This window comes from Sinorhizobium sp. NFACC03, assembly GCF_900103435.1.
In the GTDB taxonomy this organism is placed as follows: Bacteria; Pseudomonadota; Alphaproteobacteria; order Rhizobiales; family Rhizobiaceae; genus Ensifer.
Genome location: NZ_FMXF01000001.1, coordinates 114095 through 166949, shown reverse-complemented (window position 1 = coordinate 166949; position 52855 = coordinate 114095). Strand labels below are relative to the sequence as shown.

Here is a 52855-nt window from a genome sequence, read left to right as displayed (position 1 = left end):
CCAGCTTTTAGGGGTAGTGTAGATTTTCTGGACGTTTAGGGCGAAAAACCACAATAAAATCAAAGGTTGATTTTAGTGATGGTGCCCGGAGGCGGATTTGAACCACCGACACGCGGATTTTCAATCCGCTGCTCTACCAACTGAGCTATCCGGGCATCCTGCCGTTTCGGGCAGCGGTTCCTTGCGGAACCCTCGGGGCGCTTGTGTTTGCCCCGGAAGCGAGCGGGGTTATAGCATCTTGTTCGGCGGTGTCCAGCGCCAAATGAAAGTTTTTTGACCGAAATCCTGTGGACAGTCAAAAAAACCGAAAAAGCAAAGAGTTTCAGAGAGATCGCATTCGCTTCCCCCGTACTCTCCGAGACAGAAGTGGTCCTCGGAGACCGAAAATGGCGGCCGCATTCTCCTGCTGGCGCGCAGGACCATCCAGGCGTCGTTCACGATAAAGAGGAGCGTTGAGGGAAAGGCCGGACCCACGCGCCCGACCGCAGCGGTACGCCTTAGCGATCGTCGTCGTCGGCCTTCGTTTCGTCGTCGGCAACCGGAATGGCATAGGAGCCGGAGAGCCAGCGATTGAGGTCGACATTGCGGCAGCGGTCGGAGCAGAAGGGATAGTGCTCCCGATGCGACGGCCGTCCGCATTCCGGGCAGGGTCGAGGCGCCCGCAGGGGCGCGACGTTCGAACCGCTCTTCTTCGTTTCGTCGTTATTTGTCTCGTCTGGCACCGGCTTCAGCCTTCCAGCCAACGATTGTGCACATCATAGCCTTCGCCGACAAGCAGGCTGACGGTTTCGTAGAGCGGCAGGCCGACGACGTTGCTGTAGGAACCGACGAGTTTCACCACGAAGCTGCCGGCAATGCCCTGGATGCCGTAGCCGCCCGCCTTGCCGCGCCATTGGCCCGAGGCGAGATAGCTTTCGATATCGAAACCGGACAGGCGCTTGAAGCGCACCTTGGTGTCGACGACCTTCTGCCTGAGCGTCTTGTCCGGGGTGATCAGGCACACGCCGGTATAGACGCGATGGCTGCGGCCGGAGAGAAGGTGCAGTGCGCTGGTGGCTTCGCTGACCAGTTCCGGCTTCGGCAGGATGCGCCGGCCGACGCAGACGACCGTATCGGCCGCCAGAATATAGCTTCCGTCCCAGCCGGGCTCGCCCTTGATCGCCGCAAGTGCTGCGCGCGCCTTTTCAGCCGACAGACGCCTTGCGAGCGAACGCGGGTGTTCGGCACGCTTCGGCGTCTCGTCGAGATCCATCGGCATCAGGCGCGCGGGCTCGATGCCCGCCTGCGCCAGAAGTTCGACGCGACGCGGCGAGCCGGACGCCAGTATCAGTTTCTTGGCCACTGTCATCGGAACGAGCCGTCACTCCAGAGCAATTCCAGCAAAAATGCGGGTGAAGCGGTTTTGCGTCTGGAATTGCGATCCAACCAAAGGTTAGAGCGTTTTCGCGATTCGAAGAAGAAGCGGAAATGCTCCAGGAATTGCGTAGAGCCGGAGCGGCTTACTTGAAGCGGTAGGTGATACGGCCCTTGGTAAGGTCGTACGGGGTCATCTCGACGAGAACCTTGTCGCCGGCAAGCACGCGGATGCGGTTCTTGCGCATGCGGCCCGCCGTGTGGGCGATGATCTCATGCTCGTTTTCGAGCTTCACGCGGAAGGTCGCATTCGGAAGCAATTCGGTGACCACGCCCGGAAATTCAAGGACTTCTTCTTTCGCCATGTAGGACTGTTCTTTCTATCTTTGTTTAGGGATACGTCAGGTATCCCGAAAAATTCGCCGGAAACTACACAATCAACGAGGATTTGTGAACCGTCTAACACCGGCTTTTGCGCTTTTGTGACGGCTACGGCGCCGCGCGTCCTATCAGAGGCGCAGAGGTCGCTATAGCACTTTGAACTGCTACGTGTCTTTAGCCTTAAATCGGATGGGATCTAGGAAGACATGAAAAAGAACTGTCGTCGGAAACCGCACTCGGATTTCCGGGAAGCTCTCAAGTTTTCTCTCGTCTGTGCGAGCCGACCAACCGATGATTGATCAGCGTCGACAGGTGATCGCGCACGGCGCGATACGCATCGACGATCTGCTCGCGGGTGCCGGCTGCCACCGTCGGGTCCGGCGTTGGCCAATAGACCACGTCGACGGCCATCGAGCGAGTCAATTCCAGCGCCTTGTGATGCGCCTCCGGCGCCAGCGTCACGATGAGGTCGAAGTAGTCGTCCTCGAGTTCATCCAGCGTGTGGGGCTGGTGGCGGCCGAGGCTCAAGCCCACCTCGGCCATGACCACGTCGACAAACGGATCGCGTTCGCCATGCCGGACGCCGGCCGAGGCAACATACGTTCCCGCTGGCAGCGCCGCCTTGGCGAGCGCTTCGGCCATCGGCGAGCGGATGGCATTCATGCCGCACATGAAGAGGACCGAGCGGGGCGCTTTCAACTGCGGTGCCTCGGTTGCCGTCATGCCGGTTCGCGCCTCTACCCGCGCCAATAGAGCACGCAGACGAGCGTGAACAGCCGGCGGGCCGTATCGAAATCCAGCCGAATCTTGCCGGACAGTCGATCCATCAGGGTCTGCGAGCCCTCGTTGTGAATGCCGCGGCGCCCCATGTCGATCGCCTCGATCTGGCTCGGTGTCGCCGAGCGGATCGCCTCGTAGTAGCTCTCGCAGATCATGAAGTAGTCCTTCACGATCCGGCGAAACGGCGTCAGCGACAGGATGTGGGTGGCGACATCGCCGCCCTTTTCGGTCGAGATCGAAAAGACCAGCTTCGCATCGACGAGCGAGAGATTGAGCTTGTAGGGGCCACAGGGATGGCCGACCGGTTCGAACAGGTTTTCTTCGAGCAGGTCGAAGATAGCAACCGCGCGCTCATGCTCCACGTCGGGCGTCGAGCGGCCGATGGTCTCGTCCAGAACGACATCGCAGAGGCGCAGATTGCGGTCCGCCTTCATCCAGCATCCCCGAGATTGAGGCGAATAGCGACGGAACGCGCATGGGCCTCCAGCCCCTCGGACTTTGCCAGCACGATCGCCGCCGGTCCGAGGATCCGCAACTGCTCCGGATCGAGCCGAAGGATCGACGTGCGCTTCATATAATCGAGCACGCCGAGGCCGGACGAGAAGCGCGCCGAGCGCGCGGTCGGCAGAACGTGGTTGGAGCCGCCGACATAATCACCGATGACTTCGGGCGTGTGCCGCCCGACGAAGATCGCGCCGGCATTGCGGATCTTCTCGACCATCGGCTCGGGATTGGCGAGCGCCAGCTCAAGATGTTCCGCTGCAATACGGTTGGCGAGCGGCACGGCCTTTTCGAGATCGGGCACGAGAATGACGGCGCCGAAATCGCGCCAGCTTGCCGAGGCCGTTTCGGCCCGCGGCAGCGTCTTCAATTGCCGCTCGACCGCGTCCTCGACCGCCTGGCCGAAGGCCGGATCGTCGGTGATCAGGATCGACTGGGCGCCGACGTCGTGCTCGGCCTGGGCCAGGAGATCGGCGGCGATCCAGTCCGGATCGTTGTGCTTGTCGGCGATGACAAGCACTTCCGAGGGACCGGCGATCATGTCGATGCCGACGGTACCGAAGACCTGGCGCTTGGCGGCGGCAACATAGGCATTGCCCGGGCCGACAATCTTGGCGACGGGGGCGATCGTCTCGGTGCCATAGGCAAGCGCCGCAACGGCCTGCGCGCCGCCGACGCGGTAGATCTCCTCGACGCCCGCAAGCCTTGCTGCTGCAAGCACCGCCGGATTGATCTCACCGCCGCTTGCCGGCACCACCATAACGATGCGGGGAACGCCCGCCACCTTCGCCGGCAGCGCATTCATCAGCACCGAGCTCGGATAGCTCGCCGTGCCACCGGGCACATAGAGGCCGACGGCATCGACTGCCGTCCAGCGCGAACCGAGGCCGACGCCCATCGTGTCTTCGTAGATATCGTCCTTCGGCCGCTGGCGCGCGTGGTGCGCCTCGATGCGGGTGGCAGCGACCTTGAGCGCGCCCAGCACTTCCGGCTCGACCGCCTGGATCGCCGCATCGATCTCGGCCGCGCCGACGGCCATCGGCGTCACGGAGAAATCGACGCCATCGAAGCGCTTGGAATATTCGGCGAGTGCCTGATCGCCCCGGGCGCGCACGTCGTCGATGATCGCCTTGACCACCGCATTGACGTCTTCGGACACCTCACGCTTGGTCGTCAGGAATGACGCGAACTTTTGTTCGAAGTCACCGTCGAGAAAATTGAGCCTGATTGCCAAAGGGGACGTCCTTGTATGCCAGTGTCGTTCGGGTCGAGCGGCTCAAGCGCCTTCGGGATGCTTGGGCTTGAAAGCGGTTTCCCACGCCCCGCCGGTATCCGCAAGCTGCGTTTCGATGCATTCGACGTCAAGCGCGATCGAGGCATCGCCGGCTAGAACCAGTTCGAGCGTGCCTTCCGGCCCCTCGCCGCGCACCGTGAACTTGAGCGTCAGCAGGTCAAGTACCGCTTCATCGTCGCGGCGGTCAAAGCCGACCGAGCGGACCGCATTCACCCGCTTGAACAGCAGCAGCGCGCGACGACGCTCGAAGGAGCGGCGCTTGCCGTCGGCCGTCTCCCAGACGAAGCGATTGACGACAAGCGAAAATAGCTTGCGGCGGGCGTCATATTCCAGCCCCGATACCTTGAACACGGCATCCTGGACATGGGCGGAGACGACAGCGAGATCTTCCTCGTCGAGCGCCAGCAGCTTCAGACCATTCATACCGTCCATTCCTTTCGTTTCGCCGCACATTTTCCGTGCCACAATTGAAATGGACATAGAATGTTGCGCCTGAAACCGCAACGGTATCAGGCGCAACCGATCAAATCAGTCGCTGACACGCTCGACATGCGCGCCGCAACGGGTGAGCTTCTCTTCCAGCCGCTCGAAGCCGCGGTCGAGGTGATAGACGCGCGAGACCATGGTTTCGCCTTCGGCTGCAAGGCCGGCGATGACGAGCGAGACCGACGCACGAAGGTCGGTTGCCATGACAGGCGCGCCCTTCAGCCGGCTAACGCCCTCGATCTTGGCCGTCTGGCCGGAGAGCGAGATCTTGGCCCCGAGGCGGGCGAGCTCCTGCACATGCATGAAACGGTTCTCGAAGATCGTCTCGGTGATGTGCGAGGTGCCGTTCGCCCTGGTCATCAGCCCCATGAACTGCGCCTGCAGGTCGGTCGGGAAGCCCGGGAAAGGATCGGTGACGATATCGACCGGCTTGATGCCGGCACCGTTGCGCACGACGCGGATGCCGCTGTTGGTCTCGGTGATCTCGGCGCCGGCGCGGCGGATCGCTTCCAGCGCCGTGTCGAGCAGCGCCATGTTCGTGTCTTCAAGGATGACGTCGCCGCCGGTCATGGCAACCGCCATGGCATAGGTGCCGGTCTCGATCCGGTCCGGCAACACGCGGTGACGGGCGCCGGAGAGCGAACGTACGCCTTCAATCGTGATCGTCGGGGTGCCCTGGCCGGTGATCTTGGCGCCCATGGCATTGAGGCAGTTGGCGAGGTCGACGACTTCGGGCTCGCGCGCGGCGTTGCCCAGCACCGTGGTGCCGTTTGCAAGCGTCGCGGCCATCATCAGGACGTGGGTGGCGCCGACGGACACCTTCGGGAAAGTGTAGCGTGCGCCGACCAGGCCGCCTTCCGGCGCCGTCGCGTTGACGTAGCCGCCGTCGATCTCGATATTGGCGCTGAGTGCCTGAAGGCCTTCGATGAACAGATCGACCGGGCGCGTGCCGATGGCGCAACCACCGGGCAGCGATACGCGGGCCTTGCCTTCACGGGCGAGCAGCGGGCCGATCACCCAGAAGCTTGCGCGCATCTTCGACACCAGCTCGTAAGGCGCGGTCGTATCGACGATGTTGCGGCAGGTGAAATGGATGGTGCGGGCGTAGCTCTCGCCCTGGCGCTCGCGGCGACCATTGACGGAGATGTCGACGCCGTGGTTGCCGAGGATGCGGATCAGCTGCTCGACGTCGGCCAGATGCGGCACGTTTTCGAGCGTCAACGTGTCGTCGGTCAGAAGCGACGCGATCATCAGCGGCAGGGCCGCGTTCTTGGCGCCGGAAATCGGGATGACGCCGTTAAGCTTGTTGCCGCCTACAATCCTGATGCGATCCATGAGGCCTCTCGAACGGGCTTCGCCCGCCTTTCCAAAAAATATCTCTGTTGTCTGAAGGCGCCTCTTTAGTGGAGACGCCGCGAAATTAGAAGTGCCTTGAACGCAGCGCGCCCATTCGGACGCGAAAGGTCGCCATATCGGTTAAGTCGCTGCCCTGGATCGACCCGACCAAGGGCATTTATGCAATTGGACGCCAGACGGCTGAGCCGCCGGCAAACGGGAAGGAGCCGGCGAATGCCGCCCCTGTCCCGTACTAATCTTGGGATTCGTCCGTTTTTGCGGCAGGAAGGCCGCTGACCTCATCGGCTGCACCGGAACGGCGCGCCCGCGCCTGCTGCTTGCGGCGCTGGAGATTGTCGCGCAAGTTCCTGGCAAGACGCGCCTTTTTCAGGTCCGCCTCGGTCGTATCCTTCTTCTTCTCCCGGCGCACCTTGCCTTCGATCCGCTGCTCTTCCGGCACGGGCTCGGTTTTCTTGCCGTCGCTGTCGTTTGTTTGCATAGTCCTGCATTAGCGCAAAACCAGGGTCTTCGGAAGCGCCGGCGAACTTTCTCACAGGTCTTCACGAAAAACTTCGAAATGCGGCTTGCACTCCCCGCTCAGCTATGGCAATAGCCCCCTCGCTTGATGCGGCTTGTCAACGAACCAGCCGTCAGATGCTGCTATAGCTCAGGGGTAGAGCACTCCCTTGGTAAGGGAGAGGCCGAGAGTTCAAATCTCTCTAGCAGCACCAGTTTTCCTCCCAAGAAATACAAGTAGTTACTGCCGCACGCCGACTGCAGTGCCTGGTCAGTTTTCATCTGCGATCCGCGTCCCACTGTCGATACGTACCGCTCCGTCAGCGACAACGGACTCTTTCAGATTTCGTCCCGATTTCGCTCACAGCCAGGCATTCACCTCGTCCAACCTCTGCGCTATCCTTCGATTCGGGCGCGCCCACGCCTCCCCCTCCGCTTGGGAAAGTAGATTTCATACGGGGCACTCTCACCATCGAACCGACTGTTCGAGCACCAAGCATAAGGAGGGGCTGCGAAGACTGCTCGCATCAGGAGGTTACCGATGAAACTGTCTGCGCCGATCTATCATCTGAAGCGCAAAGCAAAGCGGCTTTCCCGTGACCAAAACATCCCGCTCCATGAGGCGCTCAATCGTATCGCCGTTGACGAGGGCTATGCCGACTGGAGCCTGCTTGCCGCACGACATGGCGCAGCCGACCCGGCCGCCACGCTGTTGACCCGGTTGAGACCGGGGGATCTTGTTCTTCTCGGCGCGCGGCCCGGACAAGGCAAGACGCTGAAAAGTCTTGAGCTCGCCGTGGATGCGATGAAGTCAGGCCATCGGGCGTTCTTCTTCACGCTGGAATACACGGTGAACGACGTGATCAATCGTTTTTCCGCCATCGGGGCGGACCACGCGCCTTTTGCCACGCTGTTCGAGATCGATTGCTCCGATGCAATCAGCGCCGATTACATCATCAGGAAACTGGCCTTGGCGCCAAGTGGTACACTGGTGGTCGTGGACTATTTGCAACTTCTCGACCAGAGGCGGGAAAACCCTGCGGTCAGCGACCAGGTCCGCAAGCTGAGAGCATACGCACGCGAACGCGGGCTGATCTTCGTTTTCATTTCGCAGATCGACCGGTCCTATGATGCCGCGACGAATTTTCCCGACATCCACGATATCTGGATGCCGAATCCGCTGGATCTCAGACTTTTCGACAAGACCTGGTTCGTGAGCAAGGGAGAGATTCAATCCAGGCCATGACCTGAGGCGCGCCAGCCTGCCTGGCTGATATCGGGAACGTATTCCCCGATGCCGCGTTACCGTTTCAAAGGCAGTAACGCGGAGGCTTCTCAATGAAAGGTATCGTTCTCTGGCTGATGGGCGTGCCGCTCATCGTCATCATCCTTCTCTACATGTTCGTGTTCTAGAGAAGAAATGCAACGGCAGGTTGGCGCTTTAACGCAACCTTAAGATTCCACTGCCAGATTTGACGTTGCGATGATGGACAGTCGCAACATCTTTGATCCCCTTTTGAAACCGGCGCTTGCCGGTTTCTTTTTTTGAAGTGGTGGAAAGCCGCTCCACACTTTTCCTGGAATAGCTTGGCGGCTAAACCTTGACCGCCTGCTCGACGAAGTCCTGTGAGCCGAAGAACTTGAGGTAGCGCTCGACCTCCGCCGGATCGCCGGTCGCCTTGCGCGGATTGTCGGAGAGTTTCACCGCCGGGCGGCCATCGGCTTCGCTGACCTTGCAGACGATCGAGATCGGGTTGAGGCCGCTGATTTCCGTCGGGGCGCAATCGGCAAAATCGTTGGTAAGGTTGGTGCCCCAGCCGAAGCTCATGCGCACGCGTCCCTCGAAATGGCGATAGGTCTCGATGATCGTGTCGACGTCGAGGCCGTCGGAGAAGATCAGCAGCTTCTCCCGCGGGTCCTTGCCCATCTTCTTCCACCAGGCGAGGATCTTCTCGCCACCTTCGATCGGCGGCGCACTATCCGGCCGGAAGCCCGTCCAGTCCGCGACCCATTTGGGTGCATCGCGAAGGAACGCCGCTGTTCCAAACGCATCCGGCAGCACGATCAACAGGTTGCCGCCATAGAGCTGGTTCCAGTCCTGCAACACCTTGTAGGGGGCGGCGGCCAGTTCCTTGTCGTTGCGGGCAAGCGCCGCGGCCACCATCGGAAGCTCATGCGCGTTGGTGCCGAGCGCTTCCAGATCCGTATCCATGGCAAGCAGCACGTTGCTGGAGCCCGAGAAGGAACTTCCAATGCCTTCCTTCAGCGCCTCCACGCACCAGCGCTGCCAGAGGAAGCTGTGTCGGCGCCGCGTACCGAAATCCGAAATCCTGAGGTTCGGATACTGCCGCAGGCGCTCGACCTTGGACCACATCTTCGCCTTCGCACGAGCATAGAGCACGTCGAGGGTAAAGGGGCCGAGGCCCTTCATCGCCGAGCGTGAACGCAACTCATTGATGATCGCGAGCGCCGGGATCTCCCACATGGTGGTTTCCGCCCAGCGGCCACGGAAGGTCAATTCGAACTGACCGCCGCTGCGTTTCAACTCATAGTCCGGCAGGCGGAACTTGGCGAGCCAGGCAAGAAATTCCGGCGAGAAGATCTGCTTGCGACCGTAAAACGTGTTACCGGCGAGCCAGATCATCTCCTTCTTGGAGAAGCGCAGTTCACGCGCATGATCAAGCTGATCGCGCAGTTCCTGCTCGTCGATCTCATCGGCAAGCCGCACCGTCTTCGTGCGGTTGATCAGCGAGAAGGTCGCATCGACGTCCGGATAGAGCTGCCAGATCATCTGCAGCATCAAAAGCTTGTAGAAATCCGTGTCCAGCAGGCTGCGCACGATCGGGTCGAGCTTCCAGGCATGGTTATAGACACGCCTGGCGATATCGGTCTTCGTCATTGGTGAAATCTCTCCTTCCTCAGCGCGAGGGTCTCGAACTAGTTCAGCTCGACACCGGCATCGCGCATGCGCGTGACCATTGCCTGAAGCGAACCGTTGAGGTCGATGCCCCGACAGGCCTCGAGAATGACGGATGTCGAAAATCCCTGTGTAACCGCATCAAGCGCGGAAAAGGCGACGCAGAAATCGGTCGCCAACCCACACAGCGTCACCTTCTTGATGCCGCGGTCCCTGAGATAGCCGGTGAGACCCGTCGGTGTCCGGCGATCGTTTTCGAAGAAGGCGGAATAGCTGTCGATCTCGGGCCGGAAGCCCTTGCGGATCAGGAGTTCGGCCCGCGTCCACGCGAGCGCCGGATGGAAATCGGCACCGGCTGTTCCCTGGACGCAATGATCCGGCCAGAGCGTCTGGCCGCCATAGGGCATGGCGATCATCTCGAACGGGGTCTTGCCGGGATGGCTGGAGGCAAAACTCGAATGGCCGGCGGGATGCCAGTCCTGCGTCAGCACCACGTGCTCGAAGCGGCCAATCAAGCCGTTGATCATCGGCACGATCTCATCACCGCCTGCAACCGCAAGCGCTCCGCCCGGGCAGAAATCGTTCTGCACGTCCACGACGATCAACGCTTTATCCGCCATAGTTCATTCCTGCCTGCCAACGTCCATCGATCACCAAAATCGATTTAAGTCCAAGATCAATCACAGAATTTGAGCGGCGACAAGCCGCTTCCACGTGCTTTGAAAATCAGGAGGATAGATAAGCAAAAGGCGCCGACCCTGCGGTCGACGCCCCCGAGAAAAGCTGTTTAACGTGATTAGTTGCCGTTGAGATTGTCGGCGATCGAGAAACCGGAATTGGCGATGCCGACCGGCTGGGCGATGAAGTTGAGGAACTTCGAGAAGTCGACCGAGGGGTGGCGCGAAGCATAGATGACGTCGCGGTTCTTGATCGGGAAGGTCTGGCCGACGATCAGGCTATCCGGCTTGCTCATGTCGAAGCGGTAGACGATCGGGTAGCGACCCGTGCTGTCGGTCTTCATGCCCTTGCGCAGCATCTCGTTGAAACGCTGCTGGCCAAGCAGGCTCATGACGACATCAGGCTCTTCGTATCGGAAGATGAAATAGCCCTTCATGTCGAGCGTGTAGTCCGAGCCGCCGCCGGCAAGGCCCATGGCTTCGAGCAGGTTCAGGTCATTGGCGCCGAATTCGACACGCTGGTTGGCCTTGACTGCGCCGAGGATCGTGAAGCGGCGCGGGTCGCGCGATACGAAGATCTGGTCACCCGGCTTGACGTGGATGTTTTCCGACGGATTTTCGATAATCGACTTCAGGAGGACCGTTCCAGTCTTCTTGCCGCGCACCAGCGTGACATAGGTCTCGTAGGGCTGCGCAACGGGGCCACCCGCCTTGGCGATGACCTCATTGATCGTCTCGTCGACGAGGCTGAGCGGCACGACCGACGACTTGCCGACTGCACCGGAAACCGTGACGTTGCGCGAGGCGGTGCTCATGCTGGTGACGATGACATCAGGCTCGACCGCCTTCTGCTTCAGCGCCTCCAGGATCTCCTGGCGCGCCTGCTCCAGCGTCAGGCCGGCAAAGTTGACCGGACCGACATAGGGGATCGCAGCCTTGCCATCAGGCTGAACGACGAGATCGATGCTCGTCTGCTTGGACTCTGCCGTCGAGAACAGCCCGTCGCTGCCGGCTTCGAAGATTGAGACCTTGAGCTGGTCGCCGACGCCGATCACGACTCGGCCGACGCCGCCGCCAATGCCGAAACGGCGGTTGAGCGTCGAGGAGACATAGTCGGAAACGAGGCGCGCGGAGCGGCCATCCACATCGACAATATCAAAAACGGTGGCATTTTGCCGGCCGATCTCGGCGCCGGATTGACCGGCATCCTTGACGATCGCCCCAGCCAGCGGCCCCTCGCCCGGAACGGCCTGGCATCCCACGAGGGCGGTACAAAGCAGAAGGGCACTGACTCGTTTCAACTACGACACTCCAAATTCGACACAGCCATGATTTTACTCACAGTTCCGTGCCGCATTATCTCCCGACCGGGAATTCGCCGGTCTCTGAAAAGCACAATCGCCGTTCCACAACAAGTCATCCGAAGACCAAGACGGGCAAAATATTTGGAGCCGCGTCTTTCTGGTCATACCTTCTCTACCTTGAGTGTGGTTTATCGCCCTATCCGCCTTGGATTGGCGTTGACAGCGTGTATATCTTCAGTCTTTGGGGTTGAAAGCTAGGGACTTTAAGTTAAAAGCTGACTAATGAGGCGGAACGAATATAGCTGGGGATAGCCTGGCAGCATGACGATTGGCGATTGCATTTCGGCCTCCGACGCGCAATCGCAGATGCAACTTTAGCGGCAGTTTAGAGCGTTCGATCATACATGGCTGTTGAGATAATTGGGCGAGCATGCCTCGCCCCTGGAGCAGAATCGCCTTCGGCGTTGTTCAAACTTCTTCGTCAGGGCAAGTGCACCGTCACCAGCATTCCGTCGGATCGCTGGGACGTCGCGCGTTTTTGGCACCCCGTCATGGGCACGCAGGGCAAGACCTATTCCTTTGCCGCCGGCGTGCTGGACCAACTCTATGATTTCGATCCCGCCGTCTTCGGCATGTCGCAGCGCGAAGCCATGTACATGGATCCGCAGCAGCGCGTGCTGCTTCAGCTCGCCTGGCGCGCACTGGAAGACGCCAATATCTCTGCAACGTCGCTGAATGGCGAGAATGTCGGCGTCTATATCGGTGCATCGAGCCTCGATCATGCCAACCTGACGGTCGAGGACCCGGCTGCCGCCGGCCCTTACTTCATGACCGGCAACACGCTGTCGATCGTTTCCAACCGTATCTCGCATATCTTTGGCCTCAGCGGTCCGAGCATGACGGTCGATACCGCCTGTTCCTCCTCGCTGGTCGCGCTCGACCAGGCGATGCGGGCTCTGACGTCGGGCGAGATCGACACCGCGATCGTCGGTGGCGTCAACATCCTTGCCCATCCCCTTCCCTTCGTCGGCTTCGCCCAGGCACGCATGCTTTCGCCCGAGGGGCTTTGCCGCGCCTACGACAATGACGGCGCCGGTTATGTGCGCGCCGAAGGTGGCGTGGTCTTCGTCTTGCGCCGCTCGGACAGGGCGCGCCGGGAGAAGGACCGCAGCTACGCGCGCATCGTCGCGACCGGCGTGAACTCGGCCGGGCGCACCAACGGCATTTCGCTCCCCTCCCGCGAGGCGCAGGCCAATCTTCTGCGGGCGATCTACGAAGGCAACGGCATCGACGCCAACCAGGTGGCCTTCGTCGAGGGCCACGGCACCGGCACCAAGGTCGGCGATCCCGCCGAGGTCTGGTCGATCGGAACGGTCATCGGCGCCAAGCGCCGGGCACCGGTGCCGATCGGTTCGATCAAGTCGAACATCGGCCACACGGAACCCGCTTCCGGCCTCTTCGGCATGCTGAAGGCCGTCATGGCGCTTGAAAACAACTATCTGCCGGCTTCGCTGCACTTCGACACGCCGAACGAACACATCGACTTCGACGGTCTCAACGTGCGCGTCACGGCGAACCCGATCGAGCTGCTGCGGGGAAAACGCGCTCGCCTTGCCGGCATCAATTCCTTCGGCTTCGGCGGCGCCAATGCCCACGTCGTCATCAGCGATCCGGAACCCGCGGCCGACGAAAGGGCGTCAAACCCATCGTCTTCCGGCCATGTCTTCCTGGCGAGCGCCCATACGGCGTCGAGCCTGGAGGCGCTTCTCAGCGACTATAAGGCGGCGTTCGCACATGCTTCCAAGGGGGAAGCACGGGCGATGATCGCCGCATCGGGTGCAAACCGCACCCACATGCGCCATCGCTTTGCCGCCCGCAGCGATCAGCCGGAAGATATCGTCCGCGCGATCGCCAGCCACCTGGAAAAGCCGGGCTCCGGCATCGGTGAAGTCGGCGAAGCCGTCGTCCGCGACGCCAAGGTCGCCTTCGTCTTCTCCGGCAACGGCTCACAATGGGCCGGCATGGGCGTCGAAGCGTTCCGCGAGAACCTGCATTTCCGTCAGTGCTTCACCTCGGTCAGCGCGCTGTTCAAGTTCCACTCCGACATCGCATTGACCGATCTTCTCACCGATCCTGATCTCGACAAGAAGCTTGCCGATACGAAGATCGCCCAGCCATTGCTCTTCGCGGTGCAGGCCGCCCTCTCCGACTCGCTGGTTGCCATGGGCGTCAAGCCGGTCGCGGTCTTCGGCCACTCCGTCGGTGAAATCGCCGCCGCCTACGCCGCCGGTGCGCTCTCACTGGTCGACGCCGTTTCGATCGTGGCGAAGCGCTCGCTGCATCAGGACCTGCTTGCCGGCCACGGCACGATGGCGGCCGTCATGCTCGGAGAAGACGCCGCCCGCGCCTTTGCCGAGGCGCGCGGTCTCGACAACCTCTGCGTCGCAGCGGTCAATGCCCACAATTCCGTGACGATCTCGGGACCGGCCGACCAGATCTCGGCCTTCCGCGACGCTGCGCGCAAGGCGAAGATCCCGGTCCAGATTCTCGACATCAACTATCCCTTCCACCACCCGATCATCGATCGGGCGAAGGACGCCTTCCTCTCCGACATTCCGGATATCGCACCGCGACGCACCGAGCTCGCCTATCTGTCGACGGTCACGGGTGCCGCGCTCGATGGCACGCAACTCGATCCGGACTACTGGTGGAAGAACGTGCGCGAGCCGGTCCGCTTCCAGGCGGCCGCCGAGGCCGCGATCGAGATGGGTTGCCGCCTGTTCATTGAAATTTCGCCGCGTCCGATCCTGTCGTCCTATGTCAAGGAGACGATCAAGCAGGCTGCAGCCCCGGGCATGGTCGTACCGACCCTGCTCCGGGATGTCGGCGAAACCGGCCAGGACCCGATTTCGGCAGCGATGGCGCGTGCCGTCGCGCACGGCGCGATGGTCGACACGACCCGCGTCTTCGGCAAGCGCAACGCTTCGATCGCCCTTCCCAGCCTGCCGTTCGAGCCCGTCGAGCTGCGCCCCGCAGCAACGACCGACGCCACCGACCTCTTCGGCCGGACCGCCAAGCCCTACCGCCTGATCGGCTGGCGCAGCGACCCGAACAGCGGCAGCTGGAAGAACCATGTCGACGCCCATCTCTTCCCCGACCTCGCCGAACACGTCGTGGACGGCAAGGCGATCCTGCCGGGCAGTGGCTTCATCGAAATCGCTGTCGCCGCTGCACAGCAGTTCTACGGCAGCGACGAAGTTGAGATCACCAATCTGGAGATCGTTCGCCCGCTGGAACTCAGCGATACGAAGATCATGGAGCTGTCGACGGTGCTTTCGCCGGAGACCGGCGACATCGAGATCCGCTCGCGCGAACGGCTGTCGGAAGACGATTGGGCCGTGCAAGCGGTTGCCCGCTGCCGCAAGCCATTGCCGGCCGAGGAGTGCGCCTATCCGTCGCTTGCCGGCTTGGCGAAGACCGCAACGGTTGCGCCTGGCCGTGCCTATGAGACGGCGAAACAGTTCGGTCTCGACTACGGCCCGCGCTTCCAGCTGCTGGCCAAGGCCGTCGCCTATGGCGATCGGCTTGTCGATGTCGAGCTGAAGACGCCTGATGCAGCTGGCCACCCGCTCGTCACCTACGCCTTGAACCCGATCTCTGTCGACGCAACCTTCCACGGGCTTGTCGCCCTCTTCGATCGTTTCACCGGCGACAAGAGCGGTGCCCCCTATATCCCCGTGCGCTTCGGTTCGGTGCGGGTCGTCAACGGCAGCCAGCCAATCGCGCGCGCAATGATCGAGATCGAGCGCGTCAGCCCCAATTCGATCAAGGCGAAGTTCCATTTCTTCGACAAGTCGGGCGCACCGATCGCGCACTTCGAGGATTGCCGCTTCCGCCGTACCTATCTGCGCAAGCACAAGACGCTCGACGCGCTGTCCTTCCACTACGAGGCCGTGCAATCGGAAGCGACGCTGCCGGGTCTGCAGGGTAAAGCGCCGGCGCCGATCAAGATCACCATGCCTGCCGCCAGCGAAGCCGGCGTCGACAACACGACGTTGCTCTTCAACGCAGCCATCTATCGCGCCTGCCAGGAGATTGCGCTCAAACTCGCCAAGGGTCGATCGACCATTCAGGGCAACAACCTGCCCGGCGATTTTGCCTTCCAATGTTTCCTGACGAGCTGCCTCTACGTCCTGGAAGACGCCGGTCTCTGCGAGCACAAGGACGGCGTCTGGACGATTGCTCAGGACTTCAACCTGCCGAGCGTCCCGGAGATCCTGCGCGAACTCTATGGCGAGCGGTCCGACCGCGCCGTCGAAGCCGTCTTGATCAACAATGCCTATGCGGAGGCCCTTGCGCGCCTTGACGCGCTCCAGGCCGGCGACGAAACGGCTCATGGCACCACCTTCATCAGCGATGCCACGCTTGATCATCAAGCCGTCCACTCCGGGGCAAGCCGGGAGCGGATGGCGTTCGTCCTCGAGGCGCTCGAAAAGATCCTGACTTCGGCATCTTCCGGCGCGCGCCTGCGCATCGTCGAACTCGGCAGCGTTTCGTCCGCCTTTACCCGCCGACTGGCGACGCTTGCCGAAAAGCACGGCGCAAGCCTCACCGTATTCGAAGCGCGCGACAACGCCCAGCGTGGGCTTGAATTGGCCTTCGAGAACGACGCCCATGTGCGCATTCTCAAAAAGGGTGAGCTTGCAACGCTCACGTCCTTCGACCTCGCAGTCAGCGCCTCTGACGGGCTTTACAGCCTGATCGAGGACGACGTGGCGGTCCGCACCGCGCTTCGCTCGACGCTTCGCGATACCGGCGGGTTGATAGCCGCCGTCAGCGCGCCATCGCTCTTCAACGATTTTGCCCTCGGACTTTCCGAGGGGTGGTTCGCCCGCAGCCAGACCGCGGAATTCCCGATCGGCAATCTTGCGGCGGTCCCGCACTGGCAGAAATGTTTCGGTGATCTCGATCTGCGCGACGTCAATATTGCAGATCGCGAATGCGCGAGCGGCAATGTCATCCTGCTCGAAGCGCGCGGCGCCGCCGCGGCGTCCGTAAGTGCCGAAGCACCGGCTACCGGCCCCTATCTGCTGCTGCAGATCGCGGGCGGCAAGGGCAACAAGCCTTCGGCATCGGCTATTCCGGTCAATCTCAGCGGCGATATCGCAGCCGACAAAGCAGCGCTTCTCAGCGGTTTCGAGGCCCTTGGCGAACAGCCGCTGCGGGCAATCTTCCTCGCGTCGCCGACAGCTGCATCCCGAACAGACGATTCCGCTTCGCTGCAGACCCAAATCCTTGCTCTCGGCGCCTTTGCCGAAGCCTTGCGTCAACATATCGGCGGAGCCGAGCCTGCTGGCGAAAATCGTCCGCGTCTCGTGCTCGTCGCGCCAGGCGGAGCCCCGATCGCGAGCCGGACAACGGGCAAAACGGTTGCAAGCGACGGCGTCAATGCCGGTCTCTGGGCCTTCGCCCGCGTGCTTCAGAACGAATATGAGTTCCTCGAAGTGCACTCGCTCGATATCGACGGTTCGCCGACCACGATCGAGCAGATCGCGGCAGCATCTCCGCTGCTCGGCAGCGCCAACGCCAACCGCGAGTGGCTGCTAGAGGGACAAGACGCGGCGCTTTCCGAAATCCGTGCCGTGCCCGGCCCGGTCGACAACGCCCATGCGGCGATCGACACCTTCAAGGCCGCAACGATCCGTCAGCGCGTCAGCTCGCAGGTGGGCAGCATCGTCTGGGAAGAGAGCGACATTCCCGCCGCAGGTCCGGGTGAAGTCGTCGTCGCGGTTGCCGCGACAGGCCTCAACTTCCGCGACGTGATGTGGGCGATGGGCCTGCTGCCCGAAGAAGCGCTCGAAGATGGTTTCGCAGGCGCGACGATCGGCATGGAACTCTCCGGCCACGTGGTTGCCGTTGGCGAAGGCGTCGACGATCTCGTGGTCGGTGATGCCGTCATGGCAATCGCCTCATCCGCCTTCTCGACCCACGCCGTCGTCTCACGCGCCGGCGTCGCCAGGTTGCCGCAGACTGTCAGCCCGGTTGCCGCAGCAACGGTGCCTGTCGCCTTCCTGACCGCCTATTACGCCATGGTGGAACTCGGCCGCATCCAGCCGGACGAAACGATCCTCATCCACGGCGCTGCCGGCGGCGTCGGCCTTGCCGCGCTGCAGGTCGCGAAACTGAAGGGTGCCAAGGTCATCGCCACGGCAGGCACGCGCGAGAAGCGCCGCTTCCTGTCGATGCTGGGTGCCGATCACGTCTTCGATTCCCGTTCGCTCGGTTTCGTCAACGACGTTCGCGCCGTAACGGACGGAGAGGGTGTCGATCTCGTTCTGAATTCGCTCTTTGCCGAAGCCATGGAACAGAGCCTGGCACTCGTGAAGCCCTTCGGTCGCTTCCTCGAGCTCGGCAAACGCGACTACTATGCCGACAGCAAGATTGGTCTCCGGCCCTTCCGCCGCAATGTCAGCTATTTCGGCATCGACGCCGACCAGCTGCTGGTCAATCAGCCGAAGCTCACCAAGCGGATCTTCACCGAGATCGGCGCGTTGTTCGAAGACGGCAAGCTGACGCCGCTTCCCTACCGTGCCTTCGACTTCGACGAAATCGGCAATGCGTTCCGGCTGATGCAGAATGCGGGCCATATCGGCAAGATCGTCGTGTTGCCGCCGGTCACCGGCAAGCATCGCGTTGCCAAGCGTCCGCATGGCGGCATGCAGGTCGATCCGAACGGCATGCATCTCGTCGTCGGCGGCATCGGCGGTTTCGGTCTGGCTGCTGCCAACTGGCTCGTCGAAAAGGGCGCGACGACGATCGCGCTCTGCTCGCGCCGCGGCCAGGCGGATGCCGAAACGACGGCGATGATCGAGGCCTGGGCGAAGGCCGGCGTGTCGGCAACGGTACACGCCTGTGACGTCACCGACCCGACGGCGACCGAGCGTCTCCTCAAGGAGTTGCGTGCGATTGCACCGCTCCGCTCGATCGTCCACGCCGCCATGGTGCTCGACGACGCGCTGATCAGCAATCTCAATCGCGAGCGCAACCGACCGGTCATTGACACCAAGGCCAAGGGCGCAGCCGTTCTCGATCAGCTGACCAACGACGACAAGCTCGACAACTTCATCCTGTTCTCGTCGGCGACAACGCTTGTCGGCAACCCGGGACAGGCGAACTACGTCGCCGCCAACGGCTACCTCGAAGGCCTCGCCCGCGCCCGTCGCGCCCGTGGTCTTGCGGGTCTTGCCGTCGGCTTCGGCGCGATCGCCGACAAGGGTTACCTGGTCCAGAACACCGATGTGAACGATCTGCTCGCCAAGCGTATCGGCAAGACGGCACTGAAGGCACAGACGGCGCTCGACATGGTCGAGAGCCACCTGGCCTTCGATCCGGGCACCGTCGATGCGGCCACGGTGATGATCTCGGAGATCGACTGGTCGGCTGCGCGTAACCTGCCGGTTGCCAAAAACGCCCTCTTCGAAGTCATCCTGCGCAGCGCCGACCAGCACGCCACCGGCGGCGAAGGCGCCCAGATGGACCTCGTCGCGATGATCGAGGGCAAGTCGCCGCAGGAGGCCGAGGACATCCTCTTCGACCTCGTCGCCGGCGAGATCGCCGCGATCCTGCGCGTATCGAAGGATACGGTCACACGCAGCAAGGTGCTGAAGGAAATCGGCCTCGACAGCCTGATGGCGGTCGAACTCGGCATGAGCTTCCAGCAGAATACCGGCTTCGACATGCCGCTCAGCGGCGTCGCTGACAACACGACGGTTGGCGATGTCGCCCGCAAGCTCTATGAGAAGGTCAGCAAGCGCGACCAGAGCGACGATGCCGAGCCCGCCGACGACAAGATCGTCAACGAACTCGCACAGCGGCACGTCGGCACGGCGAAGGAAAAAGCACAGAGCCAATGAGCACGAACGGAAACGGTCCAGGCGCATCCAAGATGACCAGCAGCCTCAAGGAGAACCTGCTGGACCGGATGCGGAACACGCATCAATCCTCCGAGCGCAACCGCATGGCGCGCTCGGAGCGGGAGATGCCGCCGCCGGTGCGCCGGCAGCAGGCCCGTTTCGAAGATCTGCCGGAATACAAGCAGGTGATGACCCAGAAGTTCGCGAGCGAGCAACTCGGCATCGCCAATCCGTTCTATCGCGCGCACCAGACCGCGGCCGGGGCGACCACCGTCATCGACGGCCGAAAGCTGATCAACTTCGCCTCCTACGACTACCTCGGCCTCAACCGCCATGCGGAGGTACTGGCCAAGGCGCGGGATACGATCGGCACCTTTGGCATCTCCGCCTCGGCGAGCCGCCTCGTTGCCGGAGAGCGGCCGGTGCATATGGCGCTCGAAGAAAAGATCGCGGGTTTCTACGGCGTCGATGCCGCCGTCTGTTTCGTCAGCGGTTACCTGACCAACGTCGCTGCCATCAGTTGCCTGATGGGCCCGAAGGACCTCGTCGTCCATGACGAGTTCATCCACAACAGCGCGCTTGCCGGCATCAAGCTCTCGGGCGCGACCCGGCGGCTGTTCAAACACAATGATGTCGCCGATCTCGAACACGTGCTGCGCACCGTCGCGGGCGACTATCGCCGCATCATGATCATCGTCGAGGGCATCTACTCGATGGACGGTGACGTCGCCGACCTGCCGGCTCTTCTGAAGCTCCGCGCCGAATACGGCTTCTGGCTGATGGTCGACGAGGCGCACTCGCTTGGCGTTCTCGGCAAGACCGGCCGGGGGCTCGCCGAGCATTTCGGCGTCGATCCGCACGAGATCGACGTCTGGATGGGCACGCTGTCGAAGACCACCTCGAGCTGCGGCGGTTACATCGCCGGTAGCGAAGCACTGGTCGAGGTCCTCAAGGCATCCGCCGGCGGCTTCGTCTACAGCGTCGGCCTTGCGCCGGTGCTGGCCGCATCCGCCACCGCGAGCCTCGACGTGCTGGAACGCGAACCGGCGCGGACGGCGGCATTGCGCCGCAATGGTGCCCTGTTCCTGAAGCTTGCCAAGGAAGCCGGCCTCGACACGGGTCTCAGCAGCGGCTTTTCCGTCGTTCCTGTTATCGTCGGCGATTCCCTGCGTGCCGTTCAGCTTTCGAACGACCTGCTTGCCGAAGGGGTCAATGCACTGCCGATCATCCATCCGGCGGTGCCCGAGGGTCTAGCGCGCCTGCGCTTCTTCATCACCAGCGATCATACGGAAGAGCAGATCCGCCGGACGGTAACATTGACGGCGGAACGGCTGACGGACCTTACCGAGCGAAACTTCGGACTGGGCGGCATCGACATCGATCAGATGATGAAGGCGCTCTCGGCGCGCTGACCCGAGATCACTGCGTCGTTTTCGGGCCATTGTGGACGCAAAACCGCTTCGCACTTTTCCTGGAATTGCTCTTGAGCGGGATATCAGCATGACGCATGTGATCATCACCGGTGGCTCGAGCGGTATCGGATTTGCAGTTGCGTCCATCTACGCGGCTCGTGGCGCCCGCGTCTCGCTCATCGCGCGCTCTCGGGACCTTTTGGAACGGGCGCAGGCAGACCTGGCGCGCTCAAGCGGGAGCAGCGCCGACAACATCAGGATCGAGGCTGCCGATGTTGCTGCGGAAAGCGATGTCGAGGCGGCGATCCTACGGTGCGAACAAGCCTTCGGTCCCTGCGACATCCTGGTGACATCGGCAGGTATCGTCGAGCCCGGCCGTTTCGAGGAACTCGACAGCGCTTCATTCCGACGCCAGATGGAAACCAACTTCTCCGGCACGGTGCACGCGGTCCGTGCTGTCTATGACGGCATGAAGCGGCGTGGCCATGGCCGGATCATGATGATCTCCTCCGGCGCCGGCCTCATCGGCATCTACGGCTATTCCGCCTATTGCGCGTCGAAGTTCGCGCTGCACGGCTTCGCCCAGGCGCTGCGCTCGGAAGCCTGCGCCCACGGCGTCAGCGTCTCCGTGTGTTTTCCGCCGGATACGGAGACACCCCAGTTTCAGCGTGAACTCGCATGCCGTCCTCCGGAAGCGGCCAAAATCATGGGCACGGTCCGTCCCTGGCGTGCCGACGCCGTGGCGAAGACAATCGCCAAGGGCATCGACCGCGGGCGGTTCGAAATCTACTTCGGCACCACGCTCTTTCTCCTCGGCCGCTTCGCGCCGGCCATTCGTCCCTTGCTCAACTGGTGGTTCGACAGGGCGATTGCGCGTTGCGGCAACACCGCGACGCATAATAGTGGAGTGTCGGAGCGCCGGACCTGACGGCGCTTGTACGTCCAAGCGATAAGATCTAAGTGTCGGGCGGACGCTGTGCCGCATCAAGCGGCGTCGGCCGGCATGAAGACATGAAGGTTTCCGCTTGGCGTTGCTTCCCTTTCAGCTGCACGACTACCCAAGAACACTGACGCTCTGTTGTTACGTGCTCTCCTGTGCGGTGATCTTCTTTACCGATCGCTTTGCCCTGCCGAAGCGGGAGCGGCGCGCCCATCCCTCGCCCTTCGGGCGGACGCAGGATGTCGTCGATGCGGTTGCCCGCCTGCCGGTCATCGCGCTGGTCTTTGCAGGATTCTTCGCCGGCTCCTGGCGGCCGCTTTATGCCGCAGCCGGCACGATGAGCTTCTTCATCATCTTCACCGGCATTTCCCGCGCCAAGTTCAAGTTCATCCGCGAGCCGCTGATCTTTTCGGATATCGCGCTCGTCGTCGACGTCTTCAAGTACAAGACGATTTTCTATGCGAGTTCTTTGAACGTCGTCTTCTGGACCGTCGCCTTCCTCTATGTCTTCGGCGTGTCCGGCCTTTACATGTATTTCGAGCCGGCCATCCTGCCCGATCGCGGCAAGGCGTTCTGGATCCTGTTGATGCTCGGGATCGCCTACGGACCCTGGCTCCTGCTCTTTTACGGCCCGGTGAACCGCCCGACGGCGGCGCTGGTGCAAAGGCTGCTGAAAACACTCGACGTCAAGGTGAACACGGTGCGCTTCGGCACCTTCGGCTCGGTCGTGTTCCGCTTCATCGTCTGGCTCGGCGTGCGGCGTGAAAAGATCGTCGCGGAACTCTCCGAGATCGTCCGGGCCGCCGTGCATGATCTGATCGGCGACGACGGCTCGCCGCTGATCGTCGTCTGGCAATCGGAATCCTTCATCGACATGCGGCACTTCGGCGTCGATACGCTTGATATGCCGACGCTGGATCGGCTGCGGCGCGAGGCGGTGCAATGGGGTCGCCTCAGCAGCGTCTTCGAAGGCGGCTATACGCTGCGCACGGAATTCGCGGTCATCAGCGGCCTGGTGCCTGACGACATCCACGTCGACGCCAGCTACCCCTATCTCAGGGCCTCGCACTATGCCGACGTGGTCTGGCCGGGAAAGATGAAGCGCGCCGGCTGGAACACGCATTTCATCCATCCCTATGACCGCACCTTCTTTCTCCGGCACAAGGCGATGCCGCAACTCGGCTTTTCCAAGCTGACCATGCTCGACGGCTTCGACCATCGCCCCGAAAGAGACGGCCCCTACGTCTCCGACGAGAAACTTGCGGCAAAAGTGATCGACGCATGCGAGAAGCTGCCGGAGGATGAAAACGGCTTCATCTTCGTTGCCTCCATGGCCAATCACGGCCCGTGGGAGCCGGGTCGCGTCGGTGATCTCACCAATCCCGTCGACATCTATCTGGCCATTCTCGAACAATCCGATGCGGCGCTGAACATGCTGAGCGAACGACTTGACAAGCTGGACCGCCCGGTCTGGCTCGTCTTCTACGGCGACCATGCGCCGCTGCTCAAATCCTTTGCCGATCCCTTCCCCGACCCGCGAACCGACTACCTGATCGTACCGCTTGCCAAGGCCAAGTCGTCTTCCCACAAGCCGGTGGAACCGAGTAATGTCGAAGCCTGGAACTTGATCGAGGCCCTGCTCAACCACGCCAACCTCAGAAAGGATACGCTGCGGTAGCAGCAGTGGACGGATGGAGAACGCTTCGATGACATCGACCGGGGCGGTCGATCGGCCAAGGCGACGGGTGTTCCTGTTCCTGCAAGGCCCTTCGTCGCCGATCTTCCGCAAGATCGCCGATCGGCTCGAAGCCATTGGCCACACCTGCCTGAGGATCAACCTCAATGTCGGCGACCAGATCATCTGGGGCCGCAAGGGTGCCTATAATTATCGCGGCACGGCAGCCGATTGGCCAGCCTATATCGAGGCCTTCATCGCGCGCCATGGCGTCACCGACATGCTGCTGCTCGGCGAGGAACGCGCCTACCACCAGGCAGCCACCACGGTCGCGCGGCGCAAGGGTGTCGCAGTCGCCATCGTCGAGATGGGGTATCTTCGGCCGGACTGGCTGACGCTCGAGCGCAACGGCATGTCCTCGAACTCACATTTCCCGTCCGATCCCGCGCAAATCCTTGCGGCGGCAGCGGGCGTCCCGGAACCGGACTGGCGCAAGCACTACAGCCAGACGTTCCTCGCCGATGCGAGCTATGACCTGCTCTACAATCTGCCGAACGTCTTTCTCTGGTTCCTCTTCCCACACTATCAGCGCCACGCGATCTTTCATCCGCTCGCCGAATATGCGGGCTGGGTCCGCCGGCTCCTGTCCGAAAAGCGGCGCAACTCGGAAGCCGAGGCGACCATTGCCAAACTGCTTTCGCAGGACGCGCCCTATTTCGTCTATCCGCTGCAGCTCGAAACCGATTTCCAGCTCAGGGCCCACTCGCCTTTCCATAGCCAGAGGCAAGCGATTGCCGAAGTGCTGGCTTCCTTCGCCGCCTTTGCGGCGCGCGACGCGCGCCTCGTCTTCAAGGTGCATCCGCTCGACAATGATCTGATCCCCTGGCGCAGAATCATCGACGAACGAGCGGCAGCGCTGGGGCTTCGCGGGCGCGTCTTCTATCTCGATGGCGGCAACCTCGATACGCTTGGAGAGGCAAGCGCAGGCATGGTCACGGTCAACTCGACGGCCGGTCTGCATGCATTGAAGCAGGGGCGACCGGTGAAGGTGCTTGGCACGGCCTTGTTCGACATCGCCGGACTGACCGACCAGCAGCCGCTCGACGATTTCTGGCGTGCGCCGCAGGCGCCAGATCCGGATCTGGCGAACGCAATGTTCCGCTTGCTCGCCGCCTCGATCCAGGTACGCGGAAATCTTTATTCGCGCGCCGGAAGCGATGCCGGCGCCGAGGCGATCGCCAAGCGGCTGAGTGAGAACAGCCTCAACCAGCCAGGCGCCTTCGTGGACCCGCCACCACGCCGCAAGCCGCAAAAGCGGCCGAGGATCGCCTCCTCCGCGTGACGACGACTGACGTAACAGCGGGTCTGTTAAGCCAGACTACCGCCGCGCCGTCGCGACGGCGAAGGCCGCCAGGAGCATCAGGCCTGCCGCTGCCAAAGGCAGCACAAAGAAGGCTGCCCGGGCATAGGCTGCACCGAACCCGATCGTGCCGACAAAGAGCGCGATATAGGTGACGCCGCTGTTCAGCCCCATGATCGCGCCGCGCTTGGCGGGGTCGAGGCCGGTGAGCCGCATGATCAGCACATTCAGCCCGAAATGGTTGGCAAGCCCCCAAAGGAAGACGACGGCCAGCATGGCAGCGTAGGAGCCGCTCGCCACAGCCATGGCAACGTAGACGCCCGCGACCGCCAGGAAGATCAGCGGCAACAACCGGGCGGCGCCGAAACGATCGATCAGGCGGTCAAGAAAAGCGGCGGCGCCGAAACCGAATCCATAGGAAACGGCGATGAGACCGTTGGCGGTGACAGGCAGGCCGAGTGCGGCATGCAGGTGCTCGCCGATATAGGCATAGACGCCGTAGAAGGCGGCCATGAAGGCGGCGCAGGCGATCAAGAGCGGTGCGACGCCGGGAACACTCAATGCCGCCAGCGGTGATGTCGCTGTACCGGTGGCGCCTTCCTGCGCCGGCGCAAACTTGACCGCAGTGCAGGCGATCAACGTGGCGGCGGCGACAATGACATAGACCGTGCGCCAACCGGCAAAATCAGCGATCGCTGCCGATAGCGGCACGCCCGCCACCATGCTGAGCGTCCAGCCGGTCAGCACCAGGCCGATCGTCTCGCTCTCGCGTCCGGCCGGCGCAATGACCGAGGCCAGCGTATAGATCGAGGGAAGCGCAATGCCCGCGGCCAGACCGACGACGAGCTGGGCGGCAACCAGGAACGCAAGCGATGGCGCGAGCGCACTGCCGCCGAGCCCTGCAGCCAGAAGCAAGAGAGCCGCAGCCAACATGCGGCGCGGACCATGGCGATCGATGAAGCGGCCAAGGAAAACGGCGCTGACGGCCGTGCCCAGGCCAAAGATGGCAGAGGCCGTCATGACGGCGGGAACGTTGGCGCCAAGGCTTCGCGCCACCTCCGGCGCGATCGGCCCGAGGGCGAGGGAGTTGGAGCCGATGACGCCGATGCAGATGGTGAGCAGGTAGGCGAAGGGCGGGATACGTGCCCTGTCGACTGAACCGCTGGAAATGGATTGATTGATGTTCGTCATTGTCTCATGTTTGCAGAATGAAATTCAGCAGCAAGAGGAAACATCGGAATGGATCAAAATACAGATGACGTTCGGCGGAAGCGTCCACCGGAGCGCGACCTCGACGCGATGGACCGAAAACTATTAGGCGTGCTGGTCGAGGATGCGACGACGAGCTATGTCGAACTCGGTGAACGGGTCGGGCTTTCGCCACCGGCGGCGCATGAGCGTGTGAAGCGGCTCAGGCGATCAGGGGCGATCCGCCGCGTGGCAGCGCTGATCGATCCCGAGGCCGTCGGCAAGACGTTGCTCGCCTTCGTCCATGTCGACACGACCGGCTGGGGAAAGACACAGGCGCTGCTTGCCATCGAGGAATGCCCCGAGGTGGAGGAGATCCACTCGGTCGCGGGCGATACCTGCATGCTGCTCAAAGTCCGCACGGAAAGCACCCATGCGCTGGAGGGGCTGCTGGCGCGCCTCTACGACACGCCCGGCGTCAAGGCGACGCGCAGCTATGTGGTGCTTTCAACCTATCTGGAACGGCCGGTGCAGCCGGGCACGACGGGCGACTGGCCCGCCGTGGTCAAGGGTTAGGCAGCTTTCGCGAGGTGTACTACCCCTCAGACGACGCCGGCGCGCAGCAGGTCGTGAATGTGCAGGATGCTGACCGGTGCTCCGCCATCGCCGACGACGAACAGCACCGTTACCTTGTGCTGCTGCATGAATTCCATGGCGCCACTCGCGAGCACGTCGCCACGGATCACCCGCGGATTGCGCGACATCACCGCCTCGACCGGTTGCTGGAGCAGATCGCCCGACATGTGGCGGCGCAGGTCGCCATCGGTGATCACACCGACAAGCTTGCCGGTGTCATCGACGATGCCGACGACGCCGAAACCCTTCGACGACATTTCGATGAGGGCCTCGCTCATCGGCCGCCCCGTCTGGAGCAGCGGCATCTGGGCGCCCTCATGCGCCAGCTCGCGGACCAGCCGCAACTGCGCACCGAGCTTGCCACCGGGGTGGAATGTCTTGAAATCTTCGGCCGAAAAGCCGCGCCGTTCCAGAAGCGCGATCGCCACCGCGTCGCCGACGGCGAGCTGCAGCATTGCGGATGTCGTCGGCGCGAGGCCGTGCGGGCAGGCTTCCTGCACCTTGGGCAGTACGATCGGCACTTCGGAATTCCGCGCCAGCACGCTGTCGCGGTTGGCACAGATCGAGACGATCGGCACGTTGAAGCGCTTGGCATAGGTGAGCATGTTGGCGAGCTCGGCCGTCTCCCCCGACCACGAGAGCAGGATCAGCACGTCCTGCGAGGTGACCATGCCAAGGTCGCCGTGGCTCGCTTCGGTCGGATGCACGAAATAGGCCGAGGTGCCGGTCGATGCCAGGGTCGCAGCGATCTTGCGGCCGATATGGCCGCTCTTGCCGACGCCGGAGACGACGACACGCCCCTGGCTCTCGCCGATCAACTCGACTGCATCGACGACACTGCGGGCAAAAGCTTCGTCGGAGCCAAGGTGGTCAGTCAGCGCCTTGATGCCGACCATTGCAGTCGTCAGCGTCCGGCCGATCGACTCCAAAGCCGCAACCGCGGTGCGCTCATGCGCAGATGCTTGTCTCAAACCCATGATGACCCCGATCTTACGAAGACTTAAGTGGCAGGCTGCAACGCTGCCCGCCAGACCATTGACGGCAGATAAGCGCTTTTTCTTGGCAAACCAAGCCTTGGAAGCAGACTTCGGGGGAAAACTGGCGCGATCGGCGGCGTTTTCGTCAGCCGGCCCGCATTTCTTCGACAGTTTCGAGCGGCATCGACTTGTCGGCGGCGAACTCTTCAAGCGTCATCGAGTCGAGGATCGCAGCAACGGCGTCGCGCACCGTGGTCATCGATACCCGCACCTGACAGGTCTCGGGATCGTTGCAGTCCTCGCAGACCTCATAGGCCGTGCGGCTGGCACAGCGGATCGGCGCCAACGGCCCATCCAGCGTGCGGATCACATGGCCGATGCGAATTTCGGCAGCGGGCCGCGATAGCGAATAACCGCCGCCCGGGCCCTTCTTCGAGCGCAGCATGCCGGCGTTGCGCAGTTCGAGTAGGATCGTGTCCAGGAACTTCTTCGGGATATTGTTGCGCTGGGCGATTTCGGTGATGAAGGCGGTCTCCCCCGGCTCCAGCCGTGCAAGATCGACCAAAGCCTTCAGACCGTATTTTCCCTTCTTCGTCAGCATTCCGGCACGCTTTCCCTGCGGCTCCCGATACGGGAATCATCCGCGCAAATGCAAATACATCTTGGCATAGCACAAGAAACGTACTGCCAACATATAATTATAGTGGGGAATTGGCCGAAGTCGCGGCCACGCTTGCAGCGGAAGCAACGACGATTTTCAGAAGTATCGGGCGGATGCGGGAGAAAAGCCGAAAACGACCTTTCTCACCCGCTTCATGCGGCTGCGCTGTGACCCCGCCGCTTCGCCGACACGGCCTGGTGGGCCAGCAGCTGGCGGATCGCGGCACGTGCTTCCTCGGCCGAGCCGAAGCGCTTCGCGTCCAGATCCCAGACGTGATACTTCACCGCCACGAACTTGAAGCGATCTTCATCCGGGACGACCACACCGACGGCTTCGCCGCCAAATTCGATAACTTGCTTGCTCATACAAATAACGCTCCTTCCACGCCGGAGGCGCGGAGACTTTCAATTTCGGCAAAAGATAAAGTTCGAGGGGTTCGACGGTCACATTCGGCAGAGATTGCGAATGTGACGTTTCTCTGTTGCGCGACAAAGGAGACGCGTGCCGAAGAAGGCGGCGGTCGAGACGTTTCCGAACATGTCACTCTCCTTTGGCTGGCCCGGCATCAGCATGCCGGTGCGTTTGATGAACAACCGTGAGGCGGACTCCCCGCGTCACGTATTGGCAAACTAGAATAATCTACCAATTCCGTCAATTAAAAAGATGAAGATGCGAAAAATAATTCTCACCCTTCAAATCTTAGGGGGACGCGGACGCAAAATCCGTTCTCCCGCCCCGGAACCGGAGACCCTCGCTATCTAGGTAGCGAAGAATCAGTCTGCAAGGCACGAGGGGATAAAGACAGCACATTCGGACAAAAAAGGGGCGGCCCGCCGGGCCGCCCCTTCACGTTTTGTATCCCGGGACCGCCGGATCACGCCGCCGGCGTGCCCGCCTGAGGCGTGGTGCTCGAACGAGACGCTTCGCGATCTTTCCACCAACGGTTCAGGAAGAGCAGGATCGGTCCGCCGATATAGATCGACGACGTGGTCGCAACGATCACGCCGAAAATCATCGGCCAGGCGAAGCTCTTGACCGCGTCGCCACCCCAGATCGCCATCGGCACCAGCGACAGGGCCGTCGCCATCGAGGTGAAGATGCATCGCGCGATCACCTGGTTGATGCTCATGTCGATCAGGTCGGAGAACGGCATCGACTTATACTTGCGGAGGTTCTCGCGCATGCGGTCATAAACCACGACCTTGTCGTTGACCGAGTAGCCGATCATCGTCAGCAGCGCGGCGATGGCCGTCAGGTTGAAGTCGATGCCCGTGAGCGCGAAGAAGCCGATCGTCTTGGTGATGTCCAGCAATAGAACTGCGATCGCGCCGACGGCGAAGTGCCATTCGAAGCGGAACCAGATGTAGAGCAGGATCGCCACCATCGCGAGACCGACGGCGAGGAAGCCCGAACGGGCAAGTTCGGTGCTGACGGTCGGTCCGACGACCTCGGTACGCTCGAAGGTCGCATCGGAGATTGTCTGGACTACGGTGTCCTTGATGCGGTTCAGTGCCGCCGTCTGCTCCTGCTCGCCGCCCGGCTGACGCTGAACGCGGATCAGAACCGACTTGTCCTGGCCGAACTCCTGCAGCGCCACTTCGCCGATGTTGAGCGCTTCGAGGTTGTGGCGCAGCGTCGGAAGGTCGAGCGTGTTCTTCGAGGTGGTTTCGACCTGAATACCGCCGACGAAGTCGATGCCGTAGTTGAGGCCCGGCGTGAAGAACAGCACCACCGAGCTAATCGACAGGAACGCCGACATCCCGATGGCGACGAAGCGGCCCTTCATGAAGGAGAAGGACGGAAGCTTCGGAACCTTGCCGAAGAGCGACGGAATTTCGAGCTTCTTCATCTTCCGGCGAACGACGACCTCACGCATCATCAGGCGTACGACGGTGATCGACGTGAACATCGAGATGATGATGCCGAGCATCATGGTGACCGCGAAGCCCTTCACCGGGCCGGAGCCGAAGGCGAACAGCAGCACGGTGCCCGAAAGCGTCGTGACGTTGGAGTCGATGATGGTTGCATAGGCCTTGTTGAAGCCGATATCGAGCGCCTTCATCGCGCCGGCGCCGCCTTCCGTCTCTTCGCGAATACGCGCGTTGATCAGGATGTTGGCGTCCACCGCCATGCCGATGCCGAGAATGATACCGGCGATGCCGGGCAACGTCAGCGTCGAGCCGAGCATGGCCAACAGCGCGATCGTCAGGATCGTGTGCAGCACCAGGCCGACATTGGCGATCATGCCCCATGCGCCGTAGAGCACGACCATGAGGGTAACCACGAGGGCGAAGCCGGCAAGGCCGGTATAGATGCCCATGCGGATGGAATCCGAGCCGAGGTTCGGGCCGACCGAGCGTTCTTCGATGACAGTCAGCGGTGCAGGCAGCGCGCCCGAGCGCAGGAGCGCTGACAGAACGGTTGCTTCCTGCGCGGTGAAATTGCCACTGATCTGGCCATTGCCACCGATGATCGGCTCGCGGATGACCGGTGCCGTCAGAACCTTGCCGTCAAGCACGATCGCAAAGGGCCGGCCGACAGCGGCCTGGGTAATTTCCGCGAACTGGCGGGCACCCAGGGAGTCGAAGGTGAAAGAAACGATCGGCTCGTTGGTGCGCTGATCGAAGCCGGCCTTGGCATCGGCCAGCCGCTCGCCCGAAATCGCAACGCGACTTTCGACCGCATATTTGTTGTTGTCGTGCGCACCCGGCAGGATGTCGACGCCACGTGGTGCCGGCTGATTGGGATCCACAGTCTGGTCGACCATGTGGAAGCTCATCTGGGCTGTGGAGCCGAGAAGCTGGCGTAGTGCCGTCGGATCCTCGAGGCCTGGAAGCTGGACGAGGATGCGGTCGGAGCCGACGCGCTGGATCAGCGGCTCGGCAACACCGACGGTATCGACACGCTGACGAATGATTTCCAGGCTCTGCTCAACCGCCTTGGTGGTGCGGTCGGCGAGGCCGGCCTCGGTCATGGCGACCGTGATGGTGTCGCCATCCTCGGTGACCGCGATATCGGAAGCCGAGCCGCCAAAGCCGAGCGTGCCAACCGGGGCAGCCAACTCTTTAAGCTTCGGCAGAACCTTCTCGCGGTCGGCAGCGTCTTCGATCTTGACCGTCACGGTGTCGCCGGCGATGCGGGCAGACGAAGCCGGAACGCGTTCGGCGCGCAGCGCCCGACGCGTATCGTCGAGCAAGGTTTCGAGGCGGGCCTTGCGCAGGCCGGCGGCGTCGACTTCGAGGACGAGGTGCGAACCGCCCTTGAGGTCGAGGCCGAGCGTCACCGGCTTGACCGGCAGCCAGGCGGCGAATTGTTCACGCTGTGCTGGCGTCAGCACGTTGGGAAGCGCCGCGACGCATCCGAAGATGATCACGGCGACATAGACGAGAATCGCCCATTTCGATGTACGCATGTTGTGGTTCCAGAAGAGCCTGCACGGGCGCGGGGCGCGTCGTCAGGACTTTGTTTCATCAATGGCGGCGTAGCGGTCCAAGCCGCAAACGAGCCAGAATATGCTTGATGGATCAGGCGCGCGGGGGTGCGCGAATATGGGGCCCATGGCTCGAAGCCCCGCCGATCTGCTCTGCGACACGGCGCAGGAACCGACCGTCCGACGATTGGGGAAATTCCAGCTCCGCGGATACCGGCAGCAGCGCCGGTAACCCATCGTCGGTCGCGGACTTCGCGTCCTTGCGCTCGGCCGTGAACCGAAGGTCTGAAAGCGGTGTCGCCCGCGAGATCTGCCGGGCTGCAGGGCGATCGGTCGAGCCGGTATCGGTGACATTACCGGCCTGGGCGCCAGAGGACGAGCGGGACGGAATGCTCTGCCCAACCGAGATGACCTGCATTGCGAAGGAGGCGCAGAACAGCCACAGCACGGCGAGAAGCCGGCCGGCCTGCATATTCTTGCTGCCACCACCCAAGCGGTCCATCGAGGACGCGGTCCCTTTCCTTGGCGCCTACAAGACGCGCGGCGCTCCAGCGCCAGCGAGACGAAACTCAGCCCGAATGCCCGACCTTAACGAAAGAACGTGGCCGGATTCGAGCATGGGCGCCCTTAACACCATTGCGGGCCGGAAAAGTCAAATCCGGCCCGTTGTGCGACTGAGGCGCTGTCAGGCCGAGAGACCCGCCGTCCGCCTCTCGTGGATCTCGATGAGCGACGGGCCTTTGCGCTCTGCGGCTGCGGCAAGCGCCTGCGCCAGATCGGCAACCGCGGTGAGCCGCTGCCCCTCGACCCCATAGGCCTTGGCCGCCATCAGGAAGTCCGGCGCCGAGGGCCTGACCCCTTCAGGGGTAACGCCGGCGTCGACCATGTAGGACTCGATCTCCTGGTAGCCGTCATTGTTCCAGACGAGGAAGATCACCTTCGCCTGCGCATCCACCGCGGACCCGATCTCGGCCAGCGAGAACTGGAAGCCGCCGTCGCCGACAAGGCACACGACCGGACGCGACGGATCGGCAACGGCAGCGCCCACGGCCGCCGGCGGGGCGTAGCCGAGCGAGCCGTAGCCGGTCGCGGAATTGAACCAGCTGCGCTGGCGCGGCGCATCGCAATAGAGATTGCCGGCATAGACGGCCTGGGTCGAGTCACCGACAACGGTGCAGTCCGGCAACGTCCTGTAGACCGTGTCGATGATGCCGATCTCGGCCTTCATCTTCGGCGTCAGTTCCTTCAGCGCTGCCCGTCGCGCGGTTTCGGCGCGCCCCACTCCATCCTTCGCGGTGTGGCCGGGCAGGAAGGCGAGGATGCCTGCCGTGGCCGCCTTGGCGCCGGAGAGAATGGAAAGGGCTGCATGCGGCCCGCGCGCGAGCTGCGCTGAGTCAATGTCGGTGCGGATGAGATTGCGCAAGGCCGGGAAACCGCCATCGGCATACATGTCGTAGTCCGTCTGGCCCATTTCGGTGCCGAGCGCCAGGACAAGGTCCGCTTCCTTGAGGAGCGACCGCACCGCCTTCAGGCTGGGGCTTGCGGGAACGCGCAAGGGGTTGCCGGCGAGCATGCCGCGGGCGTTGACCGTGGTGACGACAGGCGCGCCGATCTTCTCGGCAAGCGCCGTCACTTCGGCTTCCGCCGTCAACGCGCCGCCGCCGCAGATGATCACCGGCCGCGAGGCGTCGGCACAGAGGATCGCTGCACGCTGCAGCGTCTCGCTGTCGGAGCGCGGGCGCGTCGCCGTCGCCGGCCGCACCGCCTGCGGCGCGATCTTCGCCGCCATCACGTCGGTCGGGATCTCGATGTGCACCGGCCCCGGCCGGCCGGAGACGAGCACCGAGAAGGCGCGGTCGACGACGAAAGGCAGGTCTTCCGGATTGAGCAGCGTGTGCGAGTAGAGCGCCAGCGTCTTCATCATGCCGTGCTGGTCGGGCAACTCATGCAAGAGCCCGCGACCGTGACCGAGCGAATCGCGGCGATTGACGCCGGAAATCACCAGCATCGGGATGGAATCCTGCCGAGCCTGCGCCATCGCCGTGATGGTGTTTGTGAGTCCCGGACCGGTGATGACGAGGGCGACACCCGGCTTGCCGCTGACCCGGGCATATCCATCGGCCATGAAGCCCGCACCCTGTTCATGGCGCGGGGTCACATGGCGGATCTTCGATGCCGCCAGCCCGCGATAAAGCTCGACCGTGTGCACCCCGGGAATGCCAAAAACCACCTCGACGCCATTGGCCTCGAGCAGATCGACCAGCACTTCTCCAACTGTTTTTTCCATCGTCATGCGCAGCGCTCCTTACGCAGGCTGGACCGCTCGGCGAGCGCAGCGATGCGACGGCAGGCCTCGTCGATGTCCCGATCAGGCACGGTCAGGCTGACGCGCAGATAGTTCTGCGCCTGATCGCCAAAGGATGATCCAGGCATGACGGCAACCCCCTCCTCTTCGAGCAGCGCCCAGGCAAACGCATCGCCGTCAAGGCCGGTTCCGGAAACGTCGATCACAATGAACATGCCGGCTTCCGGCGCGAACACCTCGATGCCGGGTGCCGCGGCAAGACCGGCTACGATCTGTGCGGCACGGGACTGATAGGACTCGCGCATCCGCCGCGCGGTATCGATGTCATGGGTCAGGGCATAGGCGGTCATGTCGGCGATGAAAGGCTGGGTGCCGAAGAGCATCGTTTCCGAAACCGGCAGCAGCCGGTTGGCAAACTCGACCGGGCCGACTGCCCAACCACTGCGGAAGCCGGGCGCGGCGTGGGACTTGGAGATCGACGAGACGACGACGGTGCGTTCGGCGAGATCCGGATTGTCGAAGGGCGAGGCAAAGACGGCGTCGAAGACAAGTTCCTCGTACACCTCATCGCAGACGATCCAGAGATCGTGACGGCGCGCGACCTCGCCGATCGCGGCGATCTCGGTCGCGGTCAGCACGGCCCCGGTCGGATTGTGCGGCGTGTTGAGCAGCAGCACCCGGCTCTCGGGTGTGATCGCCTTTTCAAGATCTTCGGCCTGCATGTGGAAGCCGAATTCCGGCTTCAGCGGCACCAGTACCGGATGGGCGCCGGTGGAGCGGATCACGCCCTCATAGGTCGCATAGAGCGGGTCGCCGACGAGCACCGCGTCGCCGGTTTCGACCAGGGCCAGCATCACGGAGAAGAGCGCCGTCTGGGTGCCGGGGAAGCACAAGACGTTCGCCGCGGTGACGTCGTCACGGCGCCGGCGATATTTTTCCGCGAGAGCAGCCACGACCGGCGGCTCGCCGCGGCCATTGGAATAGCGGTAGCGCCCGGCATTCATCGCGCGCTGGCATTCATCGAGAAGGGCGCGGTCCGGCGGAAGGTCCGGTTCGCCGATGGTCAGTTCGATGATGTCGGCGCCACTTGCCTTCAGTTGGCGGGCACGAATATGCAGCGACCATTTTCCCGAACCAAGATCGGCAAGACGTTCGGTGATGGACGCGTAGCGCATGGTGTTCTCTCCCGTTGTCATTGTTTTGCAGTTCCGATCGACGTGCCGAGCAGTGCCTCGGCCGACGACATGGCGATGGCGACCAGTTCACCCTCGCGAAAGAGGTCGCCCGCCAGGCACCCCTCCACCCAAAGACCGTCGACCAGCCCGTTGATGGCGATGGCGAACGCCCGGCAGGTTTCTGCGTCCGCCGGTTTGCCCTTCGCCGCAAGAAAATCGGCGAGCAGTTCCTGCAGTGTGTTGCGGAAGGCGAGGTAGCCTTCGCGATGGATCTCGGCGAGTACCGGATCGACACGCACCTGGCTGATGAAGGCGGCCCACAGCGAGATGCTCCGGCTGTCGGCCACCGGTTCGGTGAGGTTGATCGCGATGAAGTCCCTGAGGCGGGTTTCCGGATCACCCTCCACCTGGCTCGCCTTGTCCGTCAAGGATGCGATGACGGCGCGATAGGCCTCGGCGACCATCTGATCCTTCGATTCGAAATAGTGACGCACGAGCCCGGCGGTCACGCCGGCGCGGATCGCGATCTGCCGCACCGTCGCGCCCTTGAGCCCAAATTCGGAGATGCAATCGAGCGTCGCCTCGATCAGCTCCTGGCGGCGTTCGCCTTCCGGAGCGCGGTGAAAGCTGCGCCGGTTCATGCGGCGACCCGCTGGAACAAGTGCCCTGGCGCGGTCGACGATGGCTTCGGCCGGAACGGGGACATGGGCGGCTCCTTCGGGAAATCAAGGCTGGGGGCGGGCGTCGAAAAATCGACGATGCGTATTATTATACGCTTGAATAATAGCGACACAAGTGCAACCATGCCAATCAACAAAACCGTGACAGGCCAAAGATGCCGCGCGGGAAACGACAGGGGAACTGTTCTCATGCTGACAGAAAAAGCGCGCAGAGCCGTTGGAGCGGCGTGCCGATGACGGATGCGGCCCAGGCAATCGCGGTCACTGACCTGCACAAGCGTTTCGGGCCATTGGAAGTGCTGAAGGGTGTTTCGCTGACGGCGAAACAGGGCGACGTGATCGCCATCATCGGCGGCAGCGGCTCCGGCAAATCCACCTTCCTGCGCTGTATCAACCTTCTGGAACTCCCGTCCGCCGGCAGCGTCAGCGTGCATGGCGAGAAGATCCGGATGAAACCCGACGGCCGAGGCGGCCTCGTGCCGGAGGACCGCCGGCAAGTCCAGCGCATCCGCAGCCAGCTCGGCATGGTCTTCCAAAGCTTTAATCTCTGGCAGCACATGACCATCCTCGAAAACGTCATCGAGGCGCCGATCCACGTGCTCGGCAAGCCGAAGGCCGAAGCGGTCGCCACCGCCGAAACGCTGCTCAAGCGCGTCGGCCTCTATGAGAAGCGCGACGCTTACCCGGCCTTTCTTTCCGGCGGCCAGCAGCAGCGCGCGGCGATCGCGCGGGCGCTCGCTATCCAACCGCTGGTCATGCTCTTCGACGAGCCGACCTCGGCGCTCGATCCTGAACTCGTCGGCGAAGTGCTTTCGGTCATCGGCGATCTCGCGCGCGAGAAGCGCACGATGATCCTGGTTACCCACGAGATGAAGTTCGCGCGCGACGTCGCCAACCACATCGTCTTCCTCCACAACGGCGTGATCGAGGAACAGGGCCCGCCAGAGGCCATCTTTGGTTCGCCGCGGTCGGAAAGGCTCAAGAAGTTCATCAGTTCCATTCACTGAATTCCGGAATGCTAAACAACCAAAAAGGGGAACAGCATGAAGAAGGCATTGAAAGTCCTGGCCGTTGCGACGGCAATCGCCGTCAGCGGCGGCGTCGCCGCTTCGGCCGAAGCGCTTAAGGTCGGCGTCGCCGCCGAGCCCTATCCGCCGTTCACGGCGCCCGACGCCAGCGGCAAATGGGAAGGCTGGGAAGTCGAGTTCATGAACGCGATGTGTGCCGAGGCGAAGCTCGAATGCGTGCTGACGCCGGTCGCCTGGGACGGCATCATCCCCGCGCTGACCTCGAAGAAGATCGACATGATCATCAGCTCGATGTCGATCACCGACGAACGCCTGAAAACGATCGATTTCTCGGACAAATACTACAACACCCCGACCGGCATCATCGGCACCAAGGGCGTCGACATCAAGCCGACGCCGGAAGGTCTCAACGGCAAGGCGCTCGGCGTCCAGGTCTCGACGGTCCACCAAGCCTATGCCGCCAAGCACTTCGCGCCGGCAGGCGTCGACGTCAAGGAATACCAGACGCAGGACGAAGCCAACAACGACCTCGCCGCCGGCCGCCTCGATGCCGTCCAGGCGGACGCCATCGCGCTGAAGGCTTTCCTTGCGACCGACCAGGGCAAGGAATGCTGCGACTACAAGGGCGACGTCGCCGAAGACGTTGCCGTGATCGGCCCGGGTGTGGGCGTCGGCCTGCGCAAGGGCGAAACCGAGCTCAAGGACAAGGTCAACACTGCGATCAAGGCGATCCGTGACAACGGAACCTTTGATACGTTCTCGAAGAAGTACTTCGACTTCGACATCTACGGCGATTAAGGCGCGATCGGCCGACGGCCCAGAGGTGCTGTGCCTTGTGTGCCTGAAAGGGGACGCGGGCGCAGCAGCCGCCGCCGGCTGGCGCCATCGGAGTACGACGCATGGCTGCGGATTCCCTCATCAATTGGGGCCTGCTCTCGCTCAACGCGCCCGGATGGGGCGGCGTGTTGCTGCAGGGCTTTTTCAACTCCATCCAGATCGCCGTCGGCGGCTTCACGCTCGGCCTGGCACTCGGCATCGGCGGCGCCTTCGGCAAGCTCTATGGCGGTCCGGTGCTGCGGGATCTGCTTGAATGCTACACCACGGTGGTGCGTGCGGTGCCGGAACTGGTGCTGATCCTGCTGCTCTATTACGCCGGCACCGATCTTCTCAATCAGGTGCTGGCGCTCTTTGCGATCGGCCCGGTCGACATCAGCGGCCTGATGGCCGGCATCTTCGTCATCGGCGTCGTCCAGGGGGCTTACTCGACCGAAGTCTTGCGTGGCGCGATCAAGGCGGTGCCCGCCGGACAGATCGAAGCGGCGCGGGCCTATGGCATGTCGCCGACCAAGGTCTTGAGGCGTATCACGCTGCCGGCGATGCTGCCCTATGCCATTCCCGGTCTTTCCAATCTCTGGTTGATCGCCACCAAGGACACCGCCCTTCTCGCTGTCGTTGGCTTCAGCGAGCTGACGCTGGTCACGCGCCAGGCGGCCGGCACGACCAAGGCATACCTGCTGTTCTTCCTTGCCGCCGGCGCGCTCTATCTGGCGCTGACACTCGTGTCCAACGTCTTCATCGGCATGCTCGAACGCCATGCCCGACGCGGCTTTGCGGTGCAGCGATGACCAACGAAACCACCCACGCCGTTGCCTTCACGCCCGAGGACCTGCCGACGGCTCGGAGCTTCTTCGTACCGCATCGCATCGTGATGATGCTGGTCTTCGCCGCCTTCGTCGTCGCCGTTGCCGTCTTCATGCGCTGGGACTGGCTGCCGCGTTATCTGCCTCGGCTTGGCTGGGGCATTCTCGTCAGCCTCGTGATGCTGTTCAGTACCGCGATCCTCGGCTTCCTGCTGGCGGTGCCGATCGGCCTCGTGCAGGTGACAGGCCCTTGGTTCCTGAAACTGCCGGCCAAGGTCTTCTGCACTGTCATTCGCGGCACGCCGCTGCTCCTGCAGCTCTGGCTGCTCTATTACGGGCTCGGCTCGCTGTTTCCGCAGTTTCCGGCGATCCGCCAGTCCTTCCTCTGGCCCTATTTGCGCGAGGCCTGGCCCTATGGCGTGGCGGCACTCACCGTCTCGTTTGCCGCCTATGAGGGCGAGGTCATGCGCGGCGCCTTTGCCGGCGTGCCGCCGGGCGAGCTGGAGGCGGCCAAAGCCTATGGCATGAGCCCCTGGACGATGTTCCGGCGCATCTGGCTGCCGCGCGCCATCCACCGGGCGCTGCCGACGCTGAACGGCGAAACAGTGCTGCAGCTCAAATCGACGCCGCTCGTTGCCACCGTGACCGTCGTCGACGTCTATGCAGTGATCTCCAAGGTCAGGCAGGAAACCTTCCTCACCTACGAGCCGCTGCTCCTGCTGGCGCTCATCTATATGTGCCTCACCGGCATTCTGGTGGTGGCCTTCCGCACATTCGAAAATCGCATCCCAACCCGTGGCGCCTGACATGAAGCTTTCCTCCTCGATCACCAACGCCATGCCGGAACTCGTTGCCATCCGCCACGATCTGCATGCCCATCCGGAACTTGGATTGGAGGAGAAGCGCACCTCCGCCTTCATCGCCAAGCATCTCGAAAGCCTCGGCTATGAAGTGACGACGGGTCTCGCCCAAACCGGCGTCGTCGGCACGCTCCGGAACGGCACGAGCGGGAGATCAATCGGCATTCGCGCCGATATCGATGCGCTGCCGATCCTGGAAGAAACCGGTCTCGACTATGCCAGCAAGACCGCAGGATTGATGCACGCCTGCGGTCACGACGGCCACACGACCATGCTGCTCGGCGCGGCGCGGGCGCTCGCCGAGCGGCGCAATTTCGACGGAACGATCCACCTGATCTTCCAGCCGGCCGAGGAGAACTTCGGCGGCGCCAAGATCATGATGGACGAGGGCCTGTTCGAGAAGTTCCCCTGCGACGCGGTGTTTGCGCTTCACAACGAGCCGGGCCTGCCCTTCGGCCGGTTTGCCCTCCGGGAAGGCCCGATCATGGCGGCCGTCGACGAGGCGCGCATCACCGTTCACGGCCGCGGCGGGCATGGCGCGGAACCGCAGGAGACGGCCGATCCGATCGTCTGCGGCGCCTCGATCATCATGGCGCTGCAGTCGATCGTCTCGCGCAACATCCACCCGATGGACCCCACTGTTGTCACCGTCGGCGCCTTCCATGCGGGTTCCGCCAGCAACATCATTCCTGAGCGTGCCGAGATCGTCGTCGGCATCCGCTCTTTCGAGCCTGATGTCCGCGACGAACTCGAACGGCGCATCCGCATGATCGCCGAAGCGCAGGCCGTGAGCTTCGGCATGCGCGCGACGGTCGACTACCAGCGCAGCTACGATGCGACGATCAACCACAAGGCCGAGACCGACTTCGTGCGCGATCTCGCAGTACGCTTTGCTGGTGCCGACAAGGTCGTCGATCTCGCCCGTCCCTTCATGGGCAGCGAGGATTTCGCCTATATGCTGCAGGAAAAGCCGGGGACCTATTTTTTCCTCGGCTCGAAAGTCAGCGACGACGACAAGCCGCTGCACCACCCGGCCTACAACTTCAACGACGACCTGCTGCCGATCGGCGCCGCCTTCTGGACCGAGCTTGCCGAAGCCTATCTCCCGGTCCGCTGACGCCGTCCCGGCAACCCTTTGATCGATTGCCGGTCGCCTGCTTCGCTCTCTGGTGAAACTCCGTCCAATATGCCGCAGCGCAACATTGCCGCAGTGTGACAACGTGGCGGACGCGCCGTCATTGACGTTTGGCAAATTTGGCGCAGATTCAAGCGCATGCTGAGAAGCCGGGGCCAACACCGAAAACGCCCCGACGGACGGCCAAGAAAAGTCCCCTGATCGACGATCGATCATGGGACGAATGATGCAGCAGCCAGAGCGATACGGCCACGCGTCAGCGACGCGCGTTGCCGTATGTCTGAAAGGATTGCGCCCGTGTTTGAGAGTTTCGATGCGACCCTGCTCGCTCGCTTCCAGTTTGCCTTCACCGTCTCCTTCCACATCATCTTCCCTGCTTTTTCCATCGGCCTTGCAAGCTACCTCGCGGTACTGGAAGGTTTGTGGCTCCTAAAGAAGGACGGGGTCTACCTCGAACTCTTCCACTTCTGGAAAACGATCTTCGCGGTCGCCTTCGGCATGGGTGTGGTCTCCGGCATCGTCATGTCCTACCAGTTCGGCACCAACTGGAGCGTCTTTTCCGACAAGGCCGGGCCGATCATCGGGCCGTTGATGGGCTACGAGGTGCTGACCGCCTTCTTCCTCGAAGCGGGCTTCCTCGGCGTCATGCTCTTCGGGCTCAACCGCGTTGGGCCAAAACTGCATTTCCTGGCCACAGTCATGGTCGCCATTGGCACGTTGATTTCGGCCACCTGGATTCTTTCCGCAAACTCCTGGATGCAGACGCCGGCCGGTTTCGCAATGAACGAAGCGGGCCAGTTCGTCCCGGTCGACTGGTGGGCGATCGTCTTCAACCCGTCCTTCCCCTATCGCCTCACCCATATGGTGCTTGCCGCCTACCTCACGACCGCCTTCGTCGTCGGCGCCTGCGGCGCCTGGCACCTCATCCGCAAGACGGCGCCGCGCCGCGCCCGCAAAATGTTCTCGATGGCGATGTGGATGGCGGCGATCGTCGCGCCCATCCAGATCTTTGCCGGCGACATGCACGGGCTGAACACGCTGGAGCACCAGCCGGCCAAGGTGATGGCGATGGAGGGCCACTACCAGAGCCATCCGGACGGAGCGCCGCTGATCCTCTTCGGCATCCCCAACTCGCCCGAAAAGCGCGTCGACTATGCGATCGAGGTTCCGAAGCTCTCCAGCCTGATCTTGAAGCACGACCTCAACGCGCCGCTCGCCGGTCTCGATACGATCCCGGAGGAGCTGCATCCGCCCGTCGGTATCGTGTTCTGGTCCTTCCGGGTGATGGTCGGACTCGGCTTTGCCATGCTCGGCATCGGGCTCTGGTCGCTCTGGTGTCGCTATCGCGGCACGCTCGACAGCAATGTCTGGCTGCACCGCGCGGCAGTCGTGATGGGCCCGGCCGGTTTCGTCGCCGTGCTCGCCGGCTGGGTCACCACCGAAGTCGGCCGCCAGCCCTACACCGTCTACGGCCACCTGCTGACAGCGAACTCGGTGGCGCCGATCGCAGCCCCTGCCGTCGCCGCCTCGCTGATCGCCTTCATCATCGTCTACTTCTTCGTCTTCGGCGCCGGTACCTTCTACATCCTGAGGCTGATGGCGCGATTGCCGCGCGATCCAATGCCGGATCTCGACGAAGGGCCGCTGCGAAGCTCCGGCATCATGCCCGGCCCCGCCATCGCCAGCACCAGCACTCATGGAGGTCGTCATGGAGTTTGATCTGCCGTTCATCTGGGCCGCCATCATCGCCTTTGCGGTGCTCGCCTATGTCATCCTCGACGGCTTCGACCTCGGCGTCGGCATCCTCTTTCCGTTCTTCCCGGAGAAGCACGACCGCGACGTGATGATGAATTCCGTCGCGCCGGTCTGGGACGGCAACGAAACCTGGCTGGTGCTCGGCGGCGGCGGTCTGATGGCGGTGTTTCCGCTCGCCTATGCGACGATCCTGCCGGCACTCTACGCCCCTGTTATCGCCATGGTCATCGGCCTCATCTTCCGCGGCGTCGCCTTCGAATATCGCTGGCGCACCAGGCGTGCCGAATATCTCTGGAACTGGGCGTTCTCGGGCGGCTCGATGCTCGCCGCCTTCGCGCAAGGCATAACTCTCGGCGCGCTCGTCCAGGGTATCCCCGTCGAGAACCGCGCCTATGTCGGCGGCTGGTGGGACTGGCTGACGCCCTTCTCGATCATGACCGGCGTCGCCGTCGTCGTCGGTTATGCCCTGCTCGGCTCCACCTGGCTGGTCATGAAGACCCATGGCGACCTCGCCGACCGCGCCCGCGACCTCGCGCTCAAGTGCTCGTTCGGCACCGTCGCCGCCATGGGCATCGTCAGTCTGTGGACTCCGTTCCTGGAGCCGCAATATCTGAAGCGCTGGTTCGGCTTTCCGACGGCGATCTTCAGCGTCATCGTGCCAGCCCTCGTTCTCGGTTGCCTGTATGCGCTGATCACAGGCATTCGCAACAGGCACGACAGCCGGCCGTTTCTTGCGGCGCTCGGCCTGTTCGTGCTCGGCTATGCCGGCATCGGCATCAGCTTCTACCCCTATATGGTGCCGCCATCGCTGACCATCTGGGATGCGGCGGCGCCTGAGGAGAGCCTGTCCTTCCTGCTCGCCGGCGCGCTGGTGCTGGTGCCGATCATCCTCGCCTATACCGGCTATTCCTATTGGGTGTTCCGCGGCAAGGTCGATCCGGAGGAGGGTTACCATTGACTGATGAAACCGGAACCGGCCGCAAGCTTCTCTGGTTCGTGGGCCTGTGGTGCGCCGGGGTGGCAGCCGTGACGATCGTCGGCCTCGCGATCAAGCTGATGATCGGAACGTGATCGATTCTCATAAGTTCGAGCGAGATGCGGGCGGAAAACCGCATACGCTTTTCCTCATCCCGCTCTAAAAAGCCTCGCTCAAGCTTGGCCGGCTAACTTCCCTCAACACGTCAGCAGGCGATCGCCGCAGACGGAGACAGGACCGCACCCTCCTCCCCTGCCCAGCGATCGCCTGCTGAGGTGACCACCGTCACCGGTCGCCTGCTGCGACCCTGTTGCCCCTTCTCATTGAGCTCATCGTTTGTTAGCAGTGCGCCGCAAGAGCGCTCCGCTTGCTGAGAGCCGAGGGACGCTCGAACACCTGGACCTGCGCTTGGCCGCGACGGCCATGCACCAGGCAATCGGACGAGACAGATGCAAAAGACCCCCGCGCAATGCACCACCATGGCCGATGTGCGTGCCGAAATCGACCGGCTCGACCAGGCGCTGATGACGCTGTTTGCCGAACGCTGGGGCTATATCGACCGGGCGGCCGAGATCAAACGGCCGCTGAAGCTGAAGGCCGATATTCCGGCGCGGGTGATGGAAGTGCGTGAGAACGCCCGCAAGAACGCCGCGAACTTCAACCTCGATCCGGATTTCTACGAGGATATCTGGGCGCGGCTGATTGGCCACGCAATTGCCCATGAGCAGAAGCTGCTCGGCGAAACCGGCGACGAATAGCGTCGCCGTCTTCGATCGCCCTTCCTGGCAGAAGTCAGCGCCCGAGGATGTAACCCTGCAAGCGGTGCGCGGCTTCCTTCACCTGGGCCGGGTCGCGCAGGAAGCAGGCGCGCATGAACAGCGAACCACCATCGCCAAAGGCGGTGCCGGGCGCCAGGCCGACGCCCGTCTTGTCGACGATATCGATCGCGGCCGCGCGCGAATCCGTGACGCCGTCGATTTTCAGGAACGCGTAGAGCGCTCCATCCGGCTTCAGCGTTTCCACCCGGTTGGTAGCGATCAGCGCGTCGCAGAAGACGTCACGGTTGCTGGTCGCCTTGGCGACATTCGCGTCCAGGAAGGCATCGCCCTCGTCAAGCGCCACGACGGCACCGCGCTGCATGAACTGGGCGACGCCTGACGTCGAATATTGCACCAGGTTCTCCAACACCTGACCCATCTCCGGCGGGGCGACGATCCAACCCACCCGCCAGCCGGTCATCGACCAGTTCTTCGAGAAGGAATTGACGAAGAGGATCCGGTCGCCCTCTTCCATGACATCGAGGAAGGACGGCGCGCGGGCGCCGGCATAATAATAGAGCGCGTAGATCTCGTCGGCGATGATCCACAGACCATGCTTGCGCGCCAGCGCCAGGATCGCGGCCAGTTCTTCCTTGGTCGCGGTCCATCCCGTCGGGTTCGACGGCGTGTTGATGAACAGTGCCCTGGTCTTCGGGCCGATCGCCGCTTCCAGTCGATCGAGATCGAGCTGCCACTTTCCGTGTTCAAAGCGCAGTTCGACGGAAACTGGACGGACGCCAGAGAGGTCAGCGGCAGCGGCAAAATTCGGCCAGGCCGGCGTCAGCAGCACCATCTCGTCTCCCGGCGAAGCGATCGCCTCGATCGAGAGCTTGATTGCCTGCATGCCGGAGCCGACGACGTAGAAATTTTCGGGCGAAAGGGCTTTCTGGAAACGCCGCTGATAGTAGCGCGACAGCGCCTCGCGCAGCGGCGGGATGCCGCGCTGCCAAGTGTAGAAGGTCTCGCCGGCGGAAAGCGCCTCGCGTGCCGCATCGCTGATAAAGGCCGGCGTCGGCAGGTCGCCTTCGCCGACCCAGAGCGGGATCAGGCCGTCGCGCCCGCGGGCATAGTTCACCACCTCGACGATGCCGCTTTCGGGCGCCGCAAGTGCGCGGGGGCTGATGGTGCTGAGGATGGTCATCGGCGGGCTCCGGAGGCACGACGGTCCCGCGCCGGATCGCCCGAGATCATCGTGAAAGATTCCAATGGATTAGAGCGGAAATGGACCGCTCCAGACTGCCCATCGCTTCTAGCCGCTTTCGCTTCTGCGATCACGCGACTTTATCTGACCGGTTTATCGATTTTTGTGATGTTTCGCGGCCCCGCCAGAACGGGCCGCGAGAAGCCTCAGGCGCGCTGTTTCAACAGGTCGCGGATTTCGGAGAGCAGAAGGATATCTTCCGGCGGTGGCGCGGCCGGTGCCTCGTCCTTCTTCTTCTCGATCGACGCGCGCATGCGGTTCACGGCCTTGATCATCAGGAAGATGATCCAGGCGAGGATCAGGAAGTTGATGAGCACGGTGATGAAGTTGCCATAGGCAAAGACAGCGCCCTGCTGACGGGCAGCGGCGAGAGACATCGCCGTGACGTTGGCCGACAGCGGTAGGAAGTAGTTGGAGAAGTCGAAACCACCACCGGTCAGCGCGCCGACGATGGGCATCACGAGGTCTTCGACGACCGACGTGACGATCTTGCTGAAGGCGGCGCCGATGATGACACCGACCGCGAGGTCCATCACGTTCCCGCGGGCAATAAACTCCTTGAACTCATTCAGCATACGTCTCTCCGTATCATCCCCGTTGAAAACGACCGCCGGCGCTGTCCCGCGCTGCAACCGTTTACGGAAACTAAACCAAAGCGGGCAGCGAGAAAACCTTTCTTTGCCTTTGGTCAAACCACGCCTGCCAAAAGAAGGATCAAACTCCCTTCCGCATCCGGCAGACCATTTTCTCTTGCAGCACCTTGGACTTAAGACTCATATGCCGGGCAATTCTCAACCTGGCGGACTTGTCCTATGCTTCGCGTCGGAGGAGTGAGGCATGCTTTCGGGTTCGGTCATCTTTGCCTCGGCCTTCGCCTATCTGCTGCTGCTGTTTGCAGTCGCGAGTTATGGCGACCGGCGGGCCAGGAGGAAAAGCGCTGCGCTGAAAGGCAGACCGCTCGTCTATGCGCTCAGCCTTGCGATCTATTGCACGTCCTGGACCTATTTCGGCGGCATCGGGCTTGCCGCCGAGCGCGGGCTCGAATTCACCGGCATCTACATCGGACCCATCCTGATGTTCACGCTGGGCATGCCGCTGATCCGCAAGATCATCCGCCTTGCCAAGACCGAGAAGCTGACCTCCGTCGCCGACTTCATCGCCGCGCGCTACGGTAAGAACCCGGCCGTGGCGGCGATCGTCGCGCTGATCTCGCTGGTCGGTGCCATCCCCTATATCGCATTGCAGCTCAAGGCGATTTCGAGCTCCGTCGCGGCGATGATCAACACCAGCGACTATGGCATCGGCGCGGGGCAGAGTTTCATCGACTTGCCCCTGCTCGTGACCCTGTTCCTCGCCTGCTTCGCCATCGTCTTCGGCACGCGCCATACGGACGCGACAGAACATCAGGACGGGCTGATCCTGGCGATCGCAATGGAATCGCTTGTCAAGCTCGTCGCCCTGGTTACTGCCGGCTTCTACATCGTCTTCGTCATCTTCAACGGCCCGGCGCATCTCTGGTCGCTGGCGGCAGAGAGCCCGGCGGTGCAATCCGCACTCTCCTATGAAACGCCGACGGCGCGCTGGATCCTGCTGATCGTCACCTCCGCCTTCGCGATTATCATGCTGCCCAGGCAGTTCCATGTGACCGTCGTCGAGAACCGCACCGAAGGGGAGTTGCGTACCGCCGGCATTCTCTTTCCGCTCTACCTGATCGGCATCAATCTCTTCGTGCTGCCGATCGCGATTGCCGGCCTCCTCACCTTCTCGGGCTCCGGCGATGCGGATCTTTACCTCTTGACTCTGCCACTCGCCAACGGCCTGCCGCTGCTGACGCTGATTACTTTCATTGGCGGCTTCTCGGCAGCAACGGCCATGGTGATCGTCGCCTCCGTGGCGCTGTCGATCATGATCTCCAACGACATCGTCATGCCGGTGTTCCTGCGCCGCAATCTCAGCCAGCGCGGCGGGCTTCAGGAGAACCTCGCGGGGACGCTGCTCAACATCCGCCGCTCGGCGATCTTCGTCGTGCTCCTGCTCGGCTACGGCTATTACCGCTCCGCCGATATCAGTGCCGGCCTTGCTTCGCTCGGGCTCCTCTCCTTCGTCGCCATCTCCCAGATGGCGCCGGCCATGCTCGGCGGTCTCATCTGGCGCCAGGCGAATGCGCGCGGCGCGATCACCGGCATGGTCTCCGGCTTTTTCGTCTGGGCCTATCTCCTGTTCCTGCCGAGCCTCGGCGGACCGGACAATTCCCAGGTCGCGGCAACGGTGCTGAGCTTCCTGCTGCCATTTACGGACCTCTTTTCGGGTCCCCGCGCCGACCCGTTGGTGAATGCCACGATGCTGAGCCTGCTCGTGAACTGCAGCGCCTATGTGCTCGGCTCGCTGACCCGGACGCCCAAGCCGATCGAGCGCTTTCAGGCCGGCATCTTCATCACCCGGCGGTCGCGCACCGAAGGCACGTTCCGCGGCCGCAAGACCAAGGTCACGGTGCGCGATCTCAAGGCGACGATCGGCCGCTACATGGGCACCGAGCGCATGCAGCGCTCGTTCCACACCTATGAGCGCCAATCCGGCCGCTGGCTGGACGACAATGCGCCGGCGGACATGGCAGTCGTGCATTTTTCCGAGCAGTTGCTCGGCAGTGCCATCGGCTCGTCGTCGGCGCGGCTCGTGCTTTCCCTCGTCCTGCAGCGCGGCGACGACACGTCGTCGGACACAGCCTGGCTGCTCGACCAGGCGAGCGAGGCGCTGCAATACAATCAGGATATGCTGCAGACCGCGCTCTCGCAGATGGACCAGGGCATCGCCGTCTTCGACAACGCCAACAACCTGATCATCTGGAACCGGCGCTTCCGCCAGCTTCTCGATCTGCCCGAGGCGGCCGGCCAGGTGGGCTTCCCGCTCGCCGATATCGTTTCGATCCTCACCAAGCGCGGCGATATCCGCAAGGATCAGGAAAAGGGATTGATCGCCAACTTCCTGACGCTGGACAAGCCCTTCCTGCTCGAACTTGGCAATGGCGAGCGCATCATCGAAGTGCGAACCAATGCCATGCCCGACAAGGGCATCGTCACCACCTATACCGACATCACCCAGCGCGTTGCCGCCGACATGGCACTGAAGCAGGCGAACGAAACGCTGGAACTGCGCGTCGAGGAACGCACCGGCGAACTCACCCGCGTGAACCGGGAACTCGCCGAAGCGCGGGCGGCCGCGGAAGAGGCCAATATCGGCAAGACGCGGTTCTTCGCCGCCGCCGGCCACGATATTCTGCAGCCGCTCAATGCCGCCCGTCTCTACTCGTCCTCGCTGGTCGAGCGGCTGGGCGATTCCGACAACAGCACGCTCGTTGAGAACATCGATTCCTCGCTGGAATCGGTCGAGGCCATTCTTGGCGCCGTGCTCGATATTTCGCGCCTCGACACCGGCGCAATGAAGCCGCGGCTGCAATCCGTCCCGCTCAACGACCTGCTCCGCCGCATCGAGACCGACTTCGCGCCGATCGCGCGCGCCAAGGATCTCGACCTGGTGGTCATGCCGACCTCGCTGGTCGTGCGCAGCGATCCGAACCTTTTGCGCCGCGTGGTGCAGAACCTCGTTTCCAACGCGATCAAGTATACGCTCACCGGCAAGGTGCTGGTCGGCGTGCGCAGACATGGCGCGATGGCGACGATCGAGGTGCTCGATTCCGGCATCGGCATTCCGTCGTCGAAGTTCCGGACGGTCTTCAAGGAATTCGCACGGCTCGACGAGGGCGCGCGCACCGCTTCCGGGCTCGGCCTCGGTCTTTCGATCGTCGATCGCATCTCGCGCGTACTCAACCATCCGGTCAGCCTGCAATCGACACCGGGCAAAGGCACCGGGTTCAAGGTGACGCTGCCGCTGGACGTAAGCGCCGGCGAACCGGTCGCGGTCCGCCCAGTTGTCCACAACAAGGCGAGCGAGGCGCTCAACGGCTTGCGCGTGCTTTGCATCGACAACGAACCGCGCATCCTCGAGGGCATGAAAGTGCTGCTTTCGGGCTGGGGCTGCGTCGTCAGCACGGCGGAATCGGTTGCCGCCTGTGCCGAGATGACGGGAGAGCCGGCCGAGAAACCGCACGCGATCATCGCCGACTATCATCTCGACGACGGCACTGGCATCGAGGCAATTGCGAAGATCCGGCTTTCCGCCGGCGAGGCGATCCCAGCCCTGCTGGTGACGGCGGACCGCTCGCCGGAAGTGCGCGCCGCGGCCGAGCGCGATGGCGTTTCGATCCAGAACAAGCCGGTGCGGCCGGCAGCGATGCGGGCGTGGCTGACGCAGCTTTCGACGGCGGCGCGAACGGCTGCGGAGTGAGCGGCTTCGGCGTTGCGGCAACGCGCCTGCGATAGACGAATGCTGCTGCAGTGCTCGATTGACCGCCTCAGGCGGCGGCGACGGTGCCGATCTTCGAAAGCTGGATCACTGCCTGGGTGCGGCTGTCGACATTGAGCTTCAACAGGATCGCCGAGACATGCGCCTTGATGGTCGCCTCGGAGACGCCGAGCTCATAGGCGATCTGCTTGTTGAGCAGGCCTTCGCCCAGCATGCTGAGGACGCGTGATTGTTGCGGCGTCAGCGTCCGGAGCCGCTGGAGCAGATCGGCGACTTCCGGTTCGTATTCCTGCGCCTGGTCATAACCCGCCGGCACGAAGACCTCGCCAGCCATGACCTTCTCGATGCCCTCGCGAATCTCTTCGATACCGGCCGACTTTGAGAGGAAGCCGGACGCGCCGAGGTCGAGCGCGCGGTGGATCGTCGCCGGATCGTCATGGGCGGAAACCACCATGACCGGCAGGCTCGGAAACTCGGCCCGAAGTGCAATCAGGCCGGAAAGGCCGCTGACGCCAGGCATGGTCAGGTCCAGAAGAAGGAGATCGGCATCCGGGTAATCGGCTGCAGTCTTGCGCGCGGCGGCGAAATCAGCTGCCTCGACGATGGCGGGCGCGCCGTCCATCCCGCTCAGGGCCTGGCGCATGGCGCCACGAAACAGCGGGTGATCGTCCGCGATGATGATGGTCATGTCCGGCGTCATGTCGCTCCCTCCCAAGAGCCCGGTCTGCGACCTGCGCGCCTCCACGCGCCGATCCGCATCCCGCATGGCCGTTCCGGCGTCTCAGGTCTTCTGCGGCTCCGTCGCGGGGTCGCTGCCTTCGAGATCCTTCACGATATCCATGAACTTACGCATCATTCTTTCCATGATGCCCATTGTCCGGTCAATCTCTTCGTCGGTCGGAAGGTTCGGTTTCGCGACGCTTTCACCGGATTTAACGGCCTTTTCCAAGGTCTCTACCCGTTTGGTCAAAAGCTCGATCTCCAGCTCGAGCGCGGAGCGTTCGTCGGCTGCCATGCGGCAGACGAGCTCGCCGCTCCTTTCCTGGCAGAGCGACACTTCGCCGGTTTGCGTGTCGAGCCGGGCAATGCCGGTCTCGGATTTCTGCATGCTGTAGCGGCCGGGCGCCGGATCCTGCGCCGAGGCGATGCCGGCGAATGCCAGGCCGGCTCCGATCAGAAGTGCGACTGTAGCTTTTCTCATGACGTCCTCTCCGTTGCGGTCCTTGCCAGATGACGCCCGGCACATGAACGGGAAGAGCGAAATCGATCTTCACCAAGGATTATGCGCGAATCGACGTCCTTCTGCGATGGACAATCGCTGATATTTGCGGCAAGGCCACGACAGAAGATTACGGGGGCAGACGGGCACAATGGGTTCCATCATCTACAAGATCGTTCCGGCCTCGCTGTGGCAGGAAGCCAAGCTCAGCGGACGCTTCGACGGCGCACCCGTCGACCTTGCTGACGGCTTCATCCATTTCTCCACCGCCGAACAGGCCGTGGAGACGGCAGCGCGGCATTTCGAGGGACAGGAAGGCCTGCTTTTGGTCGCTGTCGACGGCGACGCGCTCGGCGTGGAACTGGTCTACGAACCCTCGCGCGGCGGCGCCCTCTTCCCGCATCTCTATGCACCCCTCTTCCTCTCCGCCGTGGTCTGGGAAAAGCCCCTGCCGCTTGGCGCCGATGGCTCGCATATCTTCCCGGAACTTGACGCATGAATCCGCTTACCAATCTCGCCCGCCGCGGCCTCTTCCTGTTCGATCCTGAGGCCGCGCACGGCCTGTCGATCAAGGCGCTGAAGACCGGGCTCGTGCCCAGCTGTCCTTCCAAGGCCGACAAGCGTCTTTCCCAGACGGTCGCCGGCATCGAGTTCCCAAACCCGATCGGCATGGCGGCCGGCTATGACAAGAACGCCGAGGTGCCGGAAGCGCTCCTGAAGATCGGTTTTGGTTTCACCGAAATCGGCACCGTCACGCCGAAACCGCAGTCCGGCAACGACAAGCCGCGCATTTTCCGGCTGGTCGAGGACGAGGCCGTCATCAATCGCCTCGGCTTCAACAACGAGGGTCATGGCGCGGCGCTGGCGCGGCTCAAGGCCTGCTCGCGCGCTGCGCTGATCGGCGTCAATATCGGCGCCAACAAGGACAGTGCCGACCGCGTTGCCGACTATGTGAACGGCATTCACGCCTTCTATTCGGTCGCCCGTTATTTCACCGCCAACATCTCCTCGCCGAACACGCCGGGCCTGCGCGACCTGCAGGCGCGCGCGAGCCTCGCCACTCTGCTGTCCGCCGTGCTCGCCGCTCGCGACGAGGAAGCCCGCCGTAGCAACCGGTACGTTCCGGTGTTCCTCAAGATCGCGCCCGATCTGACGGAAGAGGGCATGGACGACATCGCAGCCGAAGTTCTCGCCCACAATCTCGACGGCCTGATCGTCTCCAACACGACGCTTTCGCGCGAAGGCTTGAAGGACCAGAACCAGGCGAAGGAAGCTGGCGGCCTCTCCGGCAAGCCGCTCTTCGAGAAGTCGACGGCGGTGCTTGCCCGCATGCGCAAGCGCGTCGGACCAAATCTGCCGATCATCGGTGTCGGTGGCGTCAGTTCGGCCGAGACCGCGGCAGAAAAAATCCGCGCCGGCGCCGATCTGGTCCAGCTCTATTCCTGCATGGTCTATGAAGGCCCTGCGCTCCCCGGCCGCATCGTGCGTGGCCTTTCCGATCTCTGCGACCGTGAGCGGATCAGCTCGATCCGCGATATCAGAGACAGCCGCCTCGACTACTGGGCCGGCCGGAAGGTCTGACGCGCCTTCGCGGAAATTCTCGAAAGCAGGAACAGGCCGCGCAGCAACAGGAAGAGGTTGAGGCCGGCCCAAAGCCCGTGATTGCCGAAGACGGGCACGAGCACAGCCAGCGCCGCCGCGTAGCCGACAAAGGCCGCGACCATCATGTTGCGCATCTCGCGCGACCAGGTGGCGCCGATGAAGACGCCATCCATCAGGAAGGCGAGTGCGCCGGTGGTCGCAGTGACAGCCGCCCAGGGCAGATACTCGTAAGCGGCCGCGCGGACATCGGCCGCCGTCGTCAACAGATTGATGAGCCGATCGCCGAAAAGCAGGAGGACGATGGTGGTGACCAAGGCGAGCCCCAGCGACCAGGCGGCCGTCAGGCGTAGCGCGCGATCGAAGGCT

At 62.9% G+C, this 52855-nt stretch carries 44 protein-coding genes and 2 tRNA genes (1 of these 46 only partly in view); 19 read left to right on the top strand and 27 right to left on the bottom strand.

All coding sequences use genetic code 11. From position 1 onward, the window contains the following. Positions 1-79 precede the first annotated feature (79 nt). The 10 genes from BLU35_RS00755 to BLU35_RS00710 form a co-directional block, all read right to left on the bottom strand. Positions 80-155, bottom strand: a tRNA-Phe gene (locus BLU35_RS00755). A gap of 342 nt (positions 156-497) precedes the next feature. After that, positions 498-722: a DNA gyrase inhibitor YacG gene (gene yacG, locus BLU35_RS00750; protein WP_057248174.1), complete on the bottom strand. Its 225-nt coding sequence runs from the start codon at positions 720-722 to the stop codon at positions 498-500. Between the two features lie 5 nt (positions 723-727). Then, positions 728-1348: a Maf-like protein gene (locus BLU35_RS00745; protein ID WP_058323566.1), complete on the bottom strand. Its 621-nt coding sequence runs from the start codon at positions 1346-1348 to the stop codon at positions 728-730. 151 nt (positions 1349-1499) lie between these two features. Beyond that, the gene (gene infA, locus BLU35_RS00740) at positions 1500-1718 is read right to left on the bottom strand and encodes a translation initiation factor IF-1 (protein ID WP_004435948.1); all 219 of its coding nucleotides are present in this window, start codon (positions 1716-1718) and stop codon (positions 1500-1502) included. A 271-nt stretch (positions 1719-1989) separates the two neighbouring features. Beyond that, positions 1990-2457, bottom strand: a complete 468-nt coding sequence (locus BLU35_RS00735; protein ID WP_057248171.1) for an arsenate-mycothiol transferase ArsC — start codon at positions 2455-2457, stop codon at positions 1990-1992. Between the two features lie 14 nt (positions 2458-2471). After that, a complete protein-coding gene (locus tag BLU35_RS00730) occupies positions 2472-2948 on the bottom strand; it encodes a UPF0262 family protein (protein WP_057248170.1) in 477 nt (158 codons plus the stop codon). Then, positions 2945-4249, bottom strand: a complete 1305-nt coding sequence (hisD, locus tag BLU35_RS00725; RefSeq protein WP_093231882.1) for a histidinol dehydrogenase — start codon at positions 4247-4249, stop codon at positions 2945-2947. Before hisD ends, BLU35_RS00730 begins: the two co-directional genes overlap by 4 nt. Before the next feature lie 42 nt (positions 4250-4291). After that, complete coding sequence (locus tag BLU35_RS00720) at positions 4292-4732, bottom strand: DUF2948 family protein (protein ID WP_058323703.1); 441 nt, start codon at positions 4730-4732, stop codon at positions 4292-4294. 105 nt (positions 4733-4837) lie between these two features. Then, positions 4838-6130, bottom strand: a complete 1293-nt coding sequence (gene murA, locus BLU35_RS00715; protein ID WP_057248168.1) for a UDP-N-acetylglucosamine 1-carboxyvinyltransferase — start codon at positions 6128-6130, stop codon at positions 4838-4840. A gap of 253 nt (positions 6131-6383) precedes the next feature. Beyond that, the gene (locus tag BLU35_RS00710) at positions 6384-6629 is read right to left on the bottom strand and encodes a hypothetical protein (RefSeq protein WP_502688124.1); all 246 of its coding nucleotides are present in this window, start codon (positions 6627-6629) and stop codon (positions 6384-6386) included. 157 nt (positions 6630-6786) lie between these two features. On the opposite strand from BLU35_RS00710, the gene BLU35_RS00705 reads away from it, so the two are divergent. Continuing rightward, a tRNA-Thr gene (locus tag BLU35_RS00705) sits at positions 6787-6861 on the top strand. Positions 6862-7187: 326 nt separating this feature from the next. Beyond that, positions 7188-7892 (top strand): DNA helicase, encoded by a 705-nt coding sequence (locus BLU35_RS00700; RefSeq protein ID WP_093231881.1) that lies wholly within the window; start codon positions 7188-7190, stop codon positions 7890-7892. 348 nt (positions 7893-8240) lie between these two features. Here BLU35_RS00700 and pncB read toward each other — a convergent pair whose 3' ends face one another. The 3 genes from pncB to BLU35_RS00685 form a co-directional block, all read right to left on the bottom strand. Next, on the bottom strand, positions 8241-9545 hold the full coding sequence (gene pncB / locus BLU35_RS00695) for a nicotinate phosphoribosyltransferase (protein ID WP_057248165.1): 1305 nt from the start codon (positions 9543-9545) through the stop codon (positions 8241-8243). Between the two features lie 38 nt (positions 9546-9583). After that, positions 9584-10183 carry a bifunctional nicotinamidase/pyrazinamidase gene (gene pncA, locus BLU35_RS00690; protein ID WP_057248164.1) on the bottom strand — a complete coding sequence of 200 codons (600 nt, stop codon included), beginning with the start codon at positions 10181-10183 and terminating at the stop codon, positions 9584-9586. A gap of 176 nt (positions 10184-10359) precedes the next feature. Continuing rightward, entirely contained in the window at positions 10360-11541 is a 1182-nt protein-coding gene (locus BLU35_RS00685; RefSeq protein ID WP_057248163.1) for a polysaccharide biosynthesis/export family protein, read from the bottom strand. A gap of 407 nt (positions 11542-11948) precedes the next feature. Between BLU35_RS00685 and BLU35_RS00680 the strand changes: the two genes are divergently transcribed. From BLU35_RS00680 to BLU35_RS00660, 5 genes are all read left to right on the top strand, one after another. After that, on the top strand, positions 11949-19457 hold the full coding sequence (locus BLU35_RS00680; protein WP_093231880.1) for a type I polyketide synthase: 7509 nt from the start codon (positions 11949-11951) through the stop codon (positions 19455-19457). Beyond that, a complete protein-coding gene (locus BLU35_RS00675; protein ID WP_093231879.1) occupies positions 19454-20869 on the top strand; it encodes an aminotransferase class I/II-fold pyridoxal phosphate-dependent enzyme in 1416 nt (471 codons plus the stop codon). Before BLU35_RS00680 ends, BLU35_RS00675 begins: the two co-directional genes overlap by 4 nt. An 88-nt stretch (positions 20870-20957) precedes the next feature. Then, positions 20958-21797, top strand: coding sequence for an SDR family oxidoreductase (locus BLU35_RS00670; RefSeq protein WP_093231878.1), 840 nt, complete (start codon positions 20958-20960; stop codon positions 21795-21797). Between the two features lie 97 nt (positions 21798-21894). After that, complete coding sequence (locus BLU35_RS00665) at positions 21895-23487, top strand: LTA synthase family protein (protein ID WP_093231877.1); 1593 nt, start codon at positions 21895-21897, stop codon at positions 23485-23487. Positions 23488-23515: 28 nt separating this feature from the next. Then, complete coding sequence (locus BLU35_RS00660) at positions 23516-24826, top strand: capsule polysaccharide biogenesis protein (protein WP_093231876.1); 1311 nt, start codon at positions 23516-23518, stop codon at positions 24824-24826. Positions 24827-24862: 36 nt separating this feature from the next. Here the strand turns inward: BLU35_RS00660 and BLU35_RS00655 are convergent, their stop codons facing one another. Continuing rightward, positions 24863-26035: an MFS transporter gene (locus BLU35_RS00655; RefSeq protein WP_058329030.1), complete on the bottom strand. Its 1173-nt coding sequence runs from the start codon at positions 26033-26035 to the stop codon at positions 24863-24865. Between the two features lie 48 nt (positions 26036-26083). Between BLU35_RS00655 and BLU35_RS00650 the strand changes: the two genes are divergently transcribed. Then, positions 26084-26608: an Lrp/AsnC family transcriptional regulator gene (locus BLU35_RS00650; protein ID WP_057248156.1), complete on the top strand. Its 525-nt coding sequence runs from the start codon at positions 26084-26086 to the stop codon at positions 26606-26608. A 26-nt stretch (positions 26609-26634) separates the two neighbouring features. Here the strand turns inward: BLU35_RS00650 and BLU35_RS00645 are convergent, their stop codons facing one another. The 8 genes from BLU35_RS00645 to BLU35_RS00610 form a co-directional block, all read right to left on the bottom strand. Next, positions 26635-27645 carry a KpsF/GutQ family sugar-phosphate isomerase gene (locus BLU35_RS00645; protein WP_057248155.1) on the bottom strand — a complete coding sequence of 337 codons (1011 nt, stop codon included), beginning with the start codon at positions 27643-27645 and terminating at the stop codon, positions 26635-26637. Positions 27646-27790: 145 nt separating this feature from the next. After that, on the bottom strand, positions 27791-28246 hold the full coding sequence (locus BLU35_RS00640) for an RrF2 family transcriptional regulator (protein WP_057248154.1): 456 nt from the start codon (positions 28244-28246) through the stop codon (positions 27791-27793). A 212-nt stretch (positions 28247-28458) separates the two neighbouring features. After that, positions 28459-28671 (bottom strand): hypothetical protein, encoded by a 213-nt coding sequence (locus BLU35_RS00635; protein WP_057248153.1) that lies wholly within the window; start codon positions 28669-28671, stop codon positions 28459-28461. 509 nt (positions 28672-29180) lie between these two features. Next, complete coding sequence (gene secD / locus BLU35_RS00630) at positions 29181-31718, bottom strand: protein translocase subunit SecD (RefSeq protein WP_057248152.1); 2538 nt, start codon at positions 31716-31718, stop codon at positions 29181-29183. Between the two features lie 112 nt (positions 31719-31830). After that, complete coding sequence (locus tag BLU35_RS36000) at positions 31831-32238, bottom strand: hypothetical protein (protein ID WP_245296243.1); 408 nt, start codon at positions 32236-32238, stop codon at positions 31831-31833. Positions 32239-32421: 183 nt separating this feature from the next. Further along, entirely contained in the window at positions 32422-34029 is a 1608-nt protein-coding gene (locus tag BLU35_RS00620; RefSeq protein WP_057248150.1) for a 5-guanidino-2-oxopentanoate decarboxylase, read from the bottom strand. Then, entirely contained in the window at positions 34026-35216 is a 1191-nt protein-coding gene (locus tag BLU35_RS00615; protein WP_057248149.1) for a pyridoxal phosphate-dependent aminotransferase, read from the bottom strand. Before BLU35_RS00615 ends, BLU35_RS00620 begins: the two co-directional genes overlap by 4 nt. A 17-nt stretch (positions 35217-35233) precedes the next feature. Beyond that, entirely contained in the window at positions 35234-35857 is a 624-nt protein-coding gene (locus tag BLU35_RS00610; protein WP_057248148.1) for a TetR/AcrR family transcriptional regulator, read from the bottom strand. 272 nt (positions 35858-36129) lie between these two features. Here BLU35_RS00610 and BLU35_RS00605 point away from each other — a divergent pair, with 272 nt between their 5' ends. From BLU35_RS00605 to BLU35_RS00570, 8 genes are all read left to right on the top strand, one after another. Further along, positions 36130-36903 (top strand): ABC transporter ATP-binding protein, encoded by a 774-nt coding sequence (locus BLU35_RS00605; RefSeq protein ID WP_057248147.1) that lies wholly within the window; start codon positions 36130-36132, stop codon positions 36901-36903. 36 nt (positions 36904-36939) lie between these two features. Continuing rightward, positions 36940-37722, top strand: a complete 783-nt coding sequence (locus BLU35_RS00600; protein ID WP_058329032.1) for a transporter substrate-binding domain-containing protein — start codon at positions 36940-36942, stop codon at positions 37720-37722. Positions 37723-37823: 101 nt separating this feature from the next. Next, positions 37824-38549 carry an ABC transporter permease gene (locus BLU35_RS00595; protein WP_057248145.1) on the top strand — a complete coding sequence of 242 codons (726 nt, stop codon included), beginning with the start codon at positions 37824-37826 and terminating at the stop codon, positions 38547-38549. Further along, positions 38546-39370, top strand: a complete 825-nt coding sequence (locus BLU35_RS00590; RefSeq protein ID WP_058329033.1) for an ABC transporter permease — start codon at positions 38546-38548, stop codon at positions 39368-39370. Before BLU35_RS00595 ends, BLU35_RS00590 begins: the two co-directional genes overlap by 4 nt. A 1-nt stretch (position 39371) precedes the next feature. Continuing rightward, a complete protein-coding gene (locus tag BLU35_RS00585) occupies positions 39372-40541 on the top strand; it encodes a M20 aminoacylase family protein (RefSeq protein WP_093231875.1) in 1170 nt (389 codons plus the stop codon). 315 nt (positions 40542-40856) lie between these two features. After that, positions 40857-42278, top strand: coding sequence for a cytochrome ubiquinol oxidase subunit I (locus BLU35_RS00580; RefSeq protein WP_093231874.1), 1422 nt, complete (start codon positions 40857-40859; stop codon positions 42276-42278). Then, a complete protein-coding gene (cydB, locus tag BLU35_RS00575; protein WP_058323579.1) occupies positions 42268-43272 on the top strand; it encodes a cytochrome d ubiquinol oxidase subunit II in 1005 nt (334 codons plus the stop codon). The genes BLU35_RS00580 and cydB overlap by 11 nt, the downstream gene beginning before the upstream one ends. 467 nt (positions 43273-43739) lie before the next feature. Beyond that, positions 43740-44048 (top strand): chorismate mutase family protein, encoded by a 309-nt coding sequence (locus BLU35_RS00570; protein ID WP_093231873.1) that lies wholly within the window; start codon positions 43740-43742, stop codon positions 44046-44048. 34 nt (positions 44049-44082) lie between these two features. On the opposite strand, the gene BLU35_RS00565 is transcribed toward BLU35_RS00570, so the two are convergent. Continuing rightward, the gene (locus tag BLU35_RS00565; RefSeq protein WP_057248139.1) at positions 44083-45249 is read right to left on the bottom strand and encodes a pyridoxal phosphate-dependent aminotransferase; all 1167 of its coding nucleotides are present in this window, start codon (positions 45247-45249) and stop codon (positions 44083-44085) included. A gap of 206 nt (positions 45250-45455) precedes the next feature. After that, a complete protein-coding gene (gene mscL / locus BLU35_RS00560) occupies positions 45456-45884 on the bottom strand; it encodes a large conductance mechanosensitive channel protein MscL (protein WP_093231872.1) in 429 nt (142 codons plus the stop codon). A 262-nt stretch (positions 45885-46146) separates the two neighbouring features. On the opposite strand from mscL, the gene BLU35_RS00555 reads away from it, so the two are divergent. Beyond that, a complete protein-coding gene (locus BLU35_RS00555; protein ID WP_093231871.1) occupies positions 46147-49650 on the top strand; it encodes a PAS domain-containing hybrid sensor histidine kinase/response regulator in 3504 nt (1167 codons plus the stop codon). 67 nt (positions 49651-49717) lie between these two features. Here the strand turns inward: BLU35_RS00555 and BLU35_RS00550 are convergent, their stop codons facing one another. Together BLU35_RS00550 and BLU35_RS00545 are read right to left on the bottom strand one after the other, a co-directional pair. After that, positions 49718-50368 carry a response regulator transcription factor gene (locus tag BLU35_RS00550; protein WP_093231870.1) on the bottom strand — a complete coding sequence of 217 codons (651 nt, stop codon included), beginning with the start codon at positions 50366-50368 and terminating at the stop codon, positions 49718-49720. Positions 50369-50449: 81 nt separating this feature from the next. Continuing rightward, on the bottom strand, positions 50450-50869 hold the full coding sequence (locus tag BLU35_RS00545) for a hypothetical protein (protein WP_057248135.1): 420 nt from the start codon (positions 50867-50869) through the stop codon (positions 50450-50452). Between the two features lie 169 nt (positions 50870-51038). Here BLU35_RS00545 and BLU35_RS00540 point away from each other — a divergent pair, with 169 nt between their 5' ends. Together BLU35_RS00540 and BLU35_RS00535 are read left to right on the top strand one after the other, a co-directional pair. Then, entirely contained in the window at positions 51039-51386 is a 348-nt protein-coding gene (locus tag BLU35_RS00540) for a DUF952 domain-containing protein (protein WP_093231869.1), read from the top strand. Continuing rightward, positions 51383-52468: a quinone-dependent dihydroorotate dehydrogenase gene (locus BLU35_RS00535; protein ID WP_093231868.1), complete on the top strand. Its 1086-nt coding sequence runs from the start codon at positions 51383-51385 to the stop codon at positions 52466-52468. The genes BLU35_RS00540 and BLU35_RS00535 overlap by 4 nt, the downstream gene beginning before the upstream one ends. Here BLU35_RS00535 and BLU35_RS00530 read toward each other — a convergent pair. Beyond that, positions 52444-52855 carry the end of an MATE family efflux transporter gene (locus tag BLU35_RS00530; RefSeq protein ID WP_093231867.1) on the bottom strand. The gene runs 944 nt beyond the window's last position, so only the last 412 of its 1356 coding nucleotides appear in the window; its start codon lies off the right edge, out of view; its stop codon occupies positions 52444-52446. The two genes, BLU35_RS00535 and BLU35_RS00530, sit on opposite strands and share 25 nt — an antisense overlap.

Bases quoted from the DNA above. Each gene is read 5' to 3' on its own strand.
- BLU35_RS00620 (WP_057248150.1), bottom strand. From the start codon at position 34,029: ATGACGATGGAAAAAACAGTTGGAGAAGTGCTGGTCGATCTGCTCGAG.
- BLU35_RS00670 (WP_093231878.1), top strand. From the start codon at position 20,958: ATGACGCATGTGATCATCACCGGTGGCTCGAGCGGTATCGGATTTGCA.
- BLU35_RS36000 (WP_245296243.1), bottom strand. From the start codon at position 32,238: ATGGACCGCTTGGGTGGTGGCAGCAAGAATATGCAGGCCGGCCGGCTT.
- BLU35_RS00550 (WP_093231870.1), bottom strand. From the start codon at position 50,368: ATGACGCCGGACATGACCATCATCATCGCGGACGATCACCCGCTGTTT.
- BLU35_RS00570 (WP_093231873.1), top strand. From the start codon at position 43,740: ATGCAAAAGACCCCCGCGCAATGCACCACCATGGCCGATGTGCGTGCC.
- BLU35_RS00540 (WP_093231869.1), top strand. From the start codon at position 51,039: ATGGGTTCCATCATCTACAAGATCGTTCCGGCCTCGCTGTGGCAGGAA.
- BLU35_RS00595 (WP_057248145.1), top strand. From the start codon at position 37,824: ATGGCTGCGGATTCCCTCATCAATTGGGGCCTGCTCTCGCTCAACGCG.
- BLU35_RS00600 (WP_058329032.1), top strand. From the start codon at position 36,940: ATGAAGAAGGCATTGAAAGTCCTGGCCGTTGCGACGGCAATCGCCGTC.
- BLU35_RS00700 (WP_093231881.1), top strand. From the start codon at position 7,188: ATGAAACTGTCTGCGCCGATCTATCATCTGAAGCGCAAAGCAAAGCGG.
- BLU35_RS00590 (WP_058329033.1), top strand. From the start codon at position 38,546: ATGACCAACGAAACCACCCACGCCGTTGCCTTCACGCCCGAGGACCTG.
- BLU35_RS00545 (WP_057248135.1), bottom strand. From the start codon at position 50,869: ATGAGAAAAGCTACAGTCGCACTTCTGATCGGAGCCGGCCTGGCATTC.
- BLU35_RS00745 (WP_058323566.1), bottom strand. From the start codon at position 1,348: ATGACAGTGGCCAAGAAACTGATACTGGCGTCCGGCTCGCCGCGTCGC.
- pncA (WP_057248164.1), bottom strand. From the start codon at position 10,183: ATGGCGGATAAAGCGTTGATCGTCGTGGACGTGCAGAACGATTTCTGC.
- BLU35_RS00735 (WP_057248171.1), bottom strand. From the start codon at position 2,457: ATGACGGCAACCGAGGCACCGCAGTTGAAAGCGCCCCGCTCGGTCCTC.
- BLU35_RS00640 (WP_057248154.1), bottom strand. From the start codon at position 28,246: ATGCTGACGAAGAAGGGAAAATACGGTCTGAAGGCTTTGGTCGATCTT.
- murA (WP_057248168.1), bottom strand. From the start codon at position 6,130: ATGGATCGCATCAGGATTGTAGGCGGCAACAAGCTTAACGGCGTCATC.
- BLU35_RS00615 (WP_057248149.1), bottom strand. From the start codon at position 35,216: ATGCGCTACGCGTCCATCACCGAACGTCTTGCCGATCTTGGTTCGGGA.
- mscL (WP_093231872.1), bottom strand. From the start codon at position 45,884: ATGCTGAATGAGTTCAAGGAGTTTATTGCCCGCGGGAACGTGATGGAC.
- BLU35_RS00605 (WP_057248147.1), top strand. From the start codon at position 36,130: ATGACGGATGCGGCCCAGGCAATCGCGGTCACTGACCTGCACAAGCGT.
- BLU35_RS00650 (WP_057248156.1), top strand. From the start codon at position 26,084: ATGGATCAAAATACAGATGACGTTCGGCGGAAGCGTCCACCGGAGCGC.
- BLU35_RS00720 (WP_058323703.1), bottom strand. From the start codon at position 4,732: ATGAATGGTCTGAAGCTGCTGGCGCTCGACGAGGAAGATCTCGCTGTC.
- BLU35_RS00730 (WP_057248170.1), bottom strand. From the start codon at position 2,948: ATGAAGGCGGACCGCAATCTGCGCCTCTGCGATGTCGTTCTGGACGAG.
- BLU35_RS00585 (WP_093231875.1), top strand. From the start codon at position 39,372: ATGAAGCTTTCCTCCTCGATCACCAACGCCATGCCGGAACTCGTTGCC.
- BLU35_RS00645 (WP_057248155.1), bottom strand. From the start codon at position 27,645: ATGGGTTTGAGACAAGCATCTGCGCATGAGCGCACCGCGGTTGCGGCT.
- BLU35_RS00710 (WP_502688124.1), bottom strand. From the start codon at position 6,629: ATGCAAACAAACGACAGCGACGGCAAGAAAACCGAGCCCGTGCCGGAA.
- BLU35_RS00655 (WP_058329030.1), bottom strand. From the start codon at position 26,035: ATGACGAACATCAATCAATCCATTTCCAGCGGTTCAGTCGACAGGGCA.
- pncB (WP_057248165.1), bottom strand. From the start codon at position 9,545: ATGACGAAGACCGATATCGCCAGGCGTGTCTATAACCATGCCTGGAAG.
- BLU35_RS00555 (WP_093231871.1), top strand. From the start codon at position 46,147: ATGCTTTCGGGTTCGGTCATCTTTGCCTCGGCCTTCGCCTATCTGCTG.
- BLU35_RS00535 (WP_093231868.1), top strand. From the start codon at position 51,383: ATGAATCCGCTTACCAATCTCGCCCGCCGCGGCCTCTTCCTGTTCGAT.
- BLU35_RS00660 (WP_093231876.1), top strand. From the start codon at position 23,516: ATGACATCGACCGGGGCGGTCGATCGGCCAAGGCGACGGGTGTTCCTG.
- secD (WP_057248152.1), bottom strand. From the start codon at position 31,718: ATGCGTACATCGAAATGGGCGATTCTCGTCTATGTCGCCGTGATCATC.
- cydB (WP_058323579.1), top strand. From the start codon at position 42,268: ATGGAGTTTGATCTGCCGTTCATCTGGGCCGCCATCATCGCCTTTGCG.
- BLU35_RS00565 (WP_057248139.1), bottom strand. From the start codon at position 45,249: ATGACCATCCTCAGCACCATCAGCCCCCGCGCACTTGCGGCGCCCGAA.
- infA (WP_004435948.1), bottom strand. From the start codon at position 1,718: ATGGCGAAAGAAGAAGTCCTTGAATTTCCGGGCGTGGTCACCGAATTG.
- BLU35_RS00680 (WP_093231880.1), top strand. From the start codon at position 11,949: ATGGCTGTTGAGATAATTGGGCGAGCATGCCTCGCCCCTGGAGCAGAA.
- BLU35_RS00675 (WP_093231879.1), top strand. From the start codon at position 19,454: ATGAGCACGAACGGAAACGGTCCAGGCGCATCCAAGATGACCAGCAGC.
- BLU35_RS00635 (WP_057248153.1), bottom strand. From the start codon at position 28,671: ATGAGCAAGCAAGTTATCGAATTTGGCGGCGAAGCCGTCGGTGTGGTC.
- BLU35_RS00610 (WP_057248148.1), bottom strand. From the start codon at position 35,857: ATGAACCGGCGCAGCTTTCACCGCGCTCCGGAAGGCGAACGCCGCCAG.